This is a genomic window from Bacillus sp. lyk4-R2A-2 (assembly GCF_030209735.1).
Lineage (GTDB): Bacteria > Bacillota > Bacilli > Bacillales > Bacillaceae > Bacillus > Bacillus pumilus.
The window spans coordinates 1-57,671 of record NZ_JARVRK010000012.1 but is presented as its reverse complement, the minus strand read 5'-3'; the positions used below and the strand labels follow the sequence as shown (position 1 = coordinate 57,671).

Sequence of the window (57,671 nt, the reverse complement as noted above, 5' to 3'; positions counted from 1 at the left end):
TTGATGCAGGTCAAGACCAGCGTCTTCCAGCAAGACTTTACGAACGAGAGAGTATCCATTGCTATGAATTCCGCTTGAGCTGAGTCCAATAAGCAAATGCCCTTCCTTGATGCCCTCTCCCGTTACGATTTCATCCTTTTCAACTACACCTACTGAAAAACCAGCAATATCATATTCTTCTTCTGTGTAAAGACCTGGCATTTCGGCTGTCTCACCGCCGACAAGTGCTGAACCAGACTGCTCACATCCGTCAGCCACACCTTTGACAATGGATTCAATTTTTACCGGATCTGCTTTTCCAACGGCTAAGTAATCTAAGAAAAAGAGCGGTTCTGCCCCTTGTGCAAGCACATCGTTGACACACATGGCCACGGCATCGACGCCGATCGTATCGTGTTTATCCATTAAAAAGGCAAGCTTTAATTTCGTTCCGACACCATCTGTTCCTGAAACAAGAACGGGCTTTTTGTATGGCAGCTCAGATAGATCAAACATACCGCCAAATCCACCTAGAGCGCCCATGACACCTGCTCGTTTTGTACGTTCTACGTGTGTTTTCATTCGTTTGACGGCTTCGTACCCTGCTTCGATGTCGACACCGGCGTTTTTATATGCTTCTGACATCACATTCACTCCTTTTAGCTGCTGCTTTCCATGTATTTTCGGCAGAATGAAAGAGCAGCATATCAACTCATCTTGACTGCTGCTCCTTTATTCGATTATTTCGTCAAGACCGTTTCCTTCACATGCGGAAGAACCGTATCTTCATATATTTCAGTCGGGTATTTCCCAGTAAAGCATGCTAAACACTGACCGCGCTGCGGATCATCATACTTCCTGCCAATCCCGTCCATTAAACCGTCTACAGATAAAAATGCAATGGTGTCCGCACCGATTTCCTGTCTAATTTCTTCCACTGAATGAGATGAAGCAATCAGCTCTTCGTGTGTGGATGTATCAATTCCATAAAAACATGGGTGTGCGATTGGCGGTGAACTAATGCGTACATGGACTTCCGTCGCCCCCGCTTCTCTTAGCATCGTGACAATTCTGCGGCTCGTTGTCCCGCGTACGATGGAATCATCCACCATCACAACACGCTTTCCTTCGACTACACCGCGCACAGCAGACAGCTTCATCCGTACGCCCTGCTCACGCAATGCTTGAGACGGCTGGATAAACGTCCGGCCAACATAACGGTTTTTAATCAAACCGAGCTCATACGGAATACCTGTTGCTTCGGCATATCCGATCGCTGCAGAAATACTGGAATCTGGTACACCTGTCACAACATCTGCTTCGACATGCGCTTCCTCAGCAAGCTTTTTGCCAAGACTCTTTCTCGCACTATGCACATTGATACCGTTGATATTGCTGTCAGGTCTTGAGAAATAAATGTATTCCATGCTGCACATGCTGCGGTTAATATTCATCGAGAAGCGCTCAGATTTTAAGCCTTCATCATTAATGATCAGCATTTCGCCAGGCTCCACATCACGTAAATATGTGGCACCGACAACATCAAATGCACATGTTTCAGAAGCGACAACATAAGCATCCCCAAGCATACCAAGTGAAAGCGGGCGTAAGCCGTTTGGATCAAGCGCCACGATCATTTCTGTTTCCGTCATGATTAAGAAAGCATAGGCTCCCTTAAGCATGGACAGCGCATTTTTGATCTGTTCCTTCAATTCCATATGCCCACTGCGCTTAATTAAATGAGCCAGCACTTCGGTATCAGAAGAGGTCTGAAAAATACTCCCTTGGTTTTCTAGCTGCTGTTTTAACTGCGTTGCATTCACTAAGTTCCCATTATGAGCAAGGGCAAGGCTGCCATTGTTTTGCGAACGGAAGAAGAGGGGCTGCACATTTTCAAAGCCGCCTCCGCCTGCTGTCGCATATCGAACGTGTCCGATCGCACCTTTTCCTTTCAAATCCTTTAGCTCACCGTTTTGAAAGACTTCCGTAATCAGTCCAAGGCCTTTGTGTGATGTGAGGTTCTCACCATCTGTTGCAATGATTCCCGCACCTTCTTGTCCTCGGTGCTGAAGGCTATGCAATCCGTAATATGTGATTTGCGGGGCTTCTTCGTGTCCCCAAACCCCAAAGACACCACACTCTTCATTTAAGCCTCTGATTTCAGCAAGCATGGGATCGCTCCTTTCCATGCACGTTCAAGCTCGTTGACCGCTGCATGAATCCATTGTTGTCCTTCTTGATTTTTGACAGTAAACACACCATCATTTGTAACCGTTCCGACTTCTTTCGCATCTTTGACAGCCGCAGCAAACGCTTCGCGGTGCTCCAGTTTGACTGTGACGACAAAACGTGACTGTGTTTCACTGAATAATGAAGCTTCGCTGTTTAAATCGATTTGGATATCTGCACCAAGCCCGTCAGTTCCAAATGTACTTTCAGCAAGTGCTACACCAAGTCCGCCTTCAGACACATCGTGTGCTGATTGAACGAGACCATTTTGAATCGCGGCTAGCAAGGCTTCTTGACGCGAAAGCTCTACGTTCAAATCAATTTCCGGTGCTTTTCCGTAAATACGACCTTCTGTCATCTTTTGAAGCTCACTGCCTGCAAATTCTTCCTTCGTCTCACCAATGACGAAAATGACATCGCCAGCCTGCTGGAACGATTGCGTCGTAATATGAGCAGTATCTTCGACCAAACCAACCATCCCAATGACTGGTGTTGGGTAAATCGCTGTTCCATTTGATTCGTTATATAAAGAGACGTTCCCACCGATAACTGGTGTGCTTAGCGTGCGGCATGCTTCGCTAATCCCGTCAGCAGACTTTTCAATTTGCCAGAAAATTTCTGGTTTCTCTGGGTTACCGAAGTTCAGGTTATCTGTCACTGCAAGTGGACGAGCGCCTGAGCAGACAATGTTACGTGCTGCTTCTGCGACGGCGATTTTCCCGCCGACCTCTGGATCAAGGTAGAGATAACGTGCGTTACAATCTGTTGTCATCGCTAGGGCTTTTTTCGTTCCACGGATTCTTAAAACGCCTGCATCAGAGCCAGGTGCAACGACGGTATTTGTCCGAACCATGTAGTCATACTGATCATAGACCCATTCTTTACTTGCAATCGTTGGCTGCTGAAGGAGCTGCTTTAATGTCTCTGCTGCATCTGTGATCGCTGGAGCTTCCACTTTCGTTTCTAAAAACTCACGATAGTATGCAGGCTCACTTGACGGCTTGTGATAAACCGGTGCTTCTTCTGCAAGAGCGTCAACAGGAAGCTCACATACCACTTCACCTTGATGGAGTAAACGAAGCATTTTATCGTCTGTCACATGACCAACTGATACTGCTTCAAGATCGTATTTTTCGAAAATATCAATGATTTCTTGCTCACGGCCTTTTTCAATGACCAGAAGCATTCTCTCTTGCGATTCAGACAGCATCATCTCGTATGCGGACATGCCTGTTTCACGCTGCGGAATGAGGTCTAAATTCATCTCAATACCAGAACCTGCTTTACTTGCCATTTCCGCACTTGAGCTTGTTAAGCCAGCCGCTCCCATATCTTGAATCCCGACGAGCGCATCGTTTTTGATGACTTCAAGACATGCTTCAAGCAGCAGTTTTTCCATGAATGGATCACCGACTTGAACCGCTGAACGTTTTTCTTCTGATTCATCAGAAAATTCTTCAGACGCAAATGTTGCACCGTGAATACCGTCACGTCCCGTTTTAGCACCAACGTACATCACCGTGTTGCCAACACCTTTTGCCTGCCCTTTTTTGATGTCTTCATGGTTGATTAATCCAACACACATCGCATTCACGAGCGGATTGCCTTCATAGCTTTGATCAAAATGAACTTCTCCGCCGACTGTAGGAATTCCGATACAGTTTCCATAGCCTGCGATCCCTGCCACTACTTCTTCAAACAAGTACTTCACGCGCGGTGAAGTCAGTTCACCAAAACGAAGAGAGTTTAGTACAGCAATTGGACGCGCACCCATGGAGAATACATCACGGATAATTCCGCCGACACCAGTAGCTGCTCCTTGATACGGTTCAATCGCAGATGGATGGTTATGTGATTCGATTTTAAATACAACCGCTTGGTTGTCTCCAATATCAACGATTCCAGCGCCTTCCCCAGGACCTTGAAGAACATGCTCTCCTTTTGTCGGGAATTTGCTTAAAACAGGCTTTGAGTTTTTATAACTGCAATGCTCTGACCACATGACAGAAAAAATGCCTATTTCTGTGTAGTTTGGCAGCCTGCCAATAATGGATTCGATTAAAGCGAATTCTTCATCACTCAATCCCATTTGCTGATACAATTTCTCTTCTTTAATTTGCTTGTGACTTGGTTCAAGCAGTAGTGACATGAGTGTCCCTCCAATTTTTCACGATAGATTGAAACAATTTAAGTCCGTCTGCGCTGCCTAGTAATGTATCCACCGCGCGCTCAGGGTGCGGCATCATGCCGAGTACATTGCCCTCTTCATTCGTTATACCTGCAATTCGATTGACACTGCCGTTAATATCGTCTCCGTAAGTGAAAGCGATTTGGTTATTTTCAATCAGCTTCGCTAAAGTGTCTTCATCACAGTAGAAGTTGCCTTCACCGTGCGCTACAGGAACCGAAATGGATTCGTCTTTTTGATAGCCGCTTGTAAATTGCGTTTCGTTGTTCTCTACAATGAGTTCAACTGGACGACAGATAAATTTTAAGTCTTTATTTCGTCTCATCGCACCTGGAAGAATGCCAAGCTCCTGAAGGATTTGGAACCCATTACAAACACCAAGAACAGGTTTTCCTTCCGCAGCTGCTTTTTTCACCGCCGGCATGATGTTTGAAAAGCGAGCAATCGCACCGCATCTTAAGTAATCCCCATAAGAGAAACCGCCTGGTACGAGTACACCGTCAAATCGGTCTAGACTCGTTTCGTCGTGCCATACATATTCAACTTGTTCACCTAACTCATCTTGAATCGCATGGTACATATCGATATCACAGTTAGAGCCAGGCAAGACGATCACTGCAAACTTCACTGTGCGACAACCTCCTCCACCTCATAGCGGTAATCTTCAATCACCGTGTTGGCCAGTAATTTTTCACACATTTCTTTGACGACTGTATCTAAATCACGATCTGATTTTTCAATGACAAGCTCCATGTATTTCCCGATACGGACATCCTTTACTTCCTGATAAGACATGCTGTGCAAGGCGTGCTGCACGGCACTTCCTTGTGGATCAAGAACGCTCTCTTTTAAGCTGACAAAAATTTTCACTTTATACATGTTTATGGCCTCCAAGTCTTTTGAAAATTTCTTCGTATGCATTTGTTAAGCCGCCCAGGTTTCGTCTGAACACGTCTTTATCAAGCTTTTCGTTTGTATCTTTGTCCCAAAGCCTGCACGTATCAGGTGAAATCTCATCAGCTAGCAAAATACGATTCTCGTGATCTATTCCGAATTCAAGCTTGAAATCAATTAAATTCACATGACATTCTGAGAAGATTTGCTTTAACTCTTCATTTACTTGTCTTGTGATCTGTTTCATTTCCTCGACCTGCTCTGGTGTCGCTGCATCTAAAATGCGAATATGATCTTCTGTAATGAGCGGATCGCCGAGTGCATCATCTTTGTAGTAAAACTCGATCAATGGTGTATCCAGTTTTGTTCCCTCTGGAATGCCAAGGCGCTTTGACATACTGCCTGCCACCACATTTCGTACAACGACTTCAAGCGGCACAATCTGCACCTTTTGAATGAGCTGCTTTGTTTCAGAAAGTCGTTTCACAAAGTGATTGTTGATCCCTTTCTCATGTAGCATTTGAAAGATTAAGCTTGAAATTTCGTTATTCAGTCTGCCCTTGCCTTCGATTTCAGCTTTCTTTTCGCCGTTAAATGCTGTTGCTGAGTCTTTATATTCGACATATAAAATTTGCTCGTCATCGGTCTGATAGATTTTTTTCGCTTTGCCTTCGTAGAGAAGTTCTTGTTTCACAGTCATTCAGGTTGGCCTCCTAATTTGAATGTTGGCAATTTTCAGGATTGGGCACCTGACGAGCAGGTGGCCCTTTTCTTACGCAAGACCTAGACGTTCGAAAATCATATCGACATTTTTCAAGTGATAGTTGTAATCGAAGCAGTCAGCGATTTGTTCAGGTGTTAAGCGTGATGTGATTTTTTCTTCCGCTTCTACTAATGAACGGAAATGCACTTGCTTTTCCCACGCTTCCATTGCCTTCGGCTGAACCGTATCATATGCCTCTTCACGTGCCATGCCTGTATCGATTAATGCAAGAAGAACGCGCTGTGAGTAAATCAAGCCAAGTGTGCGGTCCATGTTGCGTTTCATGTTCTCAGGGAAGACCGTCAAGTTTTTCACAATGTTTGAGAAACGGTTTAGCATATAGTTCAGTGCAATCGTTGCGTCTGGTAAAATGATACGCTCAGCAGACGAATGAGAAATATCACGCTCATGCCAAAGTGGTACATTCTCATAAGCTGTCAGCATATATCCACGGATGACGCGGGCAATTCCCGTCATATTTTCAGAGCCGATTGGGTTGCGTTTATGCGGCATTGCTGATGATCCTTTTTGTCCTTTTGCAAAGAACTCTTCTACTTCACGTGTTTCACTCTTTTGAAGTCCACGAATTTCAACAGCAAATTTCTCAATGCTTGTTGCGACGAGTGCAAGAGTTGCCATGTAATCTGCATGACGATCACGCTGCAAGGTTTGGGTTGAGATTGGTGCAGCTTTGATACCAAGCTTCTCACATACATATTGCTCAACAAACGGGTCGATGTTCGCATATGTGCCAACAGCTCCAGAAATTTTACCGTATTCGATGCCAGCTTTTGCTTGTTTAAAACGTTCTAGGTTACGCTTCATTTCTTCGTACCAAAGACCAAGCTTCAGGCCAAATGTTGTCGGTTCAGCGTGTACACCGTGTGTACGGCCCATCATGACGGTATATTTGTGCTCTTTTGCTTTTTCTTTTAGGATGTCAACAAATCTCTCAATGTCCTTGAGCAAGATATCGTTCGCCTGCTTTAATAGATATGAAAGCGCCGTATCCACTACGTCTGTAGAGGTTAACCCGTAATGAACCCACTTTCTTTCTTCTCCTAGAGATTCAGATACAGCACGCGTAAAGGCAACCACGTCATGGCGCGTGTCTTGTTCAATCTCTAGAATACGATCAATATCAAAGCTTGCATTCTTGCGCATGGTCACAACGTCTTCTTTTGGAATAACGCCGAGCTCTGCCCAAGCTTCACAAGCGAGAATTTCTACTTCAAGCCATGCATTAAATTTGTTTTCCTCTGTCCAGATTGCTGACATTTCTGGTCGTGCGTAACGTTCGATCATTTCCCGTTTCCTCCATCTCTTTCAGTCCATATCTTTGTGATGTTTGTCATCCATTCATCATCAAGCTGTTTCATAAAAGTCATATGACCCATTTTGCGGCCGGTTTTTACTTCATGCTTTCCATATAGATAAAGCTTCGCTTCTTTGAGAAGCTCAGGATGCTCTTTTGGGATGTCTACTTCATCGCCTAATAAGTTCACCATCATGCCCTCTGATAAAAGGGCTGTACCGCCAAGCGGCAAACCGCATATCGCGCGAATATGCTGTTCAAACTGACTCGTCTCACATAAATCGAGCGTATAATGACCAGAATTATGCGGGCGAGGCGCCAGTTCATTGACGAGTAGCTCTCCTTCGTTTGTCAGGAACAGTTCTACAGCAAGTGTACCAACTAGCGCTAGCTTTTCAGCCAGTGTCGTTGCCAGCACTTTTGCCTTCTCCTGAATGCTTTCACCTACTCTTGCAGGCACAATGCTCTGGAACAAAATGTTGTGCTTATGAATGTTCTCAGCGACTGGAAATACCGCAATCTCCCCGTGAATAGAACGAGTGACGATCACCGAGAGCTCCATTTGAAATGGGACCCAGCTTTCTAAAATACATGCTCCATGTGTGAGCAATTCAGCTGCTTCGTGAAGCTGTCCCTTTTCCTTGATCACATACTGCCCTTTTCCGTCGTAGCCGCCTCTGCATGTTTTCAGCACGGCTGGCAAACCAAGTACGGTTACTGCGTCTTCCAGCTCTTTTTCATCATGAATGATGCGGTAAGGTGCGACTTCACAGCCTGCATCTACAATCCCTTTTTTCTCCGTTTCACGATTTTGAGTTAAAAGAAGAAGTTCACTTCCTTGCGGTAAATTGGCTTCTTCCTTCAATTGATTAAGTGCATCATAATCAATATTTTCAAATTCATATGTCACGACATCGCTGATTTCTGCCAGCTGTCGAATCCCATCGAGGTCACTATAAGCAGCTGTGATTTCTATATCAGCAACCTGTCCACAAGGAGATTGTGCGACTGGGTCTAAGACAGCTGCCCGGTATCCCATTTGCTTTGCGCTGACGGCCATATATCTGCCAAGCTGTCCTCCGCCGATAATACCGATGGTTGCGTTTGGAAAAATGGTCTGCTTAGCCAAGCTGATCACTGCTTTCTAGTACAGTCTGTTTTGTTTGCTCTCTTCTTTCTTCAAGGCGAGCAGCGATTGTTTCATCAAATGCTGAAATCATTTGTGCAGCTAGAAGCCCTGCATTTGTTGCACCGGCTTTGCCAATCGCCACTGTCGCAACTGGTACACCGCCTGGCATTTGAACGATGGATAATAAGGAATCCAGTCCATTTAGTGCTTTTGATTGTACGGGCACACCAATGACCGGCAGTGTCGTTTTCGCTGCGACCATCCCCGGTAAATGTGCTGCGCCTCCAGCACCGGCAATGATGACTTTTAGTCCTTTACCTCTTGCTTCTGTCGCATATTCAAACATCAAGTCAGGTGTCCGGTGTGCGGATACTACCTGTTTTTCATACGGAATGTCTAATTCCTCTAAGATATCGCACGCATTCTTCATTGTTTCCCAATCAGATGTACTTCCCATGATGACACCTACAAGCGGCTTCATTTTGTCCCCACCTTTAAGCTGATATTCGATTTTGTATCGTTTGACACGCTTCCCAAACCTAAGCAGCTTGTCAAACGCCGAACAAAAAGGCCCGATTTGCATTGCATTGTTAGGAAGCAACACAAACCGGGCCATGGTAAGCGCTGTTCGCTTTTGAAACGCCATGTCAGTTTTGTTCACTATCCTGCATAGTCCAGTCATTTACGGTAACTGGGTAGAAACTTATGGGCCATATTCCCAAGATTATATGAGGTTCGTGTTTTGAATTCATGTTTATCTTAACAACGGATGTTCATGATGTCAACGGATTTATCGAACAATCTATGAAGTCGTCGTTTTAATGTTCGGATTTAGACTGTTTTTCCTTCAAATACGATTTTTTTCCCAATCGGAATGATCTGAATCGACCCATTTTCCTTCTTTTCCTGAAAAATGGGCTCCTCCATTCGTCGGACAGGCGCGTAGCCTTCCGCTGCCATCTGGGACAACACTTGATCGATCGTCATGTCGTCTTCCACATAGAATTTCTTCTTCTTTGGTTTTGCGGTCATTCTTTAATTCTCCTTTTCTTCACAGCCTTCACCCAGAAGCCGCCGTGAATCGATTTGGGCTCATATGAAATGATAAATGCCTTTGAATCCAGCGTTTTAATCGTTTCATATAATTGCAGTTCATATTTTCTCGGTGTTAAAATTTGCAATGCTGTCCGGTCTCCTTCAAGACCGCCTGCTACCCAGCTGGTGACACCATATCCTTTTTCTCTCAATTGCCTTGGGAGATCGACATCTAATTCTTTTGTAATCACGTTAACAGTTGTGTAGCCAAGTGCCAGCTTCTCTTCAATTTTCATCCCGACAATGATCCCCATCCCATAACCTAACGCATACGCAATGACATTTTGGATTTGATCTAAGTTATCAAGTACGATACTTAATCCAATCACATAAATCAGCATTTCAATCGTACCAGCAAAAGCTGCTGCGTACCGTCTGCCTTTCATTGTTAAAATCAAACGCATGGTGGAAAATGAAACATAGACAATATTAATCACTAAAATGATCAAAACCATGGTGAACGCATTGGATAAAAGTTGTTGAAGCACGATTCGAACCCCCTGCACTAAAAAATCAAATAAAGCACCCCATATTCTACTAGAGAACATACCTTGATACAATCAAATTTGCGCGAGAAAAACACATATATCTTTCGACAAGAACGGTGGTCTTTGTTACCAAGAGTTTACCCGTTTTTTCCTCGTCTCAACATGAAAACCTCCTTTTTCAAAAAAGGAGGTTTTCAGTGTGTGTATTATCCAAATCGAACAGGCACAAGTGAAGGAATCAAATACTCTCCGACAATGCCCCAGAGCAGTGCAATGATGACAAGCTCCACCAATAAAAAGATCCAGCTGGCATACATCAAATCACCGCGCACCGCTTCATGCTCCGATTGAACCGAGCGAAACAGTACGACCGCAATCAACTGGAGACCAAAAAACATCATCACAGATAAAATGACCGTCACATATGGAATATTCAGCATGGCAAATACAAGCCAAAGGATGGATAAAACCAAAACCGGTACAAGTGCGGCACCAAACTTCATGATCACTTCTTTCAGTGATATGTTTCCTTTTAGCATGTACTTACCGAGTAACCAGACGGTCAGCATCATCAATGTGAGCAGAATGAGTGTAAAGACCGCTACCCTCAAAAAGGCGTCACCAAAAGAGTAATGAATGCCAAAGCCTAATAAACGAGTCTTTGACGCCTTTAATTGAACATAGTTGCCTAAAGCAAAAAACACGCTGAATAACACAATCGAGATCCAGGCATACTTCATCCGTAATGTTTCCGCTTGATTGATGGCCCGGCTCGGTGATTTTAACATCGCAAGTCCATATGAGCCATAGCGCTTAAACGCGCCTCCTACACCTTGCAGCATACGCTGAATGGCAGAACGCTCATCATCCGCCGCTGCTTTTACTTTCGACGTTCTTCCACGTTTTGCAGCGCTTCTGCTAAGGCGGGATTGCCTCGTTTCTTGATCTATTGATGGCTCTTCATTTTTTAAGTCTGATGTACTTTGCTCTTCATCTTTTTCTAACATCTCATATCAACTCCTATCCAGCACAATCCTTACAGGCTCATACGAATGACCTGTAAGGATGACTCCTCTTAAAGTAGCGGAGTCTCTCTGTTCAGTCAAGATTCCTTGACGTTCATACGAATAGACGGATAAAAGACAGCAGAGGTTTTAAAATGGCAAGAAAATTAGGGCAAAACAAAAAAACAGCAGCTTCCATGAGCTGCTGCTTCAGGCGAACTATTAATGATTTAAGAAAGCAAAGTAGAGAATAAAGATCACAAACAATCCGTACATAATCGGATGTACTTCTTTGGCTTTCCCTTTAAAGATCATCGTAATCGGGTAGAAAATAAAGCCAACCGCAATCCCTGTTGCAATACTGTATGTGAGTGGCATCATAATCATCGTTAAGAACGCTGGTACGGCAATTTCAAAACGATCCCATGCAATCTTCGCAAGCGGAGCGACCATCAGTGCACCAACAATGATTAAAGCAGGTGCTGTCACATTCGAAGTAACGATGGATAAAAGCGGCGAGAAGAACATCGCAAGCAAGAAGAAAATACCTGTCACGACAGCTGCAAATCCAGAACGTGCACCAGCAGCAACACCTGAGCTAGATTCAACATAAGATGTTGTCGTCGATGTTCCAAGAATAGAACCTACAACGATTGAAGATGAATCCGCTAGAAGTGCTCTTCCTGCACGCGGCAGCTCATTATTTTTCATTAAACCAGCTTGGGTTGCAACAGCCACAAGCGTTCCTGCTGTATCAAAGAACCCAACGAATAAGAACGTTAAAATCACGACAAGCATTTGAATCGAGAAGATGTCTGGCAAGTGAATCAAGGCTTGTCCAAAGGTTGGAGATAAGCTTGGAATACTTCCCACAATTTGCGTCGGAACTGGTATAAGACCAACAATCATTCCTGCAATAGCTGTCACAAGCATCCCAATGAAGACACCTGCATTCACTCGAAGAACCATTAAAATAACGGTCACTACGATACCAAACACCGTCAATAGAACAGGACCACTATGAATGTTTCCAATCGAAACGAGCGTATTATCATTATTGGCGATAATACCAGAGCCTTGCAGACCGACAAACGTAATGAATAGACCAATACCTGCACCAACTGCCAGCTTCAGCTCAGCCGGAATGGCATTGATGATTTTTTCACGGAAACCTGTTAAAGAAAGGGCAACGAAAATCAATCCTGAAACAAATACACCAGAAAGTGCTGCTTCCCATGTGATGCCCATGCCAAGAACAACCGAGAAGGCGAAAAAGGCATTCAAGCCCATACCTGGTGCAATCGCAATTGGATACCTAGCAATCAGCCCCATCAGAATACACCCTGCGGCAGAGGCTAACGCCGTCGCTGTAAAGACAGCGCCCTGATCAATTCGTAATTTATCTGGAAAATCCGGTACTGCTACTAAAGCAAGTGTGATCGGATTGACAAACAAAATGTAAGCCATCGACAAAAATGTGGTTAAACCACCGATGATTTCTCTGCGGTAATTCGTTCCTAACTCATCAAACTGAAAAAACTGTTTCAAGCCAACTGACTCCCTTCATGTCCTTTTGCTTTAGTCTGCCCCATTCACAAGTCAAATAAAAAACGCCCCAACAATTTTGGGACGCTTGACTACATATGTGAATTCAGACGGTGACATAAAACAAGAACAATGCATGATTTATATCAAACGAGTGTGAATTGACGTAGTCAAGCTATTTACGGTAGCTTGGTAGAAACTTGCGGGCCATATCCCCGCTATTATACGACTTCTATCTATTTGATTTCTGTGTCTATTGTACCAACTTCATTTTTAAAACACAATACGAAAAGCGAACATTTTTCAAAGAAATGTCCGCTTCATTCGTCTTATTACACGAATTTGGAAAATCACATCTAGTTCTTGTTACTTCTTGTCTAAATATTCGAAATTGCCAAGAAACACAGAGAAAGCATGAAAATATAAACTTTCTAACAGGAAAAAATTAATACTATCTCAGAAATTTAGCGCATCACTTTTTAATTAATTCAATACGGTACAATTTATCTTCATTAAAGAAAAATTCTAGGAGAAGCTGTTCATCTTTATCTTGATACTGAATACCTGTTTCATACCCTTCTACAAACCAAAAGTTTTTGTATTCTTTCCCATACGCCTTTACTACATCTTGAAACGTATCGTTAACCTTAATACCTTTTGATGTCTTAATATTTCCATCTTGTGATTCATTAATAATAGAGATAATTTGTTGCTTATTATTAGATGTTACTAAAAAATCTTCATTTCCTTTTTTGGAATATACCACTTCATTTTCAAACGAAAACTGATCATTTTTTTCGAGTTCATTGTTATCTATCTCTTGACCAGTTTTAAAACTGCCTAAAGATTCATTTTCAAGTGAAACTGAATGGAAATTCACAAAAATTAATATAGAAAAAACAATTATTATTATTAAAAAAGGAATACCTATTATAATGATTAATTTCAAATCTATAATCTTCTTTAAAAGCAAAAAAATTAAAAAAAACATTGATAATATTAATAATACACCCATAATTAGCGTAACTCCCAAAATTCTAATACCCCCCCTTCTTTACTTACTAGGTGAGAACCATCCTGTATGTTTATGATAGAGCCTTGAATGCTTAGCAATGTTAGGAGAACATTTGCCGGCTGTACTTTTATTTTTAGTTGAGCAGTAACGGTTATTGGTATAATCTTTTAAACATTTAAAACTTCTAGCTAATGCTACATCACAATCACTTTGAAAAAAATTAATACCTGGTTGTACAAGGAATTCGTTAATTACGACTTTCAATGATTCTAAAATACTAACCTCTGATATTCACATCAACCATTTTGAAAAATTAGCTAATATTAGGAATTTCATCGTATTACCACATTAGTTGAATTCGGGCCGTTATTTATTTTCTCAAAGTTTATTGGGATGTTACGACTTGAATTCTTTCAATCATTAGGCTGCTGGAAACAGTTCGTTGAACAATATTTCCTTCATCTTTTTGATTCCTTTGTCTATTGTACCAAATACCAACTTCATTTTTAAAACACAATACGAAAAGCGAACATTTTTCAAAGAAATGTCCGCTTCATTCGTCTTATACACGAATTTGGAAAATCACATCTAGTTCTTTATACACCCTTCTCCAAATCCTTCTCTTTTGCAAAAACTGCCTCGGCTACATGAAAAAACTCTTTCACTGCCGGAGAAGCTTGGGAGAGAGACGGACAGGCGAGCGCAACCTCACGATGATGAGAGACATTCAACTGTCGAATGTGCACAAGCTGCTGCGTTTTTAAAAACAGCTCAGGTCCTATCGTGACACCAAGCCCTTCCCCAACCATACGAGCAATGGTCGTACAATCGTGTACTTCAAATAAAGTAGCTGGCTTCAATTGAGCGTCAGAAAAAATATCCTCTACATGTGATTGATACATGCCAGTCGGCATAATAAATGGTTCATCCGCCAAATCTGTGATGTCTACAATGGACTGCTGGTGAAATCGATGATTCGGATGATAGGCGACCACCATCTCATCTTTGATCAGCGGAAGCAAGTCAAAGGCTTCATCTGCATGACCTTTCACAACAAATCCAACATCAATGATGCCAGAATCTAGCCACTCCAATATTTCTTCATACGTTCCCTCATAAAATTTAAATTCGATTTTCGGATGCTTTTTCTGATAGCTCACAAGCAGTTTAGGCAATAAACAAGCAGATGCACTGGCAAATGTGCCGATACGAATCAAGCCCGTTTCGATATTTTTCGTTAACGCAATTTCCTGCTGGATCTTCTCCACTCTATTTAACACTTCTCTAATATGCGGGAGAAGCGTTTGACCGATATCTGTCAGCATGATGCCCTTTTTTCGATCACGAATGAATAAAGACACACCCCACTCCGTTTCTAAACTCGCCACCGCATGACTCACTGCGGACTGCGTCATATTTAATGCTTCAGCTGCTGCGGTAAAACTGCCAAGCTCGACCACTTTTGCGATGATATCAAAGCGAACAAAGCTCATGAGTATTCACTCATCTCCTTCATGAAAAACATCAATTTTACTTATGTTAGCACGGAATTTAAACTAAAAACAACGTATCAAATTGAAGGAAGGGTTCAAAAATGAAAAACACATCACATCAGCTATTGATTATTCTTTTAGCTGTCGGTTCATTCGTCACAGGCACGTCAGAATTCGTCGTGTCAGGCATTCTAGATATGATTTCTGTTGATTTAAATATCTCTATTCCTGCTGCCGGGCAGCTTATCACCATTTACTCTCTCTTTTATGCAGTAGGTGCTCTCTTTTTAGTGATGGCAACATCGAAATTGAACCGAAAAAAGGTTCTGTTATCGGCTATTTTTGTGTTTATTTTAGGCAATGTGGTCGCCTTTTTTAGCCATCACTTTGTGCTGCTCCTGCTATCCCGAGTCATCATGGCGATGAGTGGCGGCTTATATATTGTCGTCGCCACAAATTATGCAGCGCAGATCGCCCCTCCAGAAAAAAAGGGGAGCGCGATGGCAACGGTCATTACTGGTTTTACCGTTTCACTCGTACTTGGTGTCCCTATTGGCACATTTTTATCAGGTCATGTGGATTGGCACTATATTTTTCTCATCATTGCGCTAGGTACTGCTTGTCTTTTATTACTGCTTTATCAATTACTGCCACGCATGGAGGGACATTCACATCTGCCATTGAAGCAGCAATTACATCTCCTTCAAGATAGCAGAGTGATCAGCGGCTTAGCCACAACCGTCTTTTGGATCTTAGGCTACACAATGGTATTCGCTTATATCTCACCTTTATTACGACAGACCGCTGGCTTCTCTCTTGAAATGACAAGTATCGCCTTACTCATTTTAGGAATCGCTGCTTTTATAGGCTCACGATTTGGCGGCTTTGCCGTTGATCAATGGGGACCAAGCCGAACCATCTCGATCAGCATCATGATCCAGATGCTCGCTCTTTTTGCTTTATTCTTTACGCAATTCTCTACAATAAGTATCTTGATTACGCTTGCCATATGGGGCATCGCTACATGGACGACAACTCCGGCGAAGCAGTTTTACCTCATCTCTCTAAAACCCCAAGCATCAGAAACCGTGCTGAGCTTTAATACAGCGATAATGAACATCGGCATGATGCTCGGATCGTCAATGGGCGGTGTGATTATACAATATACAAATGTCACGAACTTAAGCTGGATTGGCGGTTTAGCCAGTTTTGTTGCATTCATGTTGATTCGGTACTCGTTCCAGCGTAATCGACTGGTCCAAAAGCAGACAAAAAGCGAACATGTGTAATCATGTTCGCTCTTTTATTTATTGACTAGCTTTTGATGTTTCTTTTTTGACTGGAATGGTTACCTTTATTTCTTTGTGCGGTGCCAACATATTCAGTTCTGACAAATCAAGATAAAGCCCATATTCTTTAAAAGAAAAATGGTTTAATGATAAAGTCTCTAGATTCTTATCATCAAGTTCAAAGGTGGATTGCATGGAAGCTGTCTTTAAATTCGTCATCTTCGCATGGTTCCCCTTCAAGTAATATCCACTTTCATAGTCTGCTTGTGGATTTGGCCATGATTTCATCTTTTCAACATCGCCTAATCCAATGAATTCACCTATATTCTCCATCACACCCTGATCTAATTCTTTTCGATCTACTCCAGTAAATTGATAATCAACGATCACAGAACGGTCTTCTTGCACTATCTTATTGATTTTGATTCCGATGCCATGATGCTTTGTTTTGAACTGAACAGGCAGCTTTGTCTGAAGAGGGATAATGTGGCTGTATTCTCGTTCATTTCTCACATCCGTGTAAAATGTCAATTCAGTCGCCTTTGGATTAATCGGTTGATTCAAAATCGTCAAATGATCTATTCTAGTTTTGTCAGAAGTCAGTTGTTTTTTTCTTAAAACGGTTCCAATCTCAAGCTCATACTCATTCCCTAAATTATCCTTCATTCCATCAATACTAACTCTATCATCTTTGGCAAAACCATTGTAATCAATGGCATATTGAATAGCAGAGCCCTTCACTCCATTTTCTACCTTTACGTTTCTTATTTGATAACGTCCATTTAAAATAGACACGTCTTTTTGTCCCGCTAATAAAGTGGTTTTTTGCTTGACCACAGGTAACTTGAACCGCCAATTTCCTACAATATCCCCTATCTTCGAAATAACAATCGGGACTTGTTGACCTTGTTTGATCGTTTGTCCATTTGTATAGACTTCCGTCTGCCCAACATAGCGGCCATCTTTTAATTTTTTTAACTCTGTTTTATCAAAATTCAATTGAAAGTTTCCATCGATTTTTTCTGGATTCACTCTAAACGATACAACATCTTCTTTTGTATAGAAATTCTCCACAGTAAACGTATAAACAAGCCGCCCGGCATCATAGTACACACTGTTTACTTTCACAGTAACCCCTCTTGATTCAGCCCCCTCATTGACATGCTTCACCAAATCACTCTGAAAAAGAGACATTCCTACTTTATCGTGAAACATCATATAAAACTGTCCAATAATCGGGACACGTGCCATCGCTGTATTAAGAGAAGGAAAAAGGAAGCCTGATGAAAAATAAAGAACGATGAGTATGATGACAGAATATATTGGCGTTCTCCAATTCCATGTGAACCAACGTCTTTTCTTTTCCGCTTTCACATCTCCTATTGCTTGGCGAACCGCAGAAGTTACTTCCACCATTGGTACTTCAATCTCATCATAAAGCTTTTTCATTTCTTTTCGTTCCATCGACACTCTCCTCCTTCTCCAACGTTTGCTTTAATAGCTTTCTTGCTCGATACAAATGAGTTTTGACCGTTCCTTCAGGCATGCCCATCTGCTGAGAAATCATTGAAATCGAATAATCTTGAAAATAAAATAGCTGAATCACAATCTGGTATTGCTCGTCTAACACATCAAGTGCATGTTTTAAATCTAACTTGTCTTCCAAAAAATCATTCCGCTGAACGCTTTCGTGCTGCTGTTCAAACGGCACAACATCTTGCTGCTTTTTCTTCATCGCAAAAATCGTATTGATCAAAATCCGAGTCAGCCAGCTAGAAAAATATGCTGGTTCTTTCAAGCCAGATAGATGCTTAAACGCTTTAATGACCGTTTCTTGAACAGCATCTAACGAATCCTCTTTATTTCTTGTGTAGAGAAAAGCTGTTTTATATAAACGTTCCTGATACATCAGCATTAATTTCTCAAATGCCGGGACATTCCCTTTTTGTGCTTTTTTAATTAGACGCACTTGCTTCATCTCACTCACACCTCCTACACCTGTTAGAGCAAGCTTTCTCTCAAACGGTTTCAACAAATGGAAATTTATTTTACTTAGCATATGTCGGATAAAAATAGAGAAAGTGAAGACTAGAGTCGAAAGAACAAGTTGGATATTTGATATAATGGAAGAAATATCTACAAAAAGGAGGATATTGATTGTTTCAATTCGAAGAACCCACTTGTGCTAGCTGTCAGAAAAAAATAGAAGGAAAAGAAGAAGTGTACGTCAAGCTGATCTACCCAAAAAGACGAGGAATGACAGAAGTGAAGGCTTGGCTAAGGAATGAAGGGGTTTTTTATTGTCAGGCATGTACAGAACAAAAGTCATCGCATGGAGGATAATCAAATGAAAAAAATCAACTTTCCACAATCATTTCCAACCATACATACCGAAAGACTAATCTTAAAACAAGCAACGATCGAAGACGCTGAGGATATGCATATCTATTTATCCAATGAAACCGTGTGCCGCTACATGGGCATTGATGCTCACGAAAACATCAAAGACACAAAAGGAGAAATCCAGTGGTATGACAAAATCTTCAAAGAACAAACAGGCATCCGGTGGGGCATTTCTTTAAAAGAAGATCCTGCGATCATCGGCAGCTGCGGCTTTCTCAATCTAGAAAAACAGCACTACCGTACCGAAATTGGCTATGAATTACACCACGATCATTGGAGAAAAGGCATCATGAAGGAAGCGATTGCTGCGGTGTTACGATATGGATTTCAGGAGATGAACCTGAACCGGATTGAAGCCATCATTGATCCAGCAAACACGTCCTCTGTTCAATTATTGGAGAAGATTGACTTTGTACGAGAGGGTTTATTGAGAGAGTATGATCTTGGTCAGGATGGGTTTGATGATGTGTATATGTATGCGATTTTGAAGAGGGATTACGAATAAAACAAATGAAAACAGATATTCATTTCATTCAAAAGCCGCAATCAGAATATGTTTCTTTTCACATTTATGAGCTTAATTCGACGATTGAAAAGCTTGTCCAGCAAGTGGAGCAATCAGCCCCCTTCTTCCTAGCGAAAGATCCTGAGAAAGAAAACACGAAAAAGATTTATTATTACGACATCTTATATATAGAAAGCGTCGATAAAAGATCGTTTTTGTATACGACAGATGGGGTGTTTCTCATAAAAGAAAAGTTATTTGAACTCGAAGAGCAACTTGAGGCGCATGATTATTTGAGGGTATCTAAATCGATGATTCTTAATATTGATCAGATCGCCGCTATTTCTCCTAAAACGAGTGGCCGTTTTGAAGCAAGCCTTATGAATGGAGAAAAGGTAATGATTTCACGTTTTTATATTCAAGCATTAAAAGAGAAGCTTGGGTTACGGAGGAAGTGAACAGGATGAAACGTTATATCACAAATCTTTTGATCACATTTTGTCTGATCTTTACTGCACTCGTATTGATTTACTGTTTCACGTTTGGAACAATGCCCATCTATATTTTACAAGCAATCATGTTCAGTTCCTTTTTTTCAAGCGCCCTAACCTTCTTGCTATATCCAAAACAAACGTACAGTCATAAACGGATTCTTTTTCAACAAATTCTATATATCGTCCTTGTGATGTGTATGATTATGACCACCATCATCATCGTCAGCGCTGAAATCAGTCTCCTTTCGTTCATCGTGAATTTCCTTGTGGTCATGGCATTATTCTTTTTGATGAAGTACCTATTGTATAAAAAAGATCAAGCAACTGCTGAGGAAATCAACGAACTTTTAAAGCAGCGAAAGAAACGAACAACATCTTAAAGTGCATCTTAGGGCTAAATATTGACATGTTAGGAAGATTTAATTGTGACTTCTGCTTGATTCCACTATTCTGACGTTAGAGGAGGAATCAAAACATGAAACCAATCACAATCATTCGAAAATCAGTACTTCTACTGTTGTTTTCTTTAATCATCCCAACAAGTGCAGGTGTCTATATATCCATCAAAGAAGTAACCGATCCAACGAACATCTATCTCATCAATGGCTGTGCGATGCTGGCTGGGTGTCTTTTACTTCTATTCATTATTCAAAAAAGTCGTTTTCACTTGAAAGAAATAGGGTTTCGAAAAGGGTCTCTTGGTATGTGGATATTTCCCATCCTTATCATCGAGGCCATTCCATTTATTGCTGGATTAAATAAGGATCTAACCCTTTCTTCCTTTATAGCACTTTGTTTCTTCATGGTGTGTGTCGGTCTGTTTGAAGAAGGAATCTTTCGAGGCATCCTGTTTCAATATTTAAAACAGATCAATCTGAGTACCGCCATTTGGGGCTCCGCCATATTATTCGGCCTAGGTCATTCTGCTAATCTATTAAGCGGAAAAAGCCTCACCTTAACAGTCGCACAAATCCTATTCGCCTTTTTATTTGGAATCGTTGCAGCCGAAATCGTGGCACTCACTAACAGCCTGCAATGGGTCGTCCTATGGCACGCGGTGCATAATATCGTGGATCAAATGACAAATGGGCAAACGCCTATGGCAATGCAAATGCTTTTGCTTTCGATTCAATGTGTCATCTTACTTGTGCTTGCAGTGGTGTTGTGGAGAAGATTAAGAATGAAAAAAGTGTTCAATAGATAATGAAAAGAGGAGAAAAGAAATGAAGGAGCACACTTGGATAATAGAATGGTTTCAAAAGTGCGAAGGACTTGAAATAAAGCCTTGGGAATGGGATTTTAAACAAAATTATATCAAAGAACCGATACCAAAAGATAAATCATCTATTGAGTTAATATTAGATTATAAAAGTCGTAAACTCAAAGAAATTGGAATTTGTAATGTCACCAAAAAAGCTGGTCGCAAAGCTGACTGTGATAAAGAACCTTTTTATATTTATCAATTACTTTGGAGTACTGATTATGAGCCAAAGCCTAAATCACAGCTTTCTTTAGATCGTCACAATTTGCTCCGTGGAGAAACAATGAATTCGTTCATTACGACTTTCAATCATTCTAAAAAACTAACTTCTGATAATCATCTCAACCATGATTTTGAAAAATTCGCTACTGCCACCCACTGCATTGGGAATTTTACCGTATTACCACATTGGATGAATTCGGGCCGTTATTTATTTTCTCAAGATTATTGGGATGTGACGATGTATTCACTTTTTGAATTCTTTCAACCATTAGGATGTTGGAAACAGTTCGTCAAACGATATTTCCTTCAACCTTATGTGAATAATGATGAAGAATGGACAGTGAGTGAATTTTGGAAAGGTCATTTTGATAGCATAGGAAATTACAATCATTTAAAACCTCAAAATGAACAAGAATTAAGTGAGTACCTACATAAAGTAAATCTTAGGATTGAAGAACGAGGCAAATGGATCATCAAAAAAGTCTGTGAAGAATTAGAGTTACAACACTTCACATTTTATGATGAACTAAAAGATAGACAAATTCGATTTTCAAACGAAATGAAATAAACCTTAAGGAGCGAGCTCAGTGTTCGCTTTTTTATTTTCTAAAAGGAATTCCGAAATACAGAAAAATGAGATCGTAACAAAAAGCCGATATCCTAAACGTCATATCAGCATCATGTGATCTAGCTTATTCATCATGCATATAATCCTCTTTCAGCATGCTGTACCTTTGCCTGACCATAAAACAGCTTGTCTAAGCAGTCCTTCTTTGATAAAACCATTTTTCAAAAGGACTTTTTTTGATACCTCATTTGCCGGCATCACCTCCGCTTGAATTCTATTGGCATCAATCTCTTCAAACAGAAATTTCAATAGTGTAGAGACAGCTTCTGTTGCGATACCTTTGCCCCAATGTTCCTCCGCAAAGAAATAGCCAATCGTCACCGCATTCACTTTTTGATTGAGGTCCATTGTTTCGATGATACCAACTAGCGTATGAGGATTGTCCTTTTGAAAGATTCCCCATTTCACTCTGCTTTTCTTCGTATAATCCCGTTCGAAATGTCCAATCATTTTTTTTACCGTTTGGAGATTATGTTTGGGAATGATCCCACAATAATGAAAGACTGTGTCATTGTCGTAAATTGAAAATAACTCTGGCAAATGATGCTCTTCCACCTTTTTTAACAATACATTCTTTGACGCAACTACAGGAAAAGTGCCAAAAAGACTTTCTATTTTATCTCTTAATCCCCCTTATTCCTCGATAGGAATATAGATTTTCATTTTGATATCGTTCGGGCCATTCGAAAGTAAGACATCTGTTATTTCAAAATCTGGTCCACTCGTTCTTTCATAATTAGAATTTGGAAGCCAGCTACCATAGATATATCTTCTAGTGTTTTGCGCCATTTCATGAGAGCCACTCACTTTAAATTCTGCATATTTCCCCTCAAGAATCACTATTTTTACAAACCCTTCATTTTATTTTATTACTTCCCTTACCTTTTTTTGATCATTTGTGCTAATTGTTTATTTATTAATAGCCTTCCACAAATAATCATTAAATTTCTCTAACAGAAAGTTTCCTTATTTATTTCTTAAAATGCTTGTCCCTCCGTTCTTTGATATTGCAACATAGCACAAAAAGTCAAGTTTCCTAAAGAGCATTTCCGCTATACTAAACTCGTAAGGCAAGGAGGTGCTCGGTTGTCCTATCAAGAACATGAAAAAACGATTCAAGAAACATTACATTATATTGAACAACATCTGAAAGACGATTTACCGCTTCAAACTCTAGCGAAACACGCTGGTTATTCTAGGTTTCACTTTCACCGTATGTTCAAAAAAGTGATTAAGAAGTCAGTGGTTGATTATATACGGGAACGTCGAATGACCCAAGCGGCAAAGGATTTAATTCATACGGACCAACGGGCGATTGACATCGCATTGCAGTATCGATTTAGTTCACAGGAATCCTTCACTAGAGCCTTTAAGAAGATATATGGCATGTCACCCGCACGTTATCGGAGATTATTAAGGAATGTGATTAATGAGGAGGAAACAAATATGGCTGATCATCATAATACACCTACTGGCTGGATTATGACGGGGGATACCCCATCTGACTATGAAACAGGTTTGGATAACAGAATTGTACACAGTGGGACTAACTCCGCTTATTTGAAATCAAAAGATGAAAAAGCTGGAGGTTTCGCAACATTGATGCAGCAAATTAAGTCTGATCGTTATCGAGGAGAACGGCTTCAATTTTCTGCTTTTGTTAAAAGCGAAGATGTGAAAGGCTCCGCTGGTTTATGGATGAGGATAGACCATTCTTCAGGTGAAATTCTTGCGTTTGACAATATGATGAACCGTCCTATTACAGGAACAAATGGATGGAATCATTTTAGTGTCGTACTAGATGTTCCAGTAAAAAGTGAAGTCATTGCGTTTGGCATATTACTACAAGGTCCAGGTCAAATTTGGATGGACGAACTTAGTTTTAAAATTGTAGATGAAAGTGTGCCAGTGACAGAACAAAATACTGTGGATCATTTAGAGGATGAACCAGTAAATTTAAATTTTGAAGGCTAGCAGACTGAAGTGAAGAGGAGATTGATTGCCATGAAAAAAATTGGTGCCATTTTATTGTTCGCTGTGAATTCACTTACCTTTATTTGTGGCCTTGGATTTTTATTTGGTGAAGAGGATACCACATTAAAACAGAAGTAAAATGAAGATAAGACACCCATAGGACAAAAAAAATCAATTAAAAAAGATATCCCTATCACTATCTCTTTTTTGTAGACTTGGTATAATAGAAAAAATCAGAAAAATTAGAATGCGATGATAAGGAATAGTACTTGCCGAAATGTTTTCAGAAAGTTGCTGGTTGATGAGAAGCAATAACAAAAAGGCAGGGAACTCACCTTAGAGTAGCCTTAGTGAAATGAAAAAGGATTGATGTAGTTAAGGTCGGCACCCCACCGTTATATGGGAAGGATATAAGATAAAACAATCTGTATCCGAATAAGGGCATGATAATGTATGGTTATCATGAAACAGGGGTGGTACCGCGTAAGAAGAAGTCTTTCGTCTCCAAGTTAAATCTTGGAGATGATAGGCTTTTTTTATATTCCAATTACAGGAGGAATTGATAATGTTTAACCACAAAAAATATGAAAAGAAATACTTTTTGCCACCGAACCTTACCTATGATTGGGTCAAGAACGAAACATTAGAAAGTGCTCCGATATGGTGCAGCGTGGACTTACGGGATGGAAATCAAGCATTACCTATTCCTATGAACTTAGAAGAGAAATTGGAAATGTTTCAGTTACTAGTAGAGATAGGTTTTAAAGAAATTGAAATCGCATTTCCAGCTGCTTCCGATACGGAGTTTAGGCTATTACGGACACTGATTGATCATCATATGATTCCAGACGATGTAACGATTATGGTGATCACGCAAGCGAGAGAGCATATTATCCGCCGAACCTTCGAAGCCATTAAGGGGGTACCGAAAGCGATTGTTCATTTATATAATTCGACTTCAGAAGCGCAGCGCAGACAAGTATTTAAGAAAACAAAAGATGAAATTAAACAAATTGCAATTGATGGAGCTATTTTAGTAAAAGAACTGGCCGAAAAAACAGAAAGCGATATTTATTTTCAATATAGTCCTGAAAGCTTTCCAGGAACAGAAGTGGATTATGCTTTAGATATTTGTAAGAGTGTTTTAGATATTTGGAAACCGACACCAAATCATAAAGCGATCATCAATATTCCGACAACAGTTGAATATTCAATGCCTCATATCTTCGCAAGTCAGATTGAGTATATACACAAAAATCTGTCTTACCGAGACAGTGTGACATTATCTGTTCATCCTCATAATGACCGTGGCTCTGGGGTGAGTGATGCAGAATTTGGCGTGCTAGCTGGCGCAGAAAGAGTCGAAGGTACATTATTTGGTATCGGTGAACGTACAGGGAACGTAGACTTGATTACCTTGGCAATGAATATGTATTCACAAGGTTATAATCCAAAATTGAATTTCAATAACCTAGAAGCGATTCGTAAAAAATATGAAAAACTAACCAAAATTACTGTTCATGAGAGACAGCCATATTCTGGCGAGATGGTTTTCACAGCATTCTCTGGGTCACATCAAGATGCTATATCTAAAGGTATGAAATATAGAAAGGAAAATCATGTTGATAAATGGGACGTTCCGTATATCCCAGTAGATCCAGTTGACTTGGGGAGGAATTATCAAACGGATGTGATTCGAATCAATAGCCAGTCTGGAAAAGGCGGCATAGGCTATATACTAGAAACAAATTATGGCATTCAACTTCCTTATCAAATGAATGAAGCCATGGGATATGCAGCGAAGAAAGTATCTGATCAGACAAATAGGGAATTGTCTGTCGAAGAAATATATCATGTTTTTGAAAAGCAGTATGTTGATTTTCACCCTCATTTCCAGGTGCTTGATTATCAATTTCATAAAGGAGAGAAACAGGAAGTCACCTTAACTTTGCTGAGAGATCATCAACAAATTGAAATACAAGGAACTGGCACTGGAAGTTTAGATGCAATCAGTCATGCGTTAAAAGCTTACTTTAATCTCGAGTATGTTTTGGAAGTCTATGAGCAGAATTCTTTGGGCAAGGATTCTCAAGCAAAAGCCTGTGCACAGATTGGTATTTCATATCAAGGAAAAATGCATTGGGGTGCTGGAATTGATAAAGATATTATTGAAGCAACAGTGAAGGCCCTGGTGGTTGCAGTAAATAGACTAGAGGTTTGGATGTAGATGGAAAAAGATAAACTTGAAAAACATGAAGCGATGCAATATTTAAGAGAATATAACGAGCAAGAAATCTTTTATCAACAATACCAACAGAAAAGGCATGACAATCAATCATTGCAATTATTTTTGAAGGATTATGATCAAACCAATTTCATGCATAAGCAAATATATATAGAAGAATTTTTGCTTAAAGGGCAGAACGAATTTGAAAAAGAGGATACCATGTGGTTAGGTCAGGAGAAAGATATCGAAGTGAGAAAGTATAGCCGTTTTATGCCTCCATTGTCGGCTATCCATGATTTCTTTGAGATGATCTATGTTCTGGAAAATGAGATGTATGTAGAAGTGGAAGATAAAAAAATGACTTTAAAATCAGGAGATATTGCCTTTATTCCACCTGATACAATACACAAGCCAATTGTCATGGAGAATACAATCGCAATCCAAATCATGATCCGTAAAAGTACTTTTCAAAAAGTGTTTTTTAAAATGTTAAAAGGCAATCATGTCATTTCAGAGTTCTTTTTGAATGCATTGTATATAAAAGAAAATAAAAATATTCTTATTTTCCATAGTCGCTTGGATAAAAATTTGCTAGACTGCTCTCTTCAACTATTTACAGAAAATTATAATCAGTTTCCTAGTTACCAATTGATTATGAATAATTTGTTTGAGATATTATTATGCCTCTTATTAAGATTCAAACCAAGTCATATGAACGTAAATCAGGTCAAACAATATAGTGATATACGTATTATTCAAATGCTCCAATATATTCAGCAATGTTGTGAGCATATAACAATCCAGGAGATGGCAGAGGAATTTAACCTTTCACAATCTTATCTGTCTAAATATATAGCTCGTAAGCTTGGCAAATCATTTAGTGAAATTCGACAAGAAATAAGATTGGAAAAAGCCTGCGAAATGATCACTGGTAGTGATTTAAAAATAGATGATATTGCGACAGCTGTTGGTTATCAAAATGTAGAGCATTTCATTCGTTTATTTAAGAGAAAGTATCACCTAACACCACATCAATATCGTTTAAATAATAAAATCGAGCAAACTTCAAATCAATACTAATAAAAAGGAGAAATCATCATGTCGATCAAGAAAGTAAAAGATTATTTTAAACAATATGATATGGATCATCGGATTCAGGAATTTTCAGTATCTAGTGCAACCGTAGACTTGGCTGCTTCTGCATTGGGCTGCGAACCTGAAAGAATCGCAAAAACACTCTCCTTTCTAGTAAATGGACAAGCTATTTTAGTTGTGACCTCTGGCGACGCAAAAGTTGATAACAAAAAATTCAAGGAATATTTTAAAACAAAAGCTAAAATGCTGCCTCCTCATGAGGTCGTTGACTTGGTCGGTCATGAAATTGGCGGAGTATGTCCTTTTGCTATAAAGAATGGTGTTTCTGTTTATTTAGATAATTCACTAACCCGTTTTGAGACAGTCTATCCAGCCTGCGGGAGCAGTAACAGTGCGATTGAACTAACAATAAAACAATTAGAAAAATACTCCGGTTATTCACAATGGATTGATGTGTGTAAGGGATGGAATGATTCATTAACGCATTAAAACGGAAGGAAAAAGTGCAATTAAAAATAAAAAAGAGCTAAAAACCCTTGATACACAAAGGTTTCTAGCTCTTTTATAACTATTCCCACTCAATCGTAGCAGGCGGCTTACTCGTAATATCATACACTACGCGGTTCACATGCTTCACTTCATTCACGATACGAGTAGAGATCTTTTCAAGGACATCCCAAGGGATTCTTGCCCAGTCACTCGTCATCCCATCAATCGAAGTAACAGCACGGATACCGATTGTGTAGTCGTATGTTCTTGCGTCACCCATAACACCTACACTGCGGATGTCTGGGAGGACCGTGAAGTATTGCCAGATGTCGCGATCAAGGCCGAAGTTGGCAATTTCTTCGCGTAGAATCGCATCCGATTCGCGGACGATTTCTAGTTTTTCTTCAGAAATTTCACCTAGTACACGGATACCTAGTCCTGGACCTGGGAATGGCTGTCTCCAGACGATGTCGTCAGGAATACCCAGCTCTGAACCTAGGGCACGGACTTCATCCTTGAATAGCGTATTCAAAGGCTCAATCAATTCGAACTGCATGTCTTCTGGAAGACCACCTACGTTGTGGTGAGATTTGATTGTTTGTGCCGTTGCTGTTCCGCTCTCAATGATATCTGTGTAAAGTGTTCCTTGTGCTAAGTAGTCGATTCCTTTTAGCTTGTCCGATTCATCATCGAATACATAGATGAATTCGTTACCGATGATTTTACGTTTTTGCTCAGGATCAGACACACCTTTTAGCTTGTTTAAGAAACGATCTTTTGCATCTACTTTAATCACGTTCATGTTGAAACCTTCGCTAAATGTCTTCATAACCCCTTCTGCTTCGCCTTTGCGAAGAAGACCGTGGTCAACGAAAATACATGTCAGCTGATCGCCGATTGCTTTGTGGATCAATACCGCCACAACAGATGAATCTACACCGCCGCTTAGTGCGCACAGTACTTGTTTGTCGCCTACTGTTTCACGGATTTTCTGCATTTCGATTTCAATGAAGTTCTCCATTGACCATTTGCCATCGCAGTCACACACGCCGAAGACAAAGTTTTTCAATAGGTCATTTCCGTACTCAGAGTGACGAACCTCTGGGTGGAACTGAACGCCATAGAAATTCTTCTCAGCTAAGCTCATCGCTGAGTTTAGACAATGTGCACTTGTTGCATCAACTGTAAAGCCTTCTGGTACTTCAACAACAAGGTCACCATGGCTCATCCAAACGACTTGATCAGTCGGAAGGTCTTTGAATAAAGCAGGCGTTCCATTAATGTGGATATCTGCTTTTCCGTATTCACGCTGGCTTGCCGCTTCTACTTTCCCGCCTAAATAGTGAGTCATGAGCTGCATGCCGTAGCAAATGCCTAGAACCGGAATGTCTAGATCAAAAATCTTTTCATCACAGCGGAAAGATCCTTCATCATAAACACTGTTTGGACCGCCAGAAAGGATGATTCCTTTAGGCGCCATTTCTTTAATTTCTTCAGCAGTTAAAGTGTGCGGATGAAGCTCACTGTACACACCAAATTCACGAATACGGCGTGTGATCAGCTGATTGTACTGACTGCCGAAATCTAGAACCAAAATCATTTCATTTACTAAATTTGTCATGGTGTCACCTCTATGTCCAATATAGTTTTTATAAACGCACAGAAAAAATGAGAGGAGAAAACCTGCTCTCAGTGTAAATCACGCTTTTGAAGCGCCCAGACTCACATCCGAACGCTTCAATTTCATGTATTTTAGAAGGTTTTAATATTCACCTATTCTAACAACAGGAAGGTACGGGGTCAAGACTATCTCCTGTTTATTAAATTTTCCCATAACTTTGCCGATTGCCGCCAAAGCACCGACGCATCCTCTCGTCGATAGAGTGCCCGCTCATAGAGCTGCGTCAGCTCTGACATGCGATGATCTCCATCCTTGTCATCGATTAAAGAAGCAAATTCTCTTAGCGTCATGCCAGGTTTTTTCTCAATTCCCCTGCGCTTCAGCTGCTTTAATAGAGCAGCATACGCATAAAAGAATGCTTCCTCCTCTGGCAGACGTTTCACCTTTCTCACAATAAAGAATGGCAGCCATCTTGCTCTGAATCGATAAAGCAGCCAGCTTATCAAGCCTAGAAGGATCATAGCTCCTGCCGCAAAACCCATGATTGCACCAACATGTACCATATTAGGCTTCGCTTGCGCTGTTTGTTTCTTTGGTTCTGCCGGTCGCTCTGTCTCCTGCTGCTGTGGCTGTTCTGCCTGCTGATCTTCGCTTGCATCAGAGCTAGACTGATCTTCTTCCTTTTGATCATCATCTGTTTGATCACTTGAAACCGATTCATTTGTAAAGGTCTGTGGGTTCGTAAACCCTTTTGTCGGTTCGAAGGTCACCCAGCCTCTATTTGGAAAATACACCTCTACCCATGAATGCGCATTGTTATTGGTTACTTCATACACATTGTTTCCATCCATCTGTGTTTCATATAATTGACCTGACGTGTACCCTTTCACCCATCTCGCCGGAATCCCGATCGAACGGAGCATCACAATCATAGAGGTTGAAAAATTATCACAGTAGCCGATCATCGTATCAAACAAAAATTGATCCACATAATCTTCATTACGACTAGGCACAGCGACATTTTGCGTTTCATATGAAAACTTCGCTGACCCTAAGTAGTCCTCAATCGCTTTAGCCTTATCGTACATATTATCCTTCGTTTCCGTTAAGCTGTTTGCCAATGTTTTCACTCGCTCTGGCAATGAGGAAGGAAGCTGTAAGTATTCACGGCCAACCTGCTGATTGACCTGCTTCTTTGTCGGTACTTTGATGCTCTGCAAATCCTCAAGGATAAATGTAGGAGACAAAAAGGTGACTTGGTAGTTCCCTAAATTTTTCGGCGGATTTTGAATGGATGGGACGATTTTCTCCGTTTTACCCATTATTTGCAGTGGAATGTTATCCATTGGCATCAGCATGATCGTCCCAATCGGATAGACGGCATGATTAAAACGATAATTCGATTCCATATCGACTCTCGTTTCGTGCTCCTCTGTTTTTACACGCTCGGTAAACCAGCGATTCGGCACACTGTCCTCTTTTAGCCGCGTAGGTTTCGTATCATTTGAGGCATCCTCCCAGCCCTTTCCGGTATAGATACTTTTTGTTTCAACACGAAAGTAAGACGGCTCTTTTCCGCTCCATTTAAAGACCGGTGTGCGGTCCTCACTAAACGGTCCGCCAAGCGACGAATCATCTGTACTATATCCCACCTTATTCTGTCCGGCAGAGCCATCTTGATTCGTCATCGCCTTAAAAAATGGGACAGGATCAGGCCATTTCGGATCAGACTTTGGTAAAGAAGCGCCAAGTGTCGCTGACAGAAGAACGAGCGCCAGCATGGGCAAAAACCACTTTAGGCGCGCCTTCTGCGTCACCCGAATGCCTTCAGCCGAACGCAGTCGATCGAAATACAGCAACCCAAGCAAACAAAAACCAAACACCATAATACGAACGATCGCAAAGGTTGCATCATATGGCGTAAACGTATCCAGAATGGTGACATACACAATCGTCATGAGTAAAAAGAAAAAGATACGCTGCTGATAGACCACCCAATAATGAAGCAAGTAGACAAGCAGCCATAACAAAATATAAAACAATAATGTGCGGAAGGAGGGGTACATGTCACTCCACATGCCTGTGCTCATCAAGGTGATATTATCTTTAATATCACCTAATAATGCAGCCGGATAGCTTGGCTCTGCTTGATAAAAGATCAAATATAAGGCGAGTAGAATCAAGCCAGTACAAATAGGAAACGTCACATACCATTTCAAACGAAAGAATGTAAACAAACATGTAAGCCCTATAAAAATGATGAAATAAGACGTATGACTCGTCTCTGTAAAATCTTGAAGCGGTCGAAGCCACTCCCAAAGCAGCAGAAATGCTACAGCATAATAGATGAACAACTCAAAACGGCTTTGCCGCTGATGCGTATGCAGCATAAATGTTTGTCACCTCACAGTTCTTTCGTACAGCCGGTCTTCAAATAAAACGGTCGTGCGTATTCCAGATGCCCTAAGCCGGTCTACAAGCTGTTTTTCTTTTGTCGTGAATCGATCCACGGCTCTCTTCACTAAAAGAACAGTGATGTTCTTTCTGTTTCGATTTCCAAAGAGACTCGCAGCAAGCTCCTCCTGCAGCTGACCCGTGATGACATATTTTCCAGAATGCTGATACTCACTCGCTGCTAACGCCTTATACTCTTGTACGCGAGAAGGGTGATGCTGCACTCTTGTTAAATAATAAAGCATGTCCTCTAAATGAAGTTCTCCTTGATCCACTCGAAAGGCATGCTGATCTCCTAGAGGTACAAGACCTAACGGCACCCCTTTTTTCACTGCCGATTGTAGGACAGATGCTACAATAGACACGACGGTCTCAAAAACTGCTTCATCGGTAAAATCAGCAAACACGACAAGATCCTTTGTTTGATTCTGTTCAAATTCCTTCGTCATCAGCTGACCCCTTCTAGCCGTCGTCTTCCAGTCCACCCAAGCAAAACGGTCGCCTTGCTGATATTCCCTTACGCCTGTTGTCACATGGGTCGGTTCATTTAACCACGAGTGAACCGCTTTGCCTCCATTTTCATTCAATGACTCAGCAGACTCCACCTGAAGATCGAGCATTTTCGGATAAACAAGCAGCTTTTTTTCTAACGGAATGATGACTTCTTTCTCCACAAAACCAAACATATCACCCGTTTTGATTCGAACTGCTGACAAATGATGTTCTCCGCGCATGACATCATTCAATTGATAGGAAAAACGCCACGTTTTCCGAAACCAAGGAAACAGCATTTGCTTCATTTCAATTTGTTCCTGTAAACGAAAGGTGTCCGGCGGATCATCCTCAATCAAGACGTAAACGTATGGAAATAGATTTGTCCGCTTAATTTCAAGGTCAACAGGCAGCACGTCTCCCGCCTTCAAGCGGGTTTGTTGTAAAGTCCTTTTCGCTGTCACTCTCAGCGGAACGAGCGCAAACAGCAAAGCATACAAAGTATATGGTAAAAATGCATAAAAAAGGAACCAGCTCACAAACCCTCCCTGAAACATGGCATAACAAAAGACTGCCGCAGTGAGGATGATAAGCATCATCACCCGTAACCATAATGAAAAAGCGAAACGATGACCTAATTTCATTGAGTCATCGACTTTTGAACTGGCACGCCAATTTGCTCAAGCATTTGTCGCAGCAGTGTCTCCGCCTTCTTCCCTTCATACGTCGCTTCTGAAGTCAAAATCATTCGATGCGGCAATGTATAAGACGCCAAATACTGTACATCATCAGGAATTACATAATCTCGCCTGTTCAATAGTGCATACGCCTGAGCCGCTTTCATGAGGGCGATCGATCCCCTTGGACTCACACCTAAATAAACAGATGGATGCTGCCGCGTCGCTTGTGCAATTTCAACAATATATTCTTTAATGGATACATCCACATGAATAGTCTGAACCGCTTGCTGCAACGCATGGATATGATCCTTGGTCATGACTGCTTGGAGCGTATCAATCGGGGACTGCTTTTCCTGCAAGTTGAGTACCTCCAGCTCCTCCAGCATGGTCGGATACCCCATTTTCAGCTTGAATAAAAACCGGTCCATTTGTGCCTCTGGCAGTGGATAAGTCCCTTCATATTCAACTGGATTCTGCGTAGCCATGACGAAAAAAGGATCAGCAAGCAGCATTGTTTCTCCGTCCACTGTAACACTTCCTTCCTCCATCGCTTCGAGCAATGCCGACTGTGTTTTGGGAGAGGTCCGGTTGATCTCATCAGCCAAAATAATCTGCCCCATAATCGGTCCTTGTCTAAATTCAAATTCATTTGTCTTTTTATTATAAATCGACACGCCTGTTACATCTGAAGGCAAAAGGTCAGGAGTAAATTGGATTCGCTTAAACTCACAGCCAATGGATTTTGCCAAAGCACGAACCATCATCGTCTTCCCAACACCAGGCACATCCTCTAGCAGCACATGCCCCTTCGCCAAAATCGCAACAAGGCTTAATATCGCAATGTCTTTCTTCCCAACCATGACTTTATTGATGTTATCTACGATTTTTTGTAAATCTGAATGCATCGGTTCATCAAATGCCATCCTGATCCTCCTATCACGTTTCCGTTAAATTTCATATAGTCTAACTTTACCATACAACGTGCAATAGCATAAAACATCAACACGTAGAAAAAAAGAAGCCTTCTCACGATGGATAAGACTTCTTCTCTTCTTTTGGCTCACCTGCTGGCTCCATATGAACATGAGAGTGTAAAATATCATGTTCCTTCTTCATTCTACGTTCGATCTCATCTGCAATATCATGGCTTTCTGCAATGTTCAAGTGCGGCTCGACCTCCACTACTACATCCACATGGACCGTACTTCCGAGATACCGTGCCTTAATATCTTTCAAATCGCCCACCCCAGGTGTTGCTTCAATGGTCTCTTTATATTTGGACATATCTTTTATATGAAAACCGTCCGTTAACGAATGAGAGGCATCTCTGAAAATCTCCCACGCCGTTTTACAAATAATGAGCCCAATCACAAACGCTGCAAGCGTATCAATCCATGCCAGTTGAAACTGAGAGGCGATAATCCCTACAAATGTTCCGATACTCACATACGCATCTGATTTATTATCAGCTGCTGCTGCATGAAGAGCTTGGCTATTGATCCGTTTGGACAGATTGCGGTTGTAAATATACACACCATACATCACCACAGCACTTCCTGCTGCCGTCCAAGCTGCGATCATATCAGGCGTTTGATGCTTAGATGAGAAGAGCGACTGGCCTGCACTCAGCAGAACCTGAAGTCCAACAAGCATCATAATAAAGGACGCCACAAGAGACGCAATATTCTCTGCTCTAAAATGACCGTATGGATGATCTTCATCAGGCGGCTTTTGAGAAATACGCAATCCAATCAACACTGCAAGGGATGCAATAATATCCGTCGTATTATTCAATCCATCTGCCGAAAGAGCCTCTGAATGAAACGTATACCCAATCAGAAGTTTCACCGCAGATAAGATCACATAGGCAATGATACTGACCCAAGCACCTGTTTCACCTTGTCTTAATTCGTTATAGCGCTCCATGTCGAACCGCGCCTCCTCACACATCACTTTTCTATTATTTATCTTACAAAGCAAAGCCCGTGTGGGTCTACAGCAACATGATTCGCTTGTGTCAGCAAAATAGGATACATAGAAATGTGTTGACCTAAGTAAACTTATTTTTATAAGGTCAATTGACCTCAAGACCTACTCCCATCAACCTTTCTCCAATTCACTCTGTGATGATTATATTGGCAATATCACTCTTTCTGAGAAATTATCAGAATAATTTTATTTTGAGACACAACTTCTCCCCATCCGATCTTATGCTATTTTTAAGAATGAACAGAGGAAAAAGAGGGAACATAATCTCTCAAATCCTTTATACTTTTTAACATCATGTTAAGAGGTTTGAAATGTCAGTTTGATAACCTGTCCAATGCTGAATGACAATTCAGTATGATAAAATTTAAAATATTCTAAAAACAAATTCTCTATAAGGAGAAATGTTTGGAGGTAAAGACATGTCCAACATGACAAACGGTCTTCAAAAAAATCTGAAAACAAGACATATTTCAATGATCTCCATTGCTGGGGTTATTGGCGCAGGGCTATTTGTTGGTAGCGGCGCTGTCATTCATTCTGCAGGGCCTGGATCCATTCTTTCCTATTCTTTTGCAGGACTTCTCGTAATCTTTATTATGAGAATGCTTGGAGAAATGGCATGCGCCTATCCGACAAGCGGATCCTTCTCACAATATGCGAGCGATGCCATCGGTCCATGGGCCGGCTTTACAATTGGCTGGCTTTATTGGTTCTTCTGGGTGATTGTCATCGCGATCGAAGCCATTGCCGGTGCTGCCATTATTCAGTATTGGTATGGAGATGCACCTGTTTGGCTCACAAGTCTTATCCTCACTATCCTCTTAACATTAACAAATATCTTTTCTGTTAAATCTTTTGGCGAATTTGAATATTGGTTCTCATTAATAAAAGTCGTCAGCATTATTCTCTTTCTACTCATCGGTTTTGCATTTATCTTTGGTTTTGGTGGTCATCATACTGTAGGTCTTGCCAATTTAACGGGGAACGGCGGTTTCCTTCCAAATGGATTCAGCTCTGTTTTACTCGGAATTGTCGTCGTCATCTTTTCCTTCATGGGAACCGAGATTGTGGCAATAGCGGCCGGAGAATCAGCAGACCCCGTCAAGTCTGTGACAACAGCTACCCGCTCTGTTGTATGGCGTATCATCGTGTTCTACGTCGGTTCCATCGCTGTCGTTGTGACCTTGCTTCCATGGAATTCAGCGAGTATTTTAACAAGCCCGTTCGTTGCGGTATTAGAATACATCGGTGTCCCATCAGCTGCTCAAGTGATGAACGTCATTGTTTTAACAGCTGTTCTATCTTGCTTAAACTCTGGGTTGTACACAACGTCCAGAATGCTTTATTCATTGGCAGAAAGAGGCGAAGCACCGAAACGCTTTATGAAAATCAGCAAACGTGGTGTTCCTGTAGCGGCTACAGTCGCAGGCACCTTCTTTTCCTACATTGCCGTGATGATGAACTACTTTTATCCTGAAACCATCTTTTTGTTCTTAGTCAACGCATCCGGCGCGATTGCCCTTCTTGTCTACTTGGTCATTGCTGTTTCACAATTAAGAATGCGCCGTAAAATCGAAAAAGAAAATCCAGAACAGCTCAAAATCAAAATGTGGCTGTTCCCATACCTCACGTATTTTACCATTTTGGTCATTTGCGCCATCTTGGCATCAATGCTGTTTATCGAATCAATGAGACCGCAGCTCATTTTGACGAGTATCATTACCTTCGGTGTGCTTGCCGCTTATTTCTTCTTTAAACCGAATAAAAAAGTGCCTGCAAATGCAGCGCTTGAAAATAAACATCCGTAATGCTCCCGCTGAAAAGCGGGTTTTTTATTTTATTCACCTATTTTGATGTCCGCACTTATACTGTATCAAATTGGATTTTAAGTGAGGATTAGATAACATGAACCTAGAAAAATTTGTTGACGAGCTGCCAATTCCAGAAGTTGCGAAGCCCGTCAAAAAGAACCCAAGACAAACGTATTATGAAATCGCTATGGAGGAGGTATTTCTAAAAGTTCATAGAGACCTGCCCCCAACCAAGCTATGGACCTATAATGGCAGTTTGCCTGGTCCAACCATTCATGCGAATCGAAATGAAAAAGTCAAAGTGAAATGGATGAACAAATTGCCACTTAAGCATTTTCTACCGGTCGATCACACCATTCACGAAGGCCATCGTGATGAACCAGAAGTCAAAACCGTCGTTCATTTACATGGCGGCGTCACACCAGCAAGCAGTGACGGCTATCCAGAGGCTTGGTTTTCACGAGACTTTGAAGCAACCGGCCCCTTCTTTGAACGAGAGGTGTACGAATACCCAAATCATCAGCAAGCCTGCACATTGTGGTATCACGATCATGCGATGGCATTGACACGATTAAATGTGTACGCCGGATTAGCTGGATTTTATTTGATTTCAGATGCGTTTGAAAAATCGCTAGAATTACCGAAGGGTGAGTATGATATTCCGCTAATGATCATGGACCGTACGTTTCAGGAGGATGGCGCGCTGTTTTATCCAAGCAGACCAAACAACACGCCAGAAGACAGTGACATACCAGATCCGTCTATCGTGCCCTTCTTTTGCGGAGAAACCATTTTGGTCAATGGAAAAGTATGGCCGTATTTAGAAGTAGAGCCGCGAAAATACCGTTTTCGTATTTTAAATGCGTCCAATACAAGAACTTACGAGCTGCATCTAGACAACGATGCGACGATTTTGCAAATTGGATCTGATGGCGGCTTTTTACCAAGACCTGTTCACCATCAATCCTTTAGCATTGCTCCTGCTGAGCGATTTGATGTCATCATCGATTTTTCAGCTTATGAAAACAAAACGATCATCCTTAAAAATAAAGCCGGCTGCGGACAGGAAGTGAATCCTGAAACAGATGCGAACATCATGCAATTTAAAGTCACACGTCCGCTAAAAGGGAGAGCACCTAAAACATTACGGCCTATTTTCAAACCGCTTCCACCGCTTCGTCCTAGTCGAGCTGATAAAGAGCGTACGCTCACACTTAGCGGCACACAGGATAAATACGGCCGCCCCATTTTATTGCTAGATAACCAATTTTGGAATGACCCTGTCACGGAAAATCCTCGTCTTGGAAGTGTGGAGGTTTGGTCTATTGTCAATCCAACAAGGGTCACTCATCCTATTCATTTACACCTTGTTCAATTCAGAGTGATAGACAGAAGACCATTTGATACAGAGGTCTATCAATCGACAGGGGACATTGTGTATACAGGATCAAACGAAGCACCTCCCTTACATGAACAAGGCTACAAGGACACCATTCAAGCGCATGCCGGTGAAGTCATTCGGATCATCGCTCGCTTTGTTCCATACAGCGGCAGGTATGTGTGGCATTGTCATATATTAGAGCACGAGGATTATGACATGATGCGGCCGATGGATATTATTAAGTAACATGAAACCGATCTCCCGTCACATGCGTAAACACATATATTGACTACATCATTGCGAAGGGCTAACAGACAGCGATATATTAGCCCTTTCCTTCCTTTTCATTGAATCATTCTAAAATAAAACAATGCATGACTTGAAATGGCATTTATTTGTACATTCAACACTTAAAAAATTGACGAAGCAAACCGATAATACTACTATATACCCATTGCATCTATCAAAAGGCACATTTGCCACACTGAACGAACAAATGGAAAATTGCGATAAAAAACGGAGGAGTTCAATTTGAATGAAGAAAAAGAGACTTGCCAGATCACACAAGAAACAACGGCAGGTAACATAGAGAAGCTTTCAATTCAAAAAAACGAGAGCATTCGATCAAATATTGAACAGCTAACAATTGAACTCGGTGAACAAAAAGAATTCAACCACTTCATTTTAGATGAAAAACAAAAGGCCATCAGTACATTATCTGCCCTCATTACAAAAGGCGATTGTGATGAAGAATTAAAGACTCATTTTGAACAAGCATTACATATCGGACTTTCTGTCATAGTAATTATGGAGATTATTAAGCACTGTACAAAGGTTGCTGGATTCCCTCACTCCATTAATGCCCTGTTTATCTTTCAAAACTTATTAGACAATAACACCAAATAAATCAGAGAAAACGAGAAGCATCTGTCCTCTCGTTTTTTTATGTCCACTCATATTACTCTCTTTCCTTTCCTCTGTCACTTAAGCAAAATATGAAAATACCACACGTTTCCCACCTTAAAAACTGATTTTCCTTACATAAATTCCTTAATTTCTGCAACATGTCAAATGGCAAAATAAAAAAACGTCCAGTTATATAAAAATAACTGAACGTACCTTTTATCGATTGACAGTGAAATTGTTAACAATCCCGCCATCCTTCTCCCAAACGGCTTCCACTGTTTTCTTCTTGATATTGTATTCAAATATCGTTCTTACCTTTGCTTTTCGACCGGTGTCATCCTTTAATTCCTTTGCGTTTTTAGCAACACCTAAGAAATAAATAGAAGACCCATCCGTAGAAAATTGCGGCTGTGCGGCACTTAAAATATGCACATCCTCACTGTTCTTAACGAGTGTCGCCTGTTTTCCTGTTTCTACATCAAGCATTTTAATAGAGGCTACTTCTTTTTCGTTTCGCACCTTCACTTCTGTATAAATCAATGTCTTATGATCTGGTGAAAATGAAATATCATTGATCGTTTGCGAGATACGTGCAATTCGCTTCCCCTTCACGCCTGTTTGAAGGGTGATCTTCATGGTCGTTGGTTCAGGGTCTCTTCCCTTTTCATTCGCTTCATCGGTTTTCTTGTAATCTTCTTTTAAGGAATAATGCTGGATTGCCAGAAGGTTTGACGCAGGATCATATGCAAAAGAACTTACCGTGTCATCCTTGCTTTTTTCTGGATATAATACCTTCACTTTGTGTGTCTTTACATCAAACATAGCGACATAAAATTGTTCCCCAGAATCCTTATTATACCTAAGATATAACTGTTTCCCGTCTCCAGACAGCCTCATACTGTCGATGGAATCTTCACTCGTAAATAGCGTTTTTTCTTCATCCGTTTTTACATTCAGTTCTCGAATACTCACTTTTTGCGTGTCTTCATCCGTATACGTGTAATATAAAAGCTGTTTCGTAGAATCATAAGCAATCGAAGGATAGGCTGTCAGTTTCTCCGTATGAAGTGCCCGGTCATGCAAGTAATACGTATTGTTTAACTGTTGATCTGTAAATGAAACGAGTAATTCGTCTTTTGCATCCTGATTTGTTTTCACTTTTACCGCATGCTTCGGCTCTTGCCCCGGCTTCATCATAAAGAAAATGATGGCCGCAATCACTGCGACTCCGATGACCGTGATGATCCACCATGTTGATTTTTTCATTGCCTTTCAGACCCTCTCTACAAGAAAAGAAGCCAGAAAATGAACTTTTCCCGCTTCTTTGCATGCCTATGTATTAATAAGTGTAATGTCCTTTTACGACACCTTTACTTGTTTTAAACCCTAGTGCTTTGAATGCTTTTGGGCTGACGTCTAATACAGCGTTTGGCATTCTACCTACATCATATTTATATACTGTAATCACTTTATGTGGTTTCGCTTTTGTTGTCACTCTTAGTTTTGTACCTTTTTTTGGTACGTCAAATCCCATTTTAGTTGCTGCATCCCAATGACCGAGTTTTTTTCCATCTGCGCCTTTTTTACCGACACCATTATACCAAGTAATATTGCCGCTTACTTTTTTTGCACTTGCTCCATGTGAGAAACTAAACGCCAAAAATAAACTAGCTACTGTTACGATTGTCGCGATAAGCTTTTTATTCATTAAAAAATCCTCCGTATTTGGTTTCTGCACTTATTATACATGAAGATGCCCCCAGTTATTTTACAGTCACATTACAATTCGAATACAAATTGACCACTTTATGACCGATTTTGTTCATAAAAAATACCAAAATCAGCCAGAACAATGTAAGCAACTCCTCTCTTTCATTTTATATAATAAAAATGAATCAAATATAAGGAGGAATTTTTATGAAAAAGTGGTTCATCGTTTTGAGTGTGAGTTTAGCGTTGGTTTTGATGCTTTCAAGTCTTCCTGCCTCAGCAGCTAGTCCTCGTCACGGTGCGATTGTGACACAAACGGATGAAGCCAAATGGTCAGGCATCTCCGCTGATATTGTGCTTCCGAAAACAGCGACGATTAAAAATGGCTATGCGGACTGGTACCTCGGTCTCGGCTCTGCCGTTATAGAGAGCGGTATTTCAAAAACGTCTTCTGGCTATAAAGTCTTTCTAGGCAGCGGCTCACAAGGTGGCAGCCAATATTGGAACAGCGAATATGATAAGAGCATTAAGGATGGTGCACGTGTCAACTTAAAGCTCATCAACAATGGTGATGGCACAGTGTCACTATACGTCAATGGGACATTGCGCTATAAACAGCCTGTTTACAAACCTAGCCGTCTGAAAAACCTCGATGTCGTCAAAATGGTACACGGCGTTCAGGATAATGGGGCAAACAGCTACACACAAGCAAGCTTCTCGAATGTACAGCTTCGTGCAGATACATCAGGAAGCGTCTATAAAAAATGGGATGGGTCCATCAAATCATCGCTTTTACGTAAAAATTTAGAATCAGGTGCTGCAGCTCCTAAATTCACCGTCATTTCTTCTGTTCCATTAAGTACAAGCCTTTCCGCACAATAAGAAAAAAGCGCCCTTTTTGGGTGCTTTTTATTGTTCACAGCTTATCAACACTTCTCTTTTAATCCAAACAAGGATTCGTGGTAACATAAACATACATACTTCGAAGAAAAAAGGAGAACGAACGTGAAAAAAAGTCTACTTGTTTTCATGAGCCTAGTTGCAAGTCTCTTCATGCTAGCAGCTTGCTCAAATACAACAAACGAACAAAAAACAGAAACGAAGGCACTTCCAACGATCAATGAACGCATTCAAAAAGAAACGAAAGAAGTCATGGAACAGTCTAAACTCATAAAAGACACAGCGATTACCGTTGATCAAAAGAAAAAAGTCATTTCATTAAACGTGATCGCTTCCTCTGACACCAATAGTGATTACGCTGAAGTCATCGGTTTAAACTTTGCCAAGACACTGGCCATTGGAGCTTCAACTGAAAAAGAAAACAACCTGCACAAACCGGAAAATGACAGCCTTGGTGCTCTCTATTCCTTTTACGACCTAAACATCACCGTGAAACAAGAAAACGGTAAGGTGCTGGCAAAGGGAACGAAAAAAACAAATGAAACAAAGATTACTTGGGAAAGAGCCCAGTAATTTAGAAAGGCTTGTAGAGGATCGCTCTACAAGCTTTTTTCAAGTTTATACAGACAAATCGTCTCTCATCGCATCGACCAGTGTGTGAATATCTGAGTGAGCCCACGATGCTAATCGTACCAACAGATCATCTATACACTCATACAAATGATGTTCCCTCAAAATATACTCCTTATAAAATGGAATGACAAAGAAATAGAGCAAATCAGCCAATTCAAGTGCAACGTTATCGTCATCCTCATCTTCTAACGCCTGTCCAACACTTTGAATCAACCAATGCAAATCTGCTTTCTTTTCAATCGGAACATACATCAGTTGATGAATATTATCCGTATCGTTCGTTTGTAAAATCCGCTCAGCCGCTTCCTTTGACAGCGCCCCAATTTCTGTAGAAGAAATATTCACAACAGCTAATTCATCCTCTGATCTCACTTGATTCATTTGCAGCAAGTTTTGGTCCATCTCGACTCACTCCCCATTCTCAGATACTTTTATTATAAGGAATTGATCTGATTTTTTATGGAAATAGTGGATTTTTTATGTAATTTTAAAGAAAATGTGACATTATAAGTCAAGGTATCTCATATCTCTCTGAAAACAAAAAAGCACTCTTGATTATAAGATTGGTTTTCTTATACGTCCTTTACTCTCTCTTTCATTGTTTCAGCCATTTCCACTTCCCCCCTCTGCATCAGCTTTTCAATGATGCGAGCACAATCTAAAGCCTACAGTGCTTTTCATTTTGCTTCTCTTAATAGTTCCTCAGACAGCGTCTCCCATAAAAACTCTCTGAAGTCGGTCATATCAACCACTTCAATTTTTTTTATATATGATCACAATGACAAATAACATCATATTTCACAACTTAGATTTTTCTATTTTAGAAATATTTTTATACAGAGGATAATTTTAGATTAAAGAAGAGACAATCTTGAATATACTAACAGGTTCTATTTTGAGGTACAAAACCACAAATAAACATCAATTTATAGTCTAGTTTCAAAAGTATGAGGTATAATCATCTTATAAAAAATACCAATTAAAAAGGAGAAGCATTAATAATGAAAAAGTTCGATTTGAACATCGAAAAAGTATTAGAGCACTGGACTATTCCTCACGCCTTAAGAGAAATCATAGCAAATGCACTGGATGAATCAAATTTAACGAACACGAAAGAGCCCCTTATTTTTAAAGATGAAGATAATAAATGGCATATCAAGGATTTTGGGAGAGGTCTAAAGTATGAACATCTAACGCAAAACGAGAATATAGAAAAGACAGAGAACCCAGATAAAGTCATTGGTAAATTCGGGGTAGGTTTAAAAGATGCATTGGCGACATTCGATCGAAGGAACGTAGAAATCCTCATCCAATCAAAATATAGTGATATTACAATAAAGAAGTTATCTAAGGGAGACTTTGACGATCTGGTAACCTTGCACGCCATCGTCCATAGTCCGACTAATCCTAATTTGGTAGGCACAGACTTTACGTTTACTGGTCTCAAAGATGATGATATCGAAAAAGCCAAGGATTTCTTCTTACTTTATTCCGGAGAAAAGACAATTGAAAAAACGAAGTATGGGGAACTCATTGAAAACAAAAAAAAACGTTCAAGAATTTACGTTAACGGAATTTGTGTAGCTGAGGAAGACAATTTACTCTTTTCTTACAATATCACTTCCACCACTAAGAAACTTCGTCAATCTTTAAATCGGGAGCGAACAAATGTAGGAAGAAGTGCTTACACAGACAGGGTGAAGTCTATTCTCTTAGAATGTAAGAGCCCAACATTTGCTAGAAAGCTGGTGGATGATTTACAAAGGATTCAAACAGGAGATTATCACGATGAATTACAATGGGTTGATGTTCAACTACACGCCTGTAAAATATTAAGTAGCAAGGACAAAAAAGTGATGTTTTTAAGTGCTTATGATTTAATGGATGGCGGTAAATACTTAAATTACGCAAAGGAGGAAGGGATACGTATCATTACTGTTCCTGATTCACTAGCGAATAAACTTGAAACTAGTAAAGATCTGAATGGTAATAACTTCAGAAATTTGGAAACTTATGCGTTAGAATGGAACGAACAATTCGAATTTGATATCGTAAAAGTCAACCAGTTAACGGCTAAAGAAAAAGAAATTTTCAATTACAAAGATATCATTGTAAGTTGGTTCCCAAAAAAGAGTAATCTCGTCAATGATATTGTGATTTCCAATTCAATGCGGCCAGACAATTATACGGGTAATGATGCACTTGGGTTATGGGAGCCGTCCACTAAACGAATTATCATTAAACGTAGCCAACTGAAAAATATACAATCATTCGCAGGTACACTTGTGCATGAGTTGGTTCACGCTCATACAAATACTGATGATAACACCTTAGAATTCGAAAGTGAATTAACTGAAATGCTTGGGAAGTTATCTACCCTTATCCTTGAAAGTTCAAATCCTGTAAAACCCAAAAGTATGCTAAAAAGATTATTAAACAAATAGAATGTGTGAATTATACAAAGATTTATCAAATCACATATAAACAATAAGGAGCCGCTCATATTGTGGAAGAGCGACTTCTTTTTTAATATTTTTCTGCCCTAAAAACGATGTATAAAACCGCTACAAAGAAGCACAACATCAAGTAATCGAACGAACGACTTATTACAATGTTAAATAATAAATGAAAAAAGAGGCTTCCCACAAGTTTGTTCAACTTAAGAGAAGCCTTCGTTAAAAACTTCATGTTAACAACCCGCTCTATTCTTACATAAAATCCCTATATATTAAGGGATTGGAGCGCGTATTATATCATTCTACCAATGCATTGCCTAGTTATATGTATTTTTATGACCTTATGTAAAATGAAGCGGGGAATTTCCTAAAGGTGATTTAATATGATCACTTTTACTTCTCTATATTCAATTATACAGCTTTCAACATCAAAAAAGTCTCCTTCTGAGCGGCCATGGTGCGAGCTAACCAATGCAATGTATGAATTTTCAAATCAAAAAACTCATCTACATTACAAAAGACAGAAAAAAAGAAGCTTCTCAAAAGTTCGGAGAACTAATGAAAAGCCTCTAATTTTTCTATGTGGTATCAAAATGGCACCAAAATGAGTGCGACTTACGGTTAAACCCTTGATTAATAAGGGGTTAAATCCGTAATTACATCATTCCACCCATTCCACCCATGCCGCCCATATCTGGCATTCCGCCGCCTGAGCCGCCTTCTTCTGGTTTGTCAGCAACGACTGCTTCAGTTGTTAGAAGCATTGCTGCAACAGAAGCTGCGTTTTGAAGTGCAGAGCGAGTTACTTTTGTTGGGTCAACGATTCCTTTTTCGATCATGTTTACCCATTCGTTTGTTGCTGCGTTGAAGCCTACGCCAATTTCTTCGTTTTTCAAGCGCTCAACGATGACTGATCCTTCAAGACCTGCGTTGTGAGCGATTTGACGGATTGGCTCTTCAAGAGAACGTAGAACGATGTTCACGCCAGTTTGAACGTCACCATCTGCTTCGATTGAAGCGACTTTTTTGTATACATTCACAAGTGCTGTACCACCACCGGATACGATACCTTCTTCAACTGCTGCACGAGTTGAGTTGAGTGCATCCTCGATGCGTAGTTTACGCTCTTTTAGTTCTGTTTCAGTTGCAGCACCAACTTTGATGACAGCGACGCCACCAGCTAGTTTAGCAAGACGTTCTTGTAATTTTTCTTTATCGAATTCAGAAGTTGTTTCTTCAACTTGCGCACGGATTTGGTTTACGCGTGCTGCGATTTGAGCAGAATCTCCTGAACCTTCTACGATGGTTGTGTTTTCTTTTGTCACAACGACTTTAGACGCGCGGCCAAGCTGACCGATTTCAGTTGATTTCAGGTCAAGTCCTAGATCTTCTGTGATTAACTCTCCGCCAGTTAGAACAGAGATGTCTTCAAGCATTGCTTTACGACGATCACCGAATCCAGGTGCTTTTACTGCCACTGCGTTGAATGTTCCACGAAGTTTGTTCACAACAAGTGTTGCAAGTGCTTCGCCTTCTACATCTTCAGCAATGAGCAATAATGGTTTTCCTTGTTGTACAACTTGCTCAAGTACAGGAAGGATTTCTTGAATGTTTGTGATTTTTTTATCAGTGATTAAGATGTAAGGATTTTCAAGAACCGCTTCCATCTTATCAGAATCCGTCACCATGTATGGTGAAGCATATCCGCGGTCAAACTGCATTCCTTCAACCACTTCAAGCTCAGTTGTGAACCCTTTAGATTCTTCGATTGTGATCACGCCGTCGTTACCTACACGCTCCATTGCTTCAGCGATCAGGCTTCCAACTTCTTCATCTGCTGCAGAAATAGACGCAACTTGAGCAATTGATTCTTTGCCTTCGATTGGTTTAGAAATCTCGTGCAAGCCTTCAAGTGCTACTTTCACTGCTTCTTCGATCCCTTTACGAACGCCAACAGGGTTTGCACCAGCTGTTACGTTTTTAAGACCTTCACGGATCATCGCTTGAGCTAGAACTGTTGCAGTCGTTGTACCGTCACCAGCTACGTCGTTTGTTTTGCTTGCAACTTCAGCCACAAGTTTTGCACCCATGTTTTCAAATGCATCTTCTAATTCGATTTCTTTTGCGATCGTTACACCATCATTTGTGATAAGTGGAGAACCGAATTTTTTCTCAAGAACCACGTTACGTCCTTTAGGTCCTAAAGTTACTTTTACAGCATCTGCAAGTGCATCTACACCACGTAGCATCGCGCGACGTGCTTCTTCACTGAACTTAATATCTTTTGCCATAATAACGAAACCTCCTCAGTCTTTTTAAAAATGTATCTCAATGTTTTTTATGTGATTAACCAATAACAGCTAAAATGTCGCTCTCACGAAGAATTAAATATTCTTTGCCTTCATATTTCACTTCAGTGCCTGCATATTTTGAGAAGATAATGCGGTCGCCTGTGTTTACTTCTAACGCAACGCGCTCACCACTTTCAAGTACACGACCTGAACCTGCTGCAACAATTTTACCTTCTTGCGGTTTTTCTTTTGCAGAATCCGGTAACACAATACCGCTAGCGGTTTTTTCCTCAGATTCAACGAGTTCAATGATTACGCGATCGCCTAATGGCTTTAACATAAGAAACAACCTCCTCAATTTTTATATGTAGTCTTTTTTTAGCACTCATCACCAGTGAGTGCTAACACATTTATTATAATAAAGAATGTCTTCTGCAATTTCAAGTAAAAACCTTTAAAAATTTTTACGCTTTCATGATCTTTTTTCATCTCAGATTCTTTCCTTTTCATCGAAAAAGAAGACTTGTGTTACAATAAATCTAGTTCTTTTAGTAAAGGGGTTTTCGTTACTTGAAAAAACAATATTGGTACATCATCTTAACGTATATATTGGTGCAGTTTTCTGCGTTTCCGTATGTATTCATCATGAAGTGGTTAGGTTACATTCAGACACCGATGACACAAGCAGAGCTCTCTAAATTGTCAGGTACATGGACAATTATCAGCTTCTGTGTCGGATTAATCATTATTCTGCTCATTCTTCGGACTGTGCCAAAAGCTTCACTTCGAAATGAGGCACCGGCTTCAGTCGGCGCGGCAATCGCTTGGATCATTGGTGGTTTCTTTCTTTCCCTCTTTGCACAATCGATTGCAGGAGCGATTGAACAATATGCATTTGGCATTGGCCGTGAATCCGAAAATACTCAAAACATTTTAGCCATAATGGATGCAGTTCCATGGCTTGTGATCGTCATCGCCCTGATTGGACCGATATTAGAGGAAATCATTTTTCGAAAAATCATCTTTGGTGTGGTTTATGAAAAAACGAATTTTTTCATTGGAGCACTTGTCAGTTCAGTGGTTTTCGCTGCTGTACACAATGATTTTCCCCATATCTTGCTCTATACCGCAATGGGCTTTACCTTTGCCTTTTTATATGCGAAAACAAAACGAATCATTGTTCCAATCGGTGCTCATATGCTGATGAACTCACTCGTTATTCTTGTGCAGATTGAGCCAGTAAGAAAAATGATTGAAGAACAATCTCAAACAATGCAAATGATTATTGGAGGCTTTTTCTCATGAGAAACCCTGTTGTATGGGGCATCATTTATTTTGCCGTAGGTGTGGCTTTCACCTATATGGCCATTCAAAATCCAGGTGACATGTGGTCATTTTACAGCATTTTGCTGATGGTGTTTGCGGCCTATAATATTAATATCGCGCTTAAAATGTTTGCCTTCTCTGTCAAACTCAAAAAACAGCAGCAAAAATAAATCAAAAACCATTTTCCGCACTTGGAAAATGGTTTTTTTATGGAGGACAAGTTTTCATGGAACAAGAAAAACTGAACATCTTAAATGAGCAGCATGAAACGATTGGAGTCGCTGCCCGATCAGATATCCATGCCCAAGGCCTTTGGCATGAAACCTTTCATTTTTGGCTTCTCAAAAAGGAACATGACACCAACTATCTCTATTTTCAGCTAAGAAGTCCCGCAAAAAAGGATTTCCCTTCTCTTTTTGATATCACCGCAGCAGGTCATCTTCTTGCAAATGAACAGCCTTCTGACGGTATGAGAGAGGTAGAAGAAGAGATCGGTCTTACTATACCTTTTGAGGATTTGACCTTTGCAGGAGTTATACAGGATGAAATCCATCTACCCAGTTTTACTGATCGTGAATGTTGCCATGTCTATCTTTACGTCCATCAAGAAGAGCAGATGAACATTCAATTACAAAAGGAAGAAGTCGCTGGACTTTACAGAGCAAATCTAATGGATGCACAGCAGCTTTTCACTAGAAAATATGAAAACATGCAGCTGGAGGGCTTTGAAATTGATGAAGCCGGAGAACGACGTGAGGAAAGCAGAGTAGTCTGTATACAAGATTTTGTCCCGCATGAGCCTTCCTATTATCAGCATCTATTTCAAGCGATCAATCAATTCCTTTCACAATAGAAAAAGCATCGTGACCCTTATTCGGATCACGATGCTTTTTTATGTGACATCATAACTTTCTTTCTCCTCTGTTTGCTGCATTTTGCGATAGGTCACTCTCGAAATGACGATACTCACTTCGTATAGAACGAGCATCGGCAAAGTGACCATGAGGTGAGAAACAAGCTCTGGTGGTGTAATGAGTGCGGCAATGACAAGGAGGACAAAATAGGCATACTTCCGTATTTTTGATAAAAACATCGGTGTGATGATGCCAAGTCTTGTGAGAAACATCAACACAACGGGCATCTGAAACAAAAAGCCAAATGGAAGTGTTAACTGCATCAGAAATGTAAAATACTCATGAATCCCAATGACTTGCTCTACATTTAAATCATTCGACATTCGCATCATAAAATCAACGACAAACGGAAACAAAATAAAATAAGAGAAAGCCACACCGCTCAAAAATAAAAGCAGTGCAATCGGAATATAAGCAAGTGTCACCTTTCTTTCTTTTTCATATAAGCCGGGGCTCACAAACGCCCAAAGCTGATATAAAATCACGGGACACGTCAAAACCAAAGCGATGACAAATGCGAACTGCATAAACACGTACAGCGGATCTGTGAGCTTAAATGCATTCAGTGTCAGTGTGGCCGCTTCATCGGTATTTTGTAAATACACAATGACCGGCTTAGCAAGAAAAAAACCAGCCACCATAAAGGCGACAAAAAACATCGCAATGATCACTAAACGTTTTCGCAGTTCCACAATATGCTCCATAAGCGGCATATCTTTGACATTCATGAAGCTCATCCTATTCTACTGATCTTCTTTTTTCTTTTTTTCTTCCTGATCATCAGCTAAACCCTTTGTGGCATTTTTGAATTCACGTAATGTATCTCCTGCTGCTCTTCCTAATTCAGGAAGCTTTTTCGGCCCAAAAATAATGAGCGCAACAATCGCAATCAGAACCAAACTTCCAGGACCGATCGGACCCATTTGCTCCACCCCCTTTACCCCTTTTCGTCAATCCTCCTGTGTAACAGAGTAATGCTTTAAGAAATACACAAGTGACTGAAGTTCAACCGCCAAATCTATATGATGAATTCGAATGTGTTCCGGCACATTCAATCGAGCCGGCGTAAAATTAAGGATTCCTTTGATGCCAAGGGCAATCAAACGATCTGTAATGGGTTGAGCTGCTACGGCAGGTACTGTCAAAATGGCAACAGGAATATCTCCTACCTCTTGAACATGCTCTTCAAGCTTATCCAAATCATAGACAGGCACGCCGCCTATCTCACTTCCTATTTTACTCTCATTGACGTCAAAAGCCATTGAAATTTTTGTATTATTGTTTTTGATGAAATTATAGTGTAAAAAAGCAGTCCCTAAATTCCCGACACCGATGAGCATGACATTGGTCATTTCATCTTGGTCAAGTGTCTTTCTGAAGAAGGTCAAAAGGTAATCGACATTATAGCCATAGCCCTTCTTCCCAAGTGCACCAAAGTACGAAAAATCTCGGCGAATGGTAGCAGAATCCACTTTGACTGCATCACTAAGCTCTGCTGATGACACCCTTTGTTTTCCTGATGCATGCAGATTTTTTAAAAAACGGTAATATAGCGGCAAACGTTTGGCTGTCGCTTGTGGAATTTTTGACTGATCTATATTCATATAAGGTCCTCCAACTTAAATATCAGATGCTCTGTGAAAATCACCGTTTTTCCCGCCTGTCTTTTCAATTAAATAGGTAGGACCGATGATCATGCCTTTATCAATCGCTTTGCACATGTCGTAAACAGTCAGTGCACATACTGAAGCAGAAGTGAGCGCTTCCATCTCCACACCCGTACTTCCTTTTGTTTTCACTTGTACTTGTATGTTCAGAATGTGCGCATTTCCGTCTTCCTCCCAATCAAAGGAGATATCCACACCTTTTAGTGCAAGCGGATGACACATTGGAATGATGGTAGATGTTTGCTTTGCTGCCATGATGCCAGCAACCTGTGCAACAGACAGCACATCGCCTTTTCCAATTTCACGTTGCTCTATTTTATGAAACACTTCTTTTATCATACGAACGCTAGAAGCAGCAACGGCGGTTCTCACGGTAGACGATTTGTCACTAATGTCGACCATCTTTGCTCTTCCCTGTTCGTTAAAGTGGCTAAATTGACTCATCTTTTCAACGCTCCCTCACTCAAATGATACACTATTTTTTCCTATCTGTCTTTCATTTGAATATGGCGATTGTATGTAACATTTGCTGGTTTACTGCTGATAAGCTACACTTAACATATTATAGCAGAGGTGAAGTTACATGATGATTCTACAAGTGAATCAGCTGTCCAAATCGTTTGGTGCTGATACCGTTTTAACGAATATAAAATTGGAAGTCAAAGCAAGGGATCGGATTGCCATTGTAGGTCGTAACGGCGCAGGCAAATCCACCCTTTTGAAAATCATTGCCGGTCAATTGTCTTACGAGCAAGGTGAGATCATCAAACCGAAAGACCTATCGATCGGCTATTTAGCACAGCATACCGATGTGACGTCTACACGTACGTTAAAAGACGAATTATTATCGGTTTTTGATCATTTGAAAAAGATGGAACAAGAGATGAGAACCATCGAGGAGAAAATGGCTTCCTCTACAGGTTCTGAGCTAGATTCCCTCATGAAAACCTATGACAGGCTACAGCAGGAATTTAAAGACCAAGGCGGCTATCAATACGAAGCAGACGTCCGCTCCATTCTTCATGGGCTCGGCTTTAGTCACTTTGAAGATGGGACAACCGTTCAATCCTTAAGCGGCGGCCAGAAAACCCGTCTAGCGCTTGGAAAGCTCTTATTAATGAAACCAGAACTCTTAATTCTGGACGAGCCGACCAACCATTTAGATATTGATACCTTATCATGGCTGGAGCAGTATTTGCAAAATTATACAGGCGCCATTCTGATCGTGTCCCATGACCGCTACTTCTTAGACAAAGTGGTGAACCATGTTTATGAAGTCTCAAGAACTGCCATGAAAAAGTTTGCAGGCAACTATAGTAAGTATCTTGATCTGAAAGCTGAGCAGCTAGAGCGCGATATGAAGCTTTACGAAAAGCAGCAAGAAGAAATCTCAAAGCTTCAGGATTTCGTAGATCGCAACCTAGCAAGAGCCTCAACCACAAAGCGCGCTCAGAGCAGACGCAAGCAACTGGAACGGATGGATCGTATAGATAAGCCATTAGGTGATGAAAAATCTGCAAACTTTCATTTTGATATTACGAGACAAAGCGGCAATGATGTGCTGAAGGTACATGATCTCGACATTCGTTATGATGAAAAAACACCGCTCCTATCCTCTCTTTCTTTTCAGATCAAACGAGAGGATAGCGTGGCACTCATTGGTCCTAATGGGATCGGGAAATCAACCCTTTTAAAAACGTTAACGAACACAATAAAGCCTGTAAAAGGCGACATCACCTTTGGATCTCATGTCACAATCGGCTACTATGACCAAGAACAAGCCAAACTGACATCCTCCAAAAAAGTGCTGAATGAGCTTTGGGATGACTATCCTCATATGAATGAAAAAGAAATTCGAACATGTTTAGGGAACTTCCTCTTTTCCGGTGACGACGTCTTAAAGCCCGTTCATGCATTAAGCGGTGGAGAAAAAGCGCGCCTTGCCCTGGCAAAGCTGATGCTCCAAAAAGCCAATTTCCTGATACTTGATGAGCCTACGAACCATTTAGACTTAGATAGTAAGGAAATTTTAGAAAATGCACTGATTGATTACCCAGGAACCATCTTATTTGTGTCTCATGACCGTTATTTTATCAACCGTCTGGCAACGAAAGTATTCGAACTGTCGCCTACAGAAACAAAAGAGTATCTCGGTGATTATGACTACTACCTTGAAAAGAAAAATGAACAATTAGAGCTTGAAGCGATTCAAGAAAATGAGGCGCTGAAAAAACAAGCAGCCAAGCCAGTTGAAACGGCAAAGCTTTCTTATGCGGAAGAAAAAGAACTGAAAAAGAAAGAGAGACAAAAGCAGCGCAGAATCGAGGAAATTGAAGAACGGATTGCTGTCATTGAAGCGAAGCTTGGTGAAAATGAAGAGCTTCTATGTGATCCTGCTATTTTTCAAGATCACGAGAAGGTCCAAAACATTCAAACAGAAAACGATACACTTCATCAAGAGCTGGAATCCCTTTTGGCAGAGTGGGAAGAGCTATCCGAATCGTAAAGAGTGCCCTAATGGGTGCTCTTTTTTCTTTTAGTGAAGATTTCTTATCCACATTAATATCCACAATAACTTCTTTATTATTCTTTTAAAAATCGGACTTATCCACTTTATACACAGAGATTTAATCACATATCCACATAAAAGAACGTATTTGCGCACATCCACTTCATTTTAAAACGAAATTTTCTAACAATTGTGGATATATCACGTTTACTTGTGAATAAATCGCTTTCATTAAAAATGAAAAAAACCTGTGTATCCACAGGAGTTTTCATTCATATGAGACAAGCGGTAAGCCTGGCTGCCCATTCATCGCCATATCGCCTCTTATACCTTTTTCAAACGCAATGGTTCCAGCAGCAGCGATCATGGCTGCATTGTCTGTACAAAGAGATAATGGTGGAATAATGACCTTCACGTCAGGAAGCTTCGTGAATGCTATCGTTAAGGCTTCTCTCAGTCCTTTATTGGCAGCGACTCCACCAGCTAGGACAACCTGCTTGACGCCATAGGCCTCAGCCGCTTTTAATGTTTTCCCAACAAGCACCTCAATGACACTTGCTTGAAAACTTGCTGCCAAATTCTCTGGAGCAATTGTTTCTCCCTTTTGAGATGCATTGTGTAGTGTGTTAATAACAGCTGATTTTAATCCACTAAAGCTAAAGTGATAAGAACCTTCTTCAAGCCATGCACGTGGAAGCTTAATCGTTGGCTCTCCTTCATGTGCTAACCGATCAATATGAGGTCCGCCTGGATACGGGAGACCCATCGTCCGGGCCACTTTATCGTATGCTTCTCCAGCCGCATCATCTAATGTTTCTCCGATAACCTCAAAAGACCCGTGCTCTTTCATTAGTACAAGCTCAGTATGTCCACCAGAGACGACAAGAGCCAAACATGGAAACTGCAATTCATCTACAAGTTGGTTTGCATAAATATGCCCCGCGATATGATGTACACCAACAAGAGGAATTTGATGAGCAAAGCTCAGTGCCTTGGCTGCATTGACACCGATCAGAAGAGCACCGACTAAGCCCGGTCCTTCTGTGACAGCAATGGCATCTAAATCCTGAAAGCTCATATTGGCCTGTGCCATCACTTCTTCTAACACGATGGTGACTTGCTCCACGTGATGCCTTGAAGCAATTTCTGGGACAACTCCGCCAAATCGTTTATGGCTTTCTATTTGCGATGCGACAACATTCGCTACAATTTCTTTCCCATTTTTCACAATAGATGCCGCTGTTTCATCACAGCTTGTCTCTATACCTAATATAAATCGATCTGTTTGTTCACTCATTTATATTCACCCACATGACCAATGCATCTTCCCCATTATCCGTATAATAATTCTTTCGAATAGAAGCTGGTCTGAAACCAAGCTTTTCATAAAGGGATTGTGCAGGTGTATTCGAAACCCGCACCTCTAAAGAAAGATGATCTGTCTTTTTTTCTTTACAAAATTCCATGACATATCGCAGCAACGCTTCCCCGTAACCCTTTCCTCTATGCTCAGGGAGAATCGCAATGTTCGTAATTTGTGCATCGTCCATGACGATCCAGACCCCGCAATAGCCAACAGGCTGCTCATCTTCTTCAATGAGGAAATAATGGCTGTACTGGTTATGGAGAATCTCATAGACAAATGATTCTTTTTTCCAAGGCGCAGTAAACGAATGCACTTCAATCGTATATACCTCTGGAATGTCCGCTACCGTCATTTTTCGAATCTCGGTTATGTTGAGATTATTTTTGTCCTTCAAGCCATTTCACTTCCGCTTCTGCCAAACGAATATAGTTAGGAACAAGCTGATGGACATCTTCAGCAGGACGATCTGCCCCTAAAAACGCAAGCATTGAAGGTCTTGGGTTATGAAAAGCTCCCTCCGCTATCACAGCCGTTTCTCCTAAAATGGAGCCAATGCTTTCTTCATGAAGATGCACATCCTGTCCAAGGAATAGGACAGGCTTTCCTGTCTGCTTCAGCTCATGAAGCCAATCCGTGAGCAAGATATTTTGGTCTGGTTTGATCTCTTTGATTTTTCCTTCTTTAAACGTATATAGCCCAGTATATACTTGTCCTCTTCTCGCATCGAATAGTGGCGAGATCCATCCATCAAAGTATTGACCATTTGCCGCAAGTGTTTCTAAACTCGAAACAGCTGATATCGGGATAGACAGCGTCCATGCGAGTGTTTTGGCAATGGTCACACCAATTCGGACCCCAGTGTAGGAACCAGGTCCTTTTGCTACAACAATTTTACTTAGTTCACTTGGGGCTACACCACATTCTTTCATCAATGCCTCAACAGTCGGCATCGCTCGGACGGAATGGTTCTTTTTTAAATACGTAATGCTCTCGCCAATCACTGTGGAATCTTTGACAAGGGCAATTCCTAGTGTATGGTTTGACGTATCAATTGCCAGTATGGTCAAATTCTTTCATCTCCTTACAAAGGGTCTCATAGCGTTCCCCTTTTGCACTAAACGTGAGATGACGTTCTTCTTCACGTTCTGTTCTTAGCATTTCTATTTTCAAGTAGGAGGAAGGCAATTGAGGTCCAATGAGATGTGCCCACTCAACCAAGCATACACCTTCGCCCTCAAAATATTCTTCGAGCCCGATATCTTCTTCCGCATCTTCCATGCGGTACACATCCATATGATAAAGTGGCAGTCTGCCATCGGTATATTCTTTAATAATCGTAAAGGTAGGGCTGTTGACGATACGGGTAATCCCTAAGCCTCCTGCAAAACCTTTTGAAAAAGTCGTTTTGCCTGCGCCTAAATCTCCTTCTAATGTCAAAACATCGCCTGGCATCACAAGTTTGGCCAATGCAGCGGCAATTCGTTTCGTCTCATCCGCACCTTTTGTCGTCCACGTTAATTTCACAGTTGATGTCACCTCATTTCTTAAAATGATTATATCCTTTTTTCATTAACATTGTTTGCTGTTCATTGTCTTTTAATAGAACTCTTGCTGCTTGATCACCTTTGACTTGTCCAATGCGTTTGACTTGAATGTCTTTTTTTCTACATTGCATTTCAAAGCTATCCCAATCAGCCTCTGAAATTGTACCAGTTAATACAAAGTCTTCCCCGCCAAATAACACCCATTCCAGCCAGTCTTTACGCAGCACTGGTAAATTTGGATGTACTGGGAGCTTGTTTGCTTCTATCTCTATCGTCACACGACTCGCTTCAGCTATCTCATTCAGCTCACTCGCTAATCCATCACTCACATCATTCAAGGTGACCCGCGGGAAGCTTGAGCAAATGAGGCCAGCAGCAATGTGGGGCTGAGGCTTTTTATGACGCTCAAGAAAAAAGGCTGTGTCGACTGCCTTGGGAGGGGCTACTTCGTTCATTAAAAGTGATAAGCCAGCAGCTGATGAACCAAGCTCACCTGTGACAAAGACGACGTCTCCTGTCTGAGCACTGTGACGATAACAAGCTTTTCCATTTGGTACCTCGCCAATGACCGTCACTGTAATGACAAAGTCACTGCGAGTGGCAACCGTATCTCCACCAATCAAATCCATATGATAAGTATCAGCCAATGCTCTCATTCCCTCGTAAAGAGCTGAAACGATCGTCTCATCACCATGAGGCGGGATCGCAATTGATACAAGATAATACTTTGGGGTTCCTCCCATTGCGGCGATATCACTGACATTGACCGCTAGTGCTTTAAAGCCAATCTCAAAAGGTGTGGAAAAATCAAAGCGAAAATGAACATGCTCCACCATTGTATCAACACAAACGACCTCTTCACAATGTGAATGAGGTTGATAAACACTTGCATCATCTCCGATACCCATAACCAAAGAACGCTGATGTGTTTCTTTTGGTGTAATTCGGCGAATAAGATCAAATTCATCCATAAAAAGACAGCCCCTTCATGCAATCAATTGATTGAATAGACACGATGTCAGACATAATTAGTATTAGTGTAAGCCAATATGAGTTTCAGTTTCAATTAAAAATGATATAAAGAAAGCCTGGTATGAAAAAACCAGGCTGGGTTGAAGTGATCTATCTTTTCTTTTTACATAACGTGTAACCAAACACAAAGCCATTCAATGTATATTGGATACGTATGAAAAGAAAAAGACATAAAAAAAAACGAAACTATACGTTTTCGTTTACAAGTCATAAAAATGGCGGTCCGGACGGGACTCGAACCCGCGACCTCCTGCGTGACAGGCAG

The 57,671-nt window shown here is 40.7% G+C and carries 58 protein-coding genes, 1 pseudogene, 2 riboswitches and 1 other annotated feature (1 of these 62 running past the window's edge); of the genes and pseudogenes, 21 read left to right on the top strand and 38 right to left on the bottom strand.

The features are described from left to right. From purM to QRN39_RS17420, 15 genes are all read right to left on the bottom strand, one after another. Window positions 1–624: the 5' portion of a phosphoribosylformylglycinamidine cyclo-ligase gene (purM, locus tag QRN39_RS17490; RefSeq protein ID WP_212046336.1), read on the bottom strand. The gene continues 417 nt to the left of window position 1, outside the view; only the first 624 of its 1,041 coding nucleotides appear in the window; it begins with the start codon at window positions 622–624; the stop codon falls past the left edge of the window. A gap of 95 nt (window positions 625–719) precedes the next feature. Beyond that, window positions 720–2,150, bottom strand: a complete 1,431-nt coding sequence (purF, locus tag QRN39_RS17485; protein WP_003213939.1) for an amidophosphoribosyltransferase — start codon at window positions 2,148–2,150, stop codon at window positions 720–722. Continuing rightward, on the bottom strand, window positions 2,126–4,357 hold the full coding sequence (gene purL, locus QRN39_RS17480; protein ID WP_050945711.1) for a phosphoribosylformylglycinamidine synthase subunit PurL: 2,232 nt from the start codon (window positions 4,355–4,357) through the stop codon (window positions 2,126–2,128). The genes purF and purL overlap by 25 nt, the downstream gene beginning before the upstream one ends. Continuing rightward, the gene (gene purQ, locus QRN39_RS17475) at window positions 4,341–5,024 is read right to left on the bottom strand and encodes a phosphoribosylformylglycinamidine synthase subunit PurQ (RefSeq protein WP_284907765.1); all 684 of its coding nucleotides are present in this window, start codon (window positions 5,022–5,024) and stop codon (window positions 4,341–4,343) included. The genes purL and purQ overlap by 17 nt, the downstream gene beginning before the upstream one ends. Next, window positions 5,021–5,275, bottom strand: coding sequence for a phosphoribosylformylglycinamidine synthase subunit PurS (purS, locus tag QRN39_RS17470; RefSeq protein ID WP_003214349.1), 255 nt, complete (start codon window positions 5,273–5,275; stop codon window positions 5,021–5,023). Before purS ends, purQ begins: the two co-directional genes overlap by 4 nt. After that, window positions 5,268–5,990 (bottom strand): phosphoribosylaminoimidazolesuccinocarboxamide synthase, encoded by a 723-nt coding sequence (gene purC / locus QRN39_RS17465; protein WP_050945710.1) that lies wholly within the window; start codon window positions 5,988–5,990, stop codon window positions 5,268–5,270. Before purC ends, purS begins: the two co-directional genes overlap by 8 nt. A gap of 72 nt (window positions 5,991–6,062) precedes the next feature. Continuing rightward, entirely contained in the window at window positions 6,063–7,358 is a 1,296-nt protein-coding gene (purB, locus tag QRN39_RS17460; protein ID WP_003213884.1) for an adenylosuccinate lyase, read from the bottom strand. Further along, entirely contained in the window at window positions 7,355–8,497 is a 1,143-nt protein-coding gene (gene purK, locus QRN39_RS17455; RefSeq protein ID WP_113386793.1) for a 5-(carboxyamino)imidazole ribonucleotide synthase, read from the bottom strand. The genes purB and purK overlap by 4 nt, the downstream gene beginning before the upstream one ends. Then, entirely contained in the window at window positions 8,490–8,978 is a 489-nt protein-coding gene (gene purE / locus QRN39_RS17450; RefSeq protein ID WP_050945777.1) for a 5-(carboxyamino)imidazole ribonucleotide mutase, read from the bottom strand. Before purE ends, purK begins: the two co-directional genes overlap by 8 nt. 169 nt (window positions 8,979–9,147) lie before the next feature. Next, window positions 9,148–9,249: riboswitch (purine riboswitch) on the bottom strand. Window positions 9,250–9,328: 79 nt separating this feature from the next. Further along, window positions 9,329–9,529: an NETI motif-containing protein gene (locus QRN39_RS17445; RefSeq protein ID WP_050945708.1), complete on the bottom strand. Its 201-nt coding sequence runs from the start codon at window positions 9,527–9,529 to the stop codon at window positions 9,329–9,331. Next, complete coding sequence (locus QRN39_RS17440; RefSeq protein ID WP_024424505.1) at window positions 9,526–10,080, bottom strand: DUF2179 domain-containing protein; 555 nt, start codon at window positions 10,078–10,080, stop codon at window positions 9,526–9,528. The genes QRN39_RS17445 and QRN39_RS17440 overlap by 4 nt, the downstream gene beginning before the upstream one ends. Before the next feature lie 206 nt (window positions 10,081–10,286). Next, window positions 10,287–11,087, bottom strand: coding sequence for a hypothetical protein (locus tag QRN39_RS17435; RefSeq protein ID WP_284907764.1), 801 nt, complete (start codon window positions 11,085–11,087; stop codon window positions 10,287–10,289). A gap of 219 nt (window positions 11,088–11,306) precedes the next feature. Beyond that, on the bottom strand, window positions 11,307–12,632 hold the full coding sequence (locus tag QRN39_RS17430; protein WP_284907763.1) for an NCS2 family permease: 1,326 nt from the start codon (window positions 12,630–12,632) through the stop codon (window positions 11,307–11,309). A 144-nt stretch (window positions 12,633–12,776) separates the two neighbouring features. Continuing rightward, a riboswitch (purine riboswitch) is annotated at window positions 12,777–12,878 on the bottom strand. A gap of 223 nt (window positions 12,879–13,101) precedes the next feature. Then, window positions 13,102–13,644, bottom strand: a complete 543-nt coding sequence (locus QRN39_RS17425; RefSeq protein WP_284907762.1) for a hypothetical protein — start codon at window positions 13,642–13,644, stop codon at window positions 13,102–13,104. Between the two features lie 596 nt (window positions 13,645–14,240). After that, window positions 14,241–15,137, bottom strand: a complete 897-nt coding sequence (locus QRN39_RS17420; RefSeq protein ID WP_226804736.1) for a LysR family transcriptional regulator — start codon at window positions 15,135–15,137, stop codon at window positions 14,241–14,243. 101 nt (window positions 15,138–15,238) lie between these two features. On the opposite strand from QRN39_RS17420, the gene QRN39_RS17415 reads away from it, so the two are divergent. Beyond that, on the top strand, window positions 15,239–16,426 hold the full coding sequence (locus tag QRN39_RS17415) for an MFS transporter (RefSeq protein ID WP_284907761.1): 1,188 nt from the start codon (window positions 15,239–15,241) through the stop codon (window positions 16,424–16,426). Window positions 16,427–16,444: 18 nt separating this feature from the next. Here QRN39_RS17415 and QRN39_RS17410 read toward each other — a convergent pair whose 3' ends face one another. Beyond that, window positions 16,445–17,890 (bottom strand): DUF4179 domain-containing protein, encoded by a 1,446-nt coding sequence (locus QRN39_RS17410; RefSeq protein WP_284907760.1) that lies wholly within the window; start codon window positions 17,888–17,890, stop codon window positions 16,445–16,447. Further along, on the bottom strand, window positions 17,859–18,404 hold the full coding sequence (locus QRN39_RS17405) for a sigma-70 family RNA polymerase sigma factor (protein WP_284907759.1): 546 nt from the start codon (window positions 18,402–18,404) through the stop codon (window positions 17,859–17,861). Before QRN39_RS17405 ends, QRN39_RS17410 begins: the two co-directional genes overlap by 32 nt. A gap of 179 nt (window positions 18,405–18,583) precedes the next feature. Between QRN39_RS17405 and QRN39_RS17400 the strand changes: the two genes are divergently transcribed. The 6 genes from QRN39_RS17400 (at window position 18,584) to QRN39_RS17375 (ending at window position 21,879) form a co-directional block, all read left to right on the top strand. Beyond that, on the top strand, window positions 18,584–18,769 hold the full coding sequence (locus QRN39_RS17400; protein WP_284907758.1) for a Fe3+ hydroxamate ABC transporter substrate-binding protein: 186 nt from the start codon (window positions 18,584–18,586) through the stop codon (window positions 18,767–18,769). A gap of 4 nt (window positions 18,770–18,773) precedes the next feature. Continuing rightward, window positions 18,774–19,334 carry a GNAT family N-acetyltransferase gene (locus tag QRN39_RS17395; RefSeq protein WP_284907757.1) on the top strand — a complete coding sequence of 187 codons (561 nt, stop codon included), beginning with the start codon at window positions 18,774–18,776 and terminating at the stop codon, window positions 19,332–19,334. Between the two features lie 5 nt (window positions 19,335–19,339). Then, window positions 19,340–19,792 (top strand): LytTR family DNA-binding domain-containing protein, encoded by a 453-nt coding sequence (locus tag QRN39_RS17390; protein ID WP_284907756.1) that lies wholly within the window; start codon window positions 19,340–19,342, stop codon window positions 19,790–19,792. 5 nt (window positions 19,793–19,797) lie between these two features. Beyond that, window positions 19,798–20,208 (top strand): hypothetical protein, encoded by a 411-nt coding sequence (locus QRN39_RS17385; protein WP_284907755.1) that lies wholly within the window; start codon window positions 19,798–19,800, stop codon window positions 20,206–20,208. Window positions 20,209–20,303: 95 nt separating this feature from the next. Further along, on the top strand, window positions 20,304–21,032 hold the full coding sequence (locus QRN39_RS17380; protein ID WP_284907754.1) for a CPBP family intramembrane glutamic endopeptidase: 729 nt from the start codon (window positions 20,304–20,306) through the stop codon (window positions 21,030–21,032). Between the two features lie 19 nt (window positions 21,033–21,051). Further along, window positions 21,052–21,879, top strand: coding sequence for a hypothetical protein (locus tag QRN39_RS17375; protein ID WP_284907753.1), 828 nt, complete (start codon window positions 21,052–21,054; stop codon window positions 21,877–21,879). Window positions 21,880–22,029: 150 nt separating this feature from the next. Here the strand turns inward: QRN39_RS17375 and QRN39_RS17370 are convergent, their stop codons facing one another. Both QRN39_RS17370 and QRN39_RS17365 read right to left on the bottom strand, forming a co-directional pair. Continuing rightward, window positions 22,030–22,554 carry a GNAT family N-acetyltransferase gene (locus tag QRN39_RS17370; protein WP_417894908.1) on the bottom strand — a complete coding sequence of 175 codons (525 nt, stop codon included), beginning with the start codon at window positions 22,552–22,554 and terminating at the stop codon, window positions 22,030–22,032. An 18-nt stretch (window positions 22,555–22,572) separates the two neighbouring features. Continuing rightward, a pseudogene (locus QRN39_RS17365) lies at window positions 22,573–22,800 on the bottom strand (GyrI-like domain-containing protein); the annotation flags it as partial. A gap of 225 nt (window positions 22,801–23,025) precedes the next feature. Between QRN39_RS17365 and QRN39_RS17360 the strand changes: the two are divergent. The 4 genes from QRN39_RS17360 (at window position 23,026) to QRN39_RS17345 (ending at window position 27,724) form a co-directional block, all read left to right on the top strand. Beyond that, complete coding sequence (locus QRN39_RS17360; RefSeq protein WP_137055460.1) at window positions 23,026–23,913, top strand: helix-turn-helix domain-containing protein; 888 nt, start codon at window positions 23,026–23,028, stop codon at window positions 23,911–23,913. A gap of 243 nt (window positions 23,914–24,156) precedes the next feature. Further along, window positions 24,157–24,422, top strand: a binding site (T-box leader). Window positions 24,423–24,478: 56 nt separating this feature from the next. Beyond that, the gene (locus QRN39_RS17355; RefSeq protein WP_284907751.1) at window positions 24,479–26,140 is read left to right on the top strand and encodes a 2-isopropylmalate synthase; all 1,662 of its coding nucleotides are present in this window, start codon (window positions 24,479–24,481) and stop codon (window positions 26,138–26,140) included. Continuing rightward, window positions 26,141–27,220 (top strand): helix-turn-helix domain-containing protein, encoded by a 1,080-nt coding sequence (locus QRN39_RS17350; RefSeq protein WP_284907749.1) that lies wholly within the window; start codon window positions 26,141–26,143, stop codon window positions 27,218–27,220. Between the two features lie 18 nt (window positions 27,221–27,238). Then, the gene (locus QRN39_RS17345; protein WP_284907748.1) at window positions 27,239–27,724 is read left to right on the top strand and encodes a YbaK/EbsC family protein; all 486 of its coding nucleotides are present in this window, start codon (window positions 27,239–27,241) and stop codon (window positions 27,722–27,724) included. A gap of 79 nt (window positions 27,725–27,803) precedes the next feature. Here the strand turns inward: QRN39_RS17345 and guaA are convergent, their stop codons facing one another. The 5 genes from guaA to QRN39_RS17320 all read right to left on the bottom strand — a co-directional run bounded on the left by guaA (window position 27,804) and on the right by QRN39_RS17320 (window position 34,897). Then, window positions 27,804–29,345 (bottom strand): glutamine-hydrolyzing GMP synthase, encoded by a 1,542-nt coding sequence (gene guaA, locus QRN39_RS17340; RefSeq protein ID WP_284907747.1) that lies wholly within the window; start codon window positions 29,343–29,345, stop codon window positions 27,804–27,806. A 185-nt stretch (window positions 29,346–29,530) separates the two neighbouring features. Next, on the bottom strand, window positions 29,531–31,735 hold the full coding sequence (locus QRN39_RS17335; protein WP_284907746.1) for a transglutaminase TgpA family protein: 2,205 nt from the start codon (window positions 31,733–31,735) through the stop codon (window positions 29,531–29,533). Between the two features lie 9 nt (window positions 31,736–31,744). Further along, window positions 31,745–32,830: a DUF58 domain-containing protein gene (locus QRN39_RS17330; RefSeq protein ID WP_284907745.1), complete on the bottom strand. Its 1,086-nt coding sequence runs from the start codon at window positions 32,828–32,830 to the stop codon at window positions 31,745–31,747. A 101-nt stretch (window positions 32,831–32,931) separates the two neighbouring features. Next, window positions 32,932–33,894, bottom strand: coding sequence for an AAA family ATPase (locus QRN39_RS17325; RefSeq protein ID WP_268458121.1), 963 nt, complete (start codon window positions 33,892–33,894; stop codon window positions 32,932–32,934). Between the two features lie 103 nt (window positions 33,895–33,997). Continuing rightward, window positions 33,998–34,897, bottom strand: coding sequence for a cation diffusion facilitator family transporter (locus QRN39_RS17320; protein ID WP_003214299.1), 900 nt, complete (start codon window positions 34,895–34,897; stop codon window positions 33,998–34,000). A gap of 482 nt (window positions 34,898–35,379) precedes the next feature. On the opposite strand from QRN39_RS17320, the gene gabP reads away from it, so the two are divergent. The 3 genes from gabP to QRN39_RS17305 all read left to right on the top strand — a co-directional run bounded on the left by gabP (window position 35,380) and on the right by QRN39_RS17305 (window position 39,058). Beyond that, window positions 35,380–36,768, top strand: coding sequence for a GABA permease (gabP, locus tag QRN39_RS17315; RefSeq protein ID WP_137055467.1), 1,389 nt, complete (start codon window positions 35,380–35,382; stop codon window positions 36,766–36,768). A 97-nt stretch (window positions 36,769–36,865) separates the two neighbouring features. Next, window positions 36,866–38,398, top strand: coding sequence for a multicopper oxidase family protein (locus QRN39_RS17310; protein WP_284907744.1), 1,533 nt, complete (start codon window positions 36,866–36,868; stop codon window positions 38,396–38,398). Between the two features lie 285 nt (window positions 38,399–38,683). Beyond that, window positions 38,684–39,058, top strand: a complete 375-nt coding sequence (locus QRN39_RS17305) for a carboxymuconolactone decarboxylase family protein (RefSeq protein ID WP_284907743.1) — start codon at window positions 38,684–38,686, stop codon at window positions 39,056–39,058. A 216-nt stretch (window positions 39,059–39,274) separates the two neighbouring features. On the opposite strand, the gene QRN39_RS17300 is transcribed toward QRN39_RS17305, so the two are convergent. Together QRN39_RS17300 and QRN39_RS17295 are read right to left on the bottom strand one after the other, a co-directional pair. Then, a complete protein-coding gene (locus QRN39_RS17300; protein ID WP_284907742.1) occupies window positions 39,275–40,324 on the bottom strand; it encodes a hypothetical protein in 1,050 nt (349 codons plus the stop codon). Between the two features lie 73 nt (window positions 40,325–40,397). Further along, entirely contained in the window at window positions 40,398–40,766 is a 369-nt protein-coding gene (locus tag QRN39_RS17295; RefSeq protein ID WP_044141453.1) for a septal ring lytic transglycosylase RlpA family protein, read from the bottom strand. A gap of 209 nt (window positions 40,767–40,975) precedes the next feature. Between QRN39_RS17295 and QRN39_RS17290 the strand changes: the two genes are divergently transcribed. Together QRN39_RS17290 and QRN39_RS17285 are read left to right on the top strand one after the other, a co-directional pair. Further along, window positions 40,976–41,650 carry a hypothetical protein gene (locus QRN39_RS17290; RefSeq protein ID WP_044141452.1) on the top strand — a complete coding sequence of 225 codons (675 nt, stop codon included), beginning with the start codon at window positions 40,976–40,978 and terminating at the stop codon, window positions 41,648–41,650. Between the two features lie 123 nt (window positions 41,651–41,773). Next, window positions 41,774–42,241, top strand: coding sequence for a hypothetical protein (locus tag QRN39_RS17285; RefSeq protein ID WP_065099121.1), 468 nt, complete (start codon window positions 41,774–41,776; stop codon window positions 42,239–42,241). Between the two features lie 45 nt (window positions 42,242–42,286). Here the strand turns inward: QRN39_RS17285 and QRN39_RS17280 are convergent, their stop codons facing one another. Beyond that, a complete protein-coding gene (locus QRN39_RS17280) occupies window positions 42,287–42,703 on the bottom strand; it encodes a hypothetical protein (protein ID WP_284907741.1) in 417 nt (138 codons plus the stop codon). 599 nt (window positions 42,704–43,302) lie between these two features. Here QRN39_RS17280 and QRN39_RS17275 point away from each other — a divergent pair. After that, window positions 43,303–44,745 carry an ATP-binding protein gene (locus tag QRN39_RS17275; protein ID WP_137055472.1) on the top strand — a complete coding sequence of 481 codons (1,443 nt, stop codon included), beginning with the start codon at window positions 43,303–43,305 and terminating at the stop codon, window positions 44,743–44,745. Window positions 44,746–45,413: 668 nt separating this feature from the next. Here the strand turns inward: QRN39_RS17275 and groL are convergent. Both groL and groES read right to left on the bottom strand, forming a co-directional pair. Beyond that, the gene (gene groL, locus QRN39_RS17270; RefSeq protein WP_012009082.1) at window positions 45,414–47,048 is read right to left on the bottom strand and encodes a chaperonin GroEL; all 1,635 of its coding nucleotides are present in this window, start codon (window positions 47,046–47,048) and stop codon (window positions 45,414–45,416) included. Window positions 47,049–47,103: 55 nt separating this feature from the next. Then, the gene (gene groES / locus QRN39_RS17265; protein ID WP_003214120.1) at window positions 47,104–47,388 is read right to left on the bottom strand and encodes a co-chaperone GroES; all 285 of its coding nucleotides are present in this window, start codon (window positions 47,386–47,388) and stop codon (window positions 47,104–47,106) included. A gap of 230 nt (window positions 47,389–47,618) precedes the next feature. Between groES and QRN39_RS17260 the strand changes: the two genes are divergently transcribed. From QRN39_RS17260 to QRN39_RS17250, 3 genes are read left to right on the top strand one after another with little or no spacing between them, the layout of a single operon-like run. Then, window positions 47,619–48,353, top strand: a complete 735-nt coding sequence (locus tag QRN39_RS17260; protein ID WP_226804708.1) for a CPBP family intramembrane glutamic endopeptidase — start codon at window positions 47,619–47,621, stop codon at window positions 48,351–48,353. After that, complete coding sequence (locus QRN39_RS17255) at window positions 48,350–48,544, top strand: YdiK family protein (RefSeq protein ID WP_003213897.1); 195 nt, start codon at window positions 48,350–48,352, stop codon at window positions 48,542–48,544. The genes QRN39_RS17260 and QRN39_RS17255 overlap by 4 nt, the downstream gene beginning before the upstream one ends. Window positions 48,545–48,600: 56 nt before the next feature. Continuing rightward, window positions 48,601–49,227, top strand: a complete 627-nt coding sequence (locus QRN39_RS17250; protein WP_284907740.1) for an NUDIX hydrolase — start codon at window positions 48,601–48,603, stop codon at window positions 49,225–49,227. A gap of 39 nt (window positions 49,228–49,266) precedes the next feature. On the opposite strand, the gene tatC is transcribed toward QRN39_RS17250, so the two are convergent. Genes tatC through moaC form a run of 4 tightly spaced genes read right to left on the bottom strand, consistent with a single transcriptional unit; the run spans window position 49,267 to window position 51,399 of the window. After that, a complete protein-coding gene (gene tatC, locus QRN39_RS17245; RefSeq protein WP_003214196.1) occupies window positions 49,267–50,016 on the bottom strand; it encodes a twin-arginine translocase subunit TatC in 750 nt (249 codons plus the stop codon). Window positions 50,017–50,031: 15 nt separating this feature from the next. Continuing rightward, entirely contained in the window at window positions 50,032–50,211 is a 180-nt protein-coding gene (locus QRN39_RS17240; RefSeq protein ID WP_003214302.1) for a twin-arginine translocase TatA/TatE family subunit, read from the bottom strand. A gap of 27 nt (window positions 50,212–50,238) precedes the next feature. Next, window positions 50,239–50,892 carry a redox-sensing transcriptional repressor Rex gene (locus QRN39_RS17235; RefSeq protein WP_003214118.1) on the bottom strand — a complete coding sequence of 218 codons (654 nt, stop codon included), beginning with the start codon at window positions 50,890–50,892 and terminating at the stop codon, window positions 50,239–50,241. Window positions 50,893–50,907: 15 nt separating this feature from the next. Further along, entirely contained in the window at window positions 50,908–51,399 is a 492-nt protein-coding gene (moaC, locus tag QRN39_RS17230) for a cyclic pyranopterin monophosphate synthase MoaC (RefSeq protein WP_003214058.1), read from the bottom strand. A gap of 139 nt (window positions 51,400–51,538) precedes the next feature. On the opposite strand from moaC, the gene QRN39_RS17225 reads away from it, so the two are divergent. Next, window positions 51,539–53,461, top strand: coding sequence for an ABC-F family ATP-binding cassette domain-containing protein (locus tag QRN39_RS17225; RefSeq protein ID WP_284907739.1), 1,923 nt, complete (start codon window positions 51,539–51,541; stop codon window positions 53,459–53,461). Between the two features lie 271 nt (window positions 53,462–53,732). On the opposite strand, the gene tsaD is transcribed toward QRN39_RS17225, so the two are convergent. Genes tsaD through thiL form a run of 5 tightly spaced genes read right to left on the bottom strand, consistent with a single transcriptional unit; the run spans window position 53,733 to window position 57,345 of the window. Then, window positions 53,733–54,761 carry a tRNA (adenosine(37)-N6)-threonylcarbamoyltransferase complex transferase subunit TsaD gene (gene tsaD, locus QRN39_RS17220; protein ID WP_050945670.1) on the bottom strand — a complete coding sequence of 343 codons (1,029 nt, stop codon included), beginning with the start codon at window positions 54,759–54,761 and terminating at the stop codon, window positions 53,733–53,735. Further along, window positions 54,754–55,182, bottom strand: coding sequence for a ribosomal protein S18-alanine N-acetyltransferase (rimI, locus tag QRN39_RS17215; RefSeq protein ID WP_003214231.1), 429 nt, complete (start codon window positions 55,180–55,182; stop codon window positions 54,754–54,756). Before rimI ends, tsaD begins: the two co-directional genes overlap by 8 nt. 25 nt (window positions 55,183–55,207) lie before the next feature. Beyond that, window positions 55,208–55,897: a tRNA (adenosine(37)-N6)-threonylcarbamoyltransferase complex dimerization subunit type 1 TsaB gene (gene tsaB, locus QRN39_RS17210; protein ID WP_050945669.1), complete on the bottom strand. Its 690-nt coding sequence runs from the start codon at window positions 55,895–55,897 to the stop codon at window positions 55,208–55,210. Next, window positions 55,878–56,354, bottom strand: coding sequence for a tRNA (adenosine(37)-N6)-threonylcarbamoyltransferase complex ATPase subunit type 1 TsaE (gene tsaE, locus QRN39_RS17205; RefSeq protein WP_003214433.1), 477 nt, complete (start codon window positions 56,352–56,354; stop codon window positions 55,878–55,880). The genes tsaB and tsaE overlap by 20 nt, the downstream gene beginning before the upstream one ends. Before the next feature lie 13 nt (window positions 56,355–56,367). Then, window positions 56,368–57,345 carry a thiamine-phosphate kinase gene (gene thiL / locus QRN39_RS17200; protein WP_137055479.1) on the bottom strand — a complete coding sequence of 326 codons (978 nt, stop codon included), beginning with the start codon at window positions 57,343–57,345 and terminating at the stop codon, window positions 56,368–56,370. Window positions 57,346–57,671: the final 326 nt, after the last annotated feature.

Bases quoted from the DNA above. Each gene is read 5' to 3' on its own strand.
- QRN39_RS17295 (WP_044141453.1), bottom strand. From the start codon at position 40,766: ATGAATAAAAAGCTTATCGCGACAATCGTAACAGTAGCTAGTTTATTT.
- QRN39_RS17375 (WP_284907753.1), top strand. From the start codon at position 21,052: ATGAAGGAGCACACTTGGATAATAGAATGGTTTCAAAAGTGCGAAGGA.
- QRN39_RS17355 (WP_284907751.1), top strand. From the start codon at position 24,479: ATGTTTAACCACAAAAAATATGAAAAGAAATACTTTTTGCCACCGAAC.
- QRN39_RS17405 (WP_284907759.1), bottom strand. From the start codon at position 18,404: ATGAAGCAAGTGCGTCTAATTAAAAAAGCACAAAAAGGGAATGTCCCG.
- QRN39_RS17255 (WP_003213897.1), top strand. From the start codon at position 48,350: ATGAGAAACCCTGTTGTATGGGGCATCATTTATTTTGCCGTAGGTGTG.
- purE (WP_050945777.1), bottom strand. From the start codon at position 8,978: ATGAAGCCGCTTGTAGGTGTCATCATGGGAAGTACATCTGATTGGGAA.
- QRN39_RS17240 (WP_003214302.1), bottom strand. From the start codon at position 50,211: ATGGGTCCGATCGGTCCTGGAAGTTTGGTTCTGATTGCGATTGTTGCG.
- QRN39_RS17385 (WP_284907755.1), top strand. From the start codon at position 19,798: ATGAAACGTTATATCACAAATCTTTTGATCACATTTTGTCTGATCTTT.
- purS (WP_003214349.1), bottom strand. From the start codon at position 5,275: ATGTATAAAGTGAAAATTTTTGTCAGCTTAAAAGAGAGCGTTCTTGAT.
- guaA (WP_284907747.1), bottom strand. From the start codon at position 29,345: ATGACAAATTTAGTAAATGAAATGATTTTGGTTCTAGATTTCGGCAGT.
- QRN39_RS17290 (WP_044141452.1), top strand. From the start codon at position 40,976: ATGAAAAAGTGGTTCATCGTTTTGAGTGTGAGTTTAGCGTTGGTTTTG.
- groES (WP_003214120.1), bottom strand. From the start codon at position 47,388: ATGTTAAAGCCATTAGGCGATCGCGTAATCATTGAACTCGTTGAATCT.
- QRN39_RS17250 (WP_284907740.1), top strand. From the start codon at position 48,601: ATGGAACAAGAAAAACTGAACATCTTAAATGAGCAGCATGAAACGATT.
- QRN39_RS17275 (WP_137055472.1), top strand. From the start codon at position 43,303: ATGAAAAAGTTCGATTTGAACATCGAAAAAGTATTAGAGCACTGGACT.
- QRN39_RS17420 (WP_226804736.1), bottom strand. From the start codon at position 15,137: ATGAGCTTTGTTCGCTTTGATATCATCGCAAAAGTGGTCGAGCTTGGC.
- QRN39_RS17235 (WP_003214118.1), bottom strand. From the start codon at position 50,892: ATGAATATAGATCAGTCAAAAATTCCACAAGCGACAGCCAAACGTTTG.
- purL (WP_050945711.1), bottom strand. From the start codon at position 4,357: ATGTCACTACTGCTTGAACCAAGTCACAAGCAAATTAAAGAAGAGAAA.
- purC (WP_050945710.1), bottom strand. From the start codon at position 5,990: ATGACTGTGAAACAAGAACTTCTCTACGAAGGCAAAGCGAAAAAAATC.
- gabP (WP_137055467.1), top strand. From the start codon at position 35,380: ATGTCCAACATGACAAACGGTCTTCAAAAAAATCTGAAAACAAGACAT.
- QRN39_RS17435 (WP_284907764.1), bottom strand. From the start codon at position 11,087: ATGTTAGAAAAAGATGAAGAGCAAAGTACATCAGACTTAAAAAATGAA.
- QRN39_RS17445 (WP_050945708.1), bottom strand. From the start codon at position 9,529: ATGACCGCAAAACCAAAGAAGAAGAAATTCTATGTGGAAGACGACATG.
- QRN39_RS17425 (WP_284907762.1), bottom strand. From the start codon at position 13,644: ATGGGTGTATTATTAATATTATCAATGTTTTTTTTAATTTTTTTGCTT.
- thiL (WP_137055479.1), bottom strand. From the start codon at position 57,345: ATGGATGAATTTGATCTTATTCGCCGAATTACACCAAAAGAAACACAT.
- QRN39_RS17300 (WP_284907742.1), bottom strand. From the start codon at position 40,324: ATGAAAAAATCAACATGGTGGATCATCACGGTCATCGGAGTCGCAGTG.
- QRN39_RS17320 (WP_003214299.1), bottom strand. From the start codon at position 34,897: ATGGAGCGCTATAACGAATTAAGACAAGGTGAAACAGGTGCTTGGGTC.
- QRN39_RS17380 (WP_284907754.1), top strand. From the start codon at position 20,304: ATGAAACCAATCACAATCATTCGAAAATCAGTACTTCTACTGTTGTTT.
- tatC (WP_003214196.1), bottom strand. From the start codon at position 50,016: ATGAATGTCAAAGATATGCCGCTTATGGAGCATATTGTGGAACTGCGA.
- QRN39_RS17390 (WP_284907756.1), top strand. From the start codon at position 19,340: ATGAAAACAGATATTCATTTCATTCAAAAGCCGCAATCAGAATATGTT.
- moaC (WP_003214058.1), bottom strand. From the start codon at position 51,399: ATGAGTCAATTTAGCCACTTTAACGAACAGGGAAGAGCAAAGATGGTC.
- purB (WP_003213884.1), bottom strand. From the start codon at position 7,358: ATGATCGAACGTTACGCACGACCAGAAATGTCAGCAATCTGGACAGAG.
- QRN39_RS17310 (WP_284907744.1), top strand. From the start codon at position 36,866: ATGAACCTAGAAAAATTTGTTGACGAGCTGCCAATTCCAGAAGTTGCG.
- QRN39_RS17335 (WP_284907746.1), bottom strand. From the start codon at position 31,735: ATGCTGCATACGCATCAGCGGCAAAGCCGTTTTGAGTTGTTCATCTAT.
- QRN39_RS17350 (WP_284907749.1), top strand. From the start codon at position 26,141: ATGGAAAAAGATAAACTTGAAAAACATGAAGCGATGCAATATTTAAGA.
- tsaD (WP_050945670.1), bottom strand. From the start codon at position 54,761: ATGAGTGAACAAACAGATCGATTTATATTAGGTATAGAGACAAGCTGT.
- groL (WP_012009082.1), bottom strand. From the start codon at position 47,048: ATGGCAAAAGATATTAAGTTCAGTGAAGAAGCACGTCGCGCGATGCTA.
- QRN39_RS17225 (WP_284907739.1), top strand. From the start codon at position 51,539: ATGATGATTCTACAAGTGAATCAGCTGTCCAAATCGTTTGGTGCTGAT.
- QRN39_RS17325 (WP_268458121.1), bottom strand. From the start codon at position 33,894: ATGGCATTTGATGAACCGATGCATTCAGATTTACAAAAAATCGTAGAT.
- QRN39_RS17280 (WP_284907741.1), bottom strand. From the start codon at position 42,703: ATGGACCAAAACTTGCTGCAAATGAATCAAGTGAGATCAGAGGATGAA.
- purF (WP_003213939.1), bottom strand. From the start codon at position 2,150: ATGCTTGCTGAAATCAGAGGCTTAAATGAAGAGTGTGGTGTCTTTGGG.
- rimI (WP_003214231.1), bottom strand. From the start codon at position 55,182: ATGACGGTAGCGGACATTCCAGAGGTATATACGATTGAAGTGCATTCG.
- QRN39_RS17345 (WP_284907748.1), top strand. From the start codon at position 27,239: ATGTCGATCAAGAAAGTAAAAGATTATTTTAAACAATATGATATGGAT.
- QRN39_RS17395 (WP_284907757.1), top strand. From the start codon at position 18,774: ATGAAAAAAATCAACTTTCCACAATCATTTCCAACCATACATACCGAA.
- QRN39_RS17410 (WP_284907760.1), bottom strand. From the start codon at position 17,890: ATGGAACGAAAAGAAATGAAAAAGCTTTATGATGAGATTGAAGTACCA.
- QRN39_RS17415 (WP_284907761.1), top strand. From the start codon at position 15,239: ATGAAAAACACATCACATCAGCTATTGATTATTCTTTTAGCTGTCGGT.